This is a genomic window from Bradyrhizobium dasycarpum, from assembly GCF_042019905.1.
Classification (GTDB): domain Bacteria; phylum Pseudomonadota; class Alphaproteobacteria; order Rhizobiales; family Xanthobacteraceae; genus Bradyrhizobium; species Bradyrhizobium japonicum_B.
This window is the reverse complement of the sequence record NZ_CP169574.1, coordinates 1295989-1352046: the sequence shown is the minus strand read 5'-3', so window position 1 is coordinate 1352046 and position 56058 is coordinate 1295989. Positions and strand designations below refer to the sequence as shown.

Sequence of the window (56058 nt, the reverse complement as noted above, 5' to 3'; positions counted from 1 at the left end):
GCGTGACGTCGAGGGCGTGCTCGGCACCAATCTGCCGGTCTGGTGCGACGGCTATGCCGCGCCGCCCTCGGTTGCGGGCCTCACCTTCGTCGGCTGGGGTGAGCCGATCGGCTGCGGCGGCGTTGCCGTGTTTCCGAACGACATCGTGGTCGCCGACCAGGACGGCTGCGTGCTGATCCCGCAGGCGATGCTCGAGCACGTGCTCAACGAGGGCGTCGAGCAGGAGCGGATGGAGGCCTGGATCGTCAACGAGGTGAACAACGGCGCCGTGCTGCCGGGCCTCTATCCCATGAACGCCGAAACCAAGGCGCGCTACGCCGCCAGCAAGAAGTAACCGGGAAGCAAGCGAGGTAATCCCATGGAGATCACTGTTGCAGGCACGCGGCCGACCCGCCGCGCGCCCAAGGAGAATTTCACCGGCACCGTGTGGCAGGACCCCGTGATCATGGCACCCGCGCCGGCACGGCTGAACTGCTCGCGGGTTGCGTTCGAGCCCGGCGCCCGCACCAACTGGCACCATCATCCGCTCGGGCAGACGCTCTACGTCATTTCCGGCGTCGGCCGCGTCCAGACCAAGGGCGGTCCCGTCAGGGAAATCCGACCCGGCGACACCGTCTGGATTCCGCCGGGCGAAGTGCACTGGCACGGGGCCTCGCCGACCAACGGCATGTGCCATATCGCCATGCAGGAGGCGCTCGACGGCGTGTACTCGACCTGGCTCGAGCCGGTCACCGACGCGGAGTACGGCGCAGCGTTGGGCTAGAGCCTCCTGTCCCGGACAAGCCGCGGCGCCGTAAGGCGATGCGGCGCCGAGCCGGGACACGGGCGACCTACATCCGCTCTGCCGTCCACGTGCCCGTGCACAGCGCACCGCGCCACGTGCCGGAGCCGGAGGTGCCGCTGAGCCGGCCGAAGCCGACGGCGCGCTTGATGCCCGTGCTCAAGGTGACGTTGATGCTGCCGGCGTCGGCGACGCGGCCTGACGCCGACACGGCCGCGCTGCTCGATGCGATCTGACCATTGTTGATGCCGATCGCGACGGTGGCGCCATTGCCGCAGGTCTCGCTTGAGGACGAGATCCGCACGTTCCAGGCGCCGTCGAAGCTGGTCGATGCTGCATTCGCCGGTCCGCAGAGCAGGGCGACGGCCCAGATTGCGGCAAAAATACCCTTGCAAAGATATCGCATGACACGCCCCATTGGCTGAACCTGCCGGGAGCGTGTCACAAGGCGGGGTGGGCCGATGTGAGGACTGTCACGCATTCGGCCGGACGGTGACGGCAAGGACCGCTTCCGGGCGCCAGCCCATCGCCGGGCAAAGCCGTGAAACGGCCGGTTCGTGCCGTCACTTTGCTGCCGCAGCGCGATCAATCACACGCGCCAGCGCGACCGCGGAGTCCGTGTCGACCAGAGAAGTTTTGCCGACTGTTTTTCGCAATGCGAAGGCCTCGGACGCAAAAAGCCTGTCGGGGTCCTCCGGGGCATCCCTGATGCCGGTGAGCAGCCGAATTTGCATGCCCTTCAGGAGCTCTGTCACGGCCGGTTTGGCGATCGTCTTGTCGTTGAGGGCGCCCAGATTTGCCCTTTCCCAGCCGCGGTGAGCACTTTTCGGTGTCACGCGCTCCACGAGCTTGTCATAGCTGGTCTGGTAGGCGCCGATCGCCACGAGACGATCGTTCTCGGCAAGTTCGGGCGACGTTATCACCTCGGCGCGCAGAGTCAGCATCTGCTCGTCCGCACGCTCCAACTCCCGCCTCATGATGCTGCCTGCGACACCCTGCCAGTGTCGATGAAATCCGAGCTGCGTGAGAGGGTTGATCGAGTCCGGCCCGTCGGGCAGCAGGCTCGCCGTGAACTCGACGGCCAGGAGGCAATAGTCCAGTCCAGACACACGCTGGCCGTCCAGCAGCAAGCGGTCGTCGGTGACCACCAACCGCTTGGCGACCGCTTCTTCGAGATCGGAACCTGCAACCAACAGGTAGCCGCTGCGACCAAGCGCATTGCCGTCGGCGTACGAGAACAACGGCGTGACGATGTTGAGTCCGAACAGGCCGGCGACCCGGTCGTAGATCTTTTCAGCCACACGCAACCCGTCTGGAACGCCCGGCGCGAGGCCGGTCTGCGTCGTCAGGTCGGCGGCCAGTTGCAGGACCTGCTGTGCGACATCGTGAAACGGAAGGCGGAAGAGCCCGACGAACAGAGACAGATTGTCCTGCTTCATGGGCGCGCGCCTGACGGCATAGATATTCTTGAAGTCGACATAGCCCGGAGCGGCACCGGCTGCCTTCAGTTGAGCGGCGATCTCGTCATTGCTCAGGATCGTGGGACGGCGCTGGCGCCCGTCGCCGAAGCTGAACTCGGTGAGCACGACGCCGAGCGGGAGGAACGAGCTGAAGAACTTGCCGCCTTCGCGCAAGCCCATTTCAACCATGCGCACGCCGAAGTAGCTCGCTTCGGGCACGAAGCTCTGTCCCGCCGTGATCCCATTGCCGGTCGAAGCGACGCAGCCGACATAGGGGCGCCGCAGCTCGCGGCTTGCCCAGTGGTCGACGACGTTCTTGAGTGTGGTCCAGACTGTCATGACGTTCTTTCCACAACGAGCTCCTCAGTGGCAGCGTGTTGCCCAATCGGTCGATTGCGCCAGCAGGATCGGCGAAAGCCAGATCGGGCTTTCCTCGTCGTAGTTCAGGCTTTCCCACGATGCGCGGCACGCTTTCCGGAACGCCAGGCAAACGGACCGCGTCCGGTACAGTTCGTCATAGAACTCCTTGGCGAACTGCGGCGCGCGCTCGTCCTCGACATTCCATCGGAAGCCCAGCGCATAGGGGATTCCGTTCATCACCAATTGCTGAACGCAGCCCTTCGAGATGCCACGGCAGGCCGAGAGGTAGACCAGCGTCGTCGCTGACAGGCCGTCGGAGGCCGCCACCCTGTCCAGTTTCAGCCCGACCGCCTGCTCTGGCTTCATCCCGGGAAGGACGAGGGTCGCGGTTTGCTGACCGTCGCTCCAGGCGTGACCGGCGTAGTGGAGAATGGTGGGCCGGAATGCGTCTAGCTGCTTCAGCAGATAGGGGGCGGCCTCGCCCGGAGGGGCATCCGACAAATTGACGATCTTCAGATCGAAACAGCCTGCGGCGCCCAGCTTCTCCACGTGCTGCAGTTCGGTATCGATATTGCCGAGCTTGTCGAACCTCTTGCCGTCGCAGATCACGCTGTCGAGCTTCAGATCGGGATGTTCGCCGATCTGAGAGCGAACGAACATCAGCTTCGCGCCCGGACTGATCCGCGCTCGCTCGCTGGCCCTTCCACGGACGAAGAACGGAATGCGCCGGACAATCGGCGCATAGAGCAGCACGAACGGCCCATTTTCCTCCGAGAGATAACGCACACTCGCCTCGAAGGGCACCGCATAAAAGCCTGCGTCGCTGATGACGAACCGGAACGACAGTCCCACCAGCCCGCCTGCGGACTTCTCGATCTGCGAGAACAGATGTTCTCCGATCGCTTTGACGACGAAGCTCTTGAACAGGCGCGTTCCAACGTCGCGGGTCTGGCCGAGCCAATTGTTCAGCGGCATCTCGTCGCGCGCATAGGTTTGAGCGGCAGACTTGAGGTCATCGAGATCGCTGATGGTGTTCCAGCGAAGCATCGAGGAGCCGTCTTCGCCCGTTCCGAGCCGGCACTCCACCTTGGCGCTATGGATTTCGATCTCGACCACGCGGAACGCGCCCGGGATCGCGTTCGTCTCGTCCGGCCGACCGGTGAGCATCGCAATGAACGGGCGCAAGATCCGGTGCCGGTGCAGCTGCAGCGCGTCCATCGGCAGGATCAACGCATTGCCCGCCGCCCGGCACTCTTCCTCCAGGTCCGTGCAGGTCCCGAACGAGGGCGCGATGACCAGCACGGAAGTGTGCGGGTCCTGGGCCAAAACGACGGTGTTGAGCACGTGCTTCGCGCCGAGAGTCGTACGTGTGTCGTAGACGGCAGTCGGGTCGGTCGGCAGCCGGGCATCGAGCACGAGCAGCTCGGTCTCATTCGCGACGAGCCACTCGTTGGTCTGGTCCGGGGTCATCAGAGGCTTGTCGTACAATTCCTCTATGGCCACTCCCGCCGCGAGCAGCTGCGCCCGCAGCGTTTCGAACATGTTTGGCTCCGCGGTGGCGATCGCGATCTTGGCTGTCATACTGGTACGTCCTGCGCACACAATGGCAGGTTGAACTCGAAGCCTGCGCCGTCCAAATCAGTGAGAGTGCCGCCGTGCTGCTCGGCCGCCTTGCGTATCGCCTCCACCGCGACGCTGGCCATCTGCCGTGCCCGGTGCTGGCTCTGCTCGATCGGGTCCGCGGCCGACGGAGCCAGGGTGTCGGCGATCATTGCGGGCAAACGCATGGACACCGAGAGGTGATGCTGCGGTCGCTCCGCGATCGTTACGGTCAACTTGTCGTTCGGCGTGATGCGCAACGACAGCAGGGAGCTGAGAGCAGAGCGAAACGCAAAGCTCAATCGCTTCGTCCATCCCTTAACCAGCAGGGGCCGGCGCGTCGCAATCTCGTCGACGAAGTGGATCGCGTCGCGATCCTCGACTGGAAGGCCCTCGACCTCGTGATAGAGCACTTCCCAACGCGTCGAATAGCTCGGGGACTTCCTGCGGTGTCTGCTGCACGACGAGACGCTCGGACAGACGTTCGAAAGTCAGATCGGCCCTGAGCAGGTGGTTGGCGGCCTGCTCGAGCAGACCGGCGCAATTCTTCATGAGCTCCGGCTTGCTCAGGAGCGACGCTGCGCCGCGCAGCAAGCCGTCGGCCATCAACAGCGGGGCGCGCGTCTCGCGCGCAACGGATGTGACAGTCTCCTCCAGATAACCCCAGTCGCTCTCCCGACTTTGATCGGCAAGGCTGGTGAACAGCCAGAGCTGATGACCATAATCGTCGTTCAACGGCTCGCGACTTGCGAGAACCGTCAGTTCGGTGCGCGGCGCATCGCCGATCGACAGGTGTAGACGAAGACGGTGCTGGATCCCGGATTCCGACAGTTGCGCCGAATCCTCCTGCCGGGCACCAAATGTCGAGAGCTTCTGGTCACGCGCCCGGCCGAAGATGTTGTCCGCCGCACCATTCATGTGGCAGATCGTCCCAACGGCATCCACGATGACGGCGGCCTGCTCGATTCTGTTCATGAGCGCGTGCTCGATCGCTTCGTGCCAGCGAGCCGCAAAGATCTGTTCACAGTCGGCGGCGAGGCCGCTTGCCGCGTCGCGATCGGGCCCACGGAACGCGTTCAGCTCCGATGATTCCATGTCCAGGATCAGCTCGATCTTGCCGTTCACGAGCAGGGGGACCGTCATGGCCGATCGTTGATCGGGGGCGGTCTTGATGAAGCCGTAGTTCCGCTCGGTATCGCTGACGTCGGGGACGACAAGAATGTTCCGCTCGGCCAGGCAGCTGCCAAGCATGCCGCTGGACAGATCCTGGGTGTATTCGGCCTTGCGGCCGGCCGCCTTCACGAGCAGGTTGCGGTCGTTCTTGACGTGCTCGGCGACCAACACGAACTTGCCGCGCAGGCGATCGATCCGGAACACGCCGACATATTCCCAGCCCAGGCATTGCGTCGTCCCGGTGGCCAGCAGCTCGGCGATGGCGCGCGCACTCGGTGCCTTGTTCAAATCATCTTTGAGTTTGCGCAAGGTGCGCGCCTGCGCATGTTCCATGGCCGCGTCGGCGGCCTGCAATATCTCCTCGACGCCGAGATTTTGCAGCGTGCGCAGATCGGCGGGGGTGTATTTGTGCTTGCGGGACAGCAGAGCCAGCGAGCTTCCAAACCGACCTCCCGCCTTACGTATCGGCAATACGAGCATCGATTCGAACTTGTCGGCGACAATGGCCTTGCTTACCGGATTGTCCTTTTCCTCGGGATTGCGGCTCTCGACGAACGCGGCCAGATTGTTGTCCCACGTCTTACCCTGCTCGAGCCACTCGATCACGCCAGGTGGCACCTTGAACCAACGCGTGCTCCACTCCCAACTGGGTTTTGGAAAGATCGTGAGCGCCCGCCAAAAGTCGTTGAGATCGCTGTAGACCCCGAACGTGCTCATTTCGAACGGGATGACCTTGCCGATCGCCTGAAGCGTTGCCTCGATGATCTCTTGTGGATCATCGTGCTCGGCCAGAACTGTCTTGAGCTCCTGGCGTGCGCGATCTTCGGCAAGAGGAGCGAACAGCACCAATAGCCCCGCCGAACTGTTCGGTGCTTCCATGTAGGGCGTTCCGCTCACCCTTGCCAGAATGGAGCGCCCGTCTTTTGGGTGCAGCCGAACGAAACCCGAGAAACCCGTTTGCTTTGTGATCCATTCGCCGAACAGGTTCGTCGTTCCCTCGTCATCGGGTCCGAACACCTGAGAGAGCTGCATCTCCCTGAGTTCTGATTCCGAGAATCCCAGGACCTGCACCGCGCGCTCGTTCGCGAATCGGATCTTGCCGATCAAGTCGGTGCGGAGCACGCCATCCTGCAGGGCATCGAGGCGGCTCTGTTCGGCGCTCTGGTCGAGAAGCAGCGCGTAATTGCCCGGCATGCCATCTTCGTCGCGCAGCGGGCCAATCTCGACTCTGACCTGACGAACAAGTTCGTTGGTCTGGATGTCTGCGCGTAAGCTCGAATTGTGGTTGGCCCGGAGGGCCATCCACACGTCGGCTGCACGTGATCCGAACAGGCCGGAGAAGGGAACACCGCGTCTGCCGGGCAAGAGCTTGTCGAATGCCGCGTTCGAATAGACGATGCGGCCGTCGTGCGCCAGTTCGACGAAGGGAATCTCGCTGTAATGTGCGGCTTCATCGAGCGCGTCATACCGATCCGACAAGACGCCCAGCATGGTGTTTTGCGATTGCAGGATCTTGCTTACGGTCTGAGCGTCGAAACCGAATTCCGAAACGAGCATCCGCGCTTGTTCTTGGACCAGAGGCTGCAGCGCGGTGGTCAGGCTCGTCTGCCGACTTCGGAGTGCGCCGATGACATGGCGCCTGATGCCTTGCTCCGACATCAGCGAATGGGGGCCCCGGTCACCCGAGACTAGCGATGGTGTCGCACGGAGTTCCTCCATCACAACCTCGCTCGCTTACGCAATGACCGGCGCCGAAACGAGGTCGTGGAGTGACTCGTTTCGAGTCTACGCGTCTCGGCGAAACGGTGCCAATCGCGGTGTATGACGGTCGCAGATAGTCTGGCTTTCAATCCAGACTAGAAGTAGCGAGGACCGGAAGAGTATGAAGTGGTTCACAATGGAGCGTTTGAATTGCACCGCGTTTGAATTGCGCTGTCCTATGACAGGAGGCCCGCAGCGCTCTCATTGGCGGTGACAGCGACTGCCGTCGTGGCAGTCGCGTTACCGATCGCGGGTTGTCCCGCGCATCAGCCTGGCTGCGCCATGTTGGCTTCGATCCGATCGCGCTCAGTTCACCCGCGTCCAGGTCTGGCCGCCGCAGAACATGCCGCCGAAGGCGCAGCCCTGCACGCGCAGGCGATCGGTGCCCTTCATCGCGATGGTCGAATCGTAGGTCGAGCCGGAGTTCGGATCGAGAATGCGGCCGGACCATTTCTGGTCCTTGCCGGGCTTCATGTTGATCAGGACCTGCTCGCCGTTCTGGTTCGATTTGCTGTCGACGGAATAGCCGCAGAGATTGCTGCCGCATTGCTCGATGCGGACCTTGCCTTCCTTCTCCTCGGTGAGCCAGACGCCGAGAGGTGAACTGAGATCGCGCGTGGGCGCGGCCGCCGGGGTGGGCGGAGCGACTGCGGCGGCCTGAACCGGCGCCGGTGCAGAGGGCGGAGCGGGAGGCGGCGGCGGAGCCGCAGCCACGGCTGGGGCGGGCGCGGCGGGAGCGGCCTGCTGCGTGGCCGGCGCGGGAGCCGGAGGGGCTGCAGGCGGCCCGGGCGGCGGCAGCACCGCGGTCTCGGCCGGCGCATTGCTGGGGGGTGCCGCCGGAGGCTGAGCCGGCGGAGGCGCCACGGCCGCAGCGGCCGGCGCAGGCGCTTGGGCAGCTGCAGGCGCTTGGGCGGCCGCAGGCGCTTGGGCGGCCGCGGGCGGCGGGGCGACGGGGGCAGGCGCGGGAACCGGTGCTGCCGGCGTTTGCGGCTCGACAATGGCTTGCTGGGGCGGCTGCTGGCCCGGCGCTGTCTCGTTCTTCTTGGCCTTCTTGGCTTTCTGGCCGGTGTTGTCGTACACGCCGGGGATCTGCACCGTGCCGCGGTCGGGGTCGATGCGGATGGTGCGTCCGCCATATTCGAACGTGTACTGCGCCTGGGCAGCGGTGCTCGCCAAAAGGAATGCGGCCGTGGCCAACAGCTTCCTCATTTCCATCTCCTGAACAGGTGGTCCCCGCACCGACGCTTACGCATCGGTTCGATTGCGGAAAGTGATCTAGATCACTGTCTCGGTATGAGTCGCCGTCCTGCTGTTCAGGGTTCAATAGGCGAGGGACCGGCCCAAAGTTGGGCCGAGGCAAGCGACAGGAGGACGCGGCCTGAGGCGCCATTGCAACCGAAATGGAGCGGATTGCAGCTTCTCGCGTCCCCCGCTTGGCGCGCAACGGTCCCTTGCGTCACGACAACGATCTAATCGAACCAGGCGGCGTAGATCTTCCTGTAGCTGCCGTCTTCCATGGAAATGTGCAGCCATTGGTCGACGAAGGCCTTTAGGGCTATGTCGCGCTGGAGCCAGTAGGCCTTCTCGGAGAAATCGAACGGCTTTTCCGGGTGCACGGCGCAGAGCACGCCGGCGTGCTGCTTCTGCTGGTAGCGCGTCTCCGAGGCATCCGTCATCATCAGATCGGCATTGCCCTTGGCGATCTCGTCGAAGATCACGGTGTTGTCGGGGAAGACCTGATCTCGGCGTCCTTGATGTTGGCGCGTGCGAAGCGCTCGTTCGTGCCGCCGGGATTGACGATCACGCGGGTGCCCTTCTTGTCGATGTCGGCGATGCTCTGGTACTTGCCGACGTCGGCGCAGCGGACAATCGGCGTCTTGCCCTCGCGCATGATCGGCGTGGAGAAGAAGCCCTTCTTCTGCCGGTCGAGCGTGACCGAGACGCCGCCCATGGCGATGTCGAACTGGTCGGCCTCGAAATCCTTCATCAGCTTCGGCCAGGCCGTCGGGACGAACTCGACCTTGACCCCGAGCGCTTTGCCGAGCGCTTCGGCCATGTCGACATCGAAGCCGCTGAATTTCTGCGTCGCCTTGTCCAGATAGGTGAAGGGCTTGTAGTCGCCGGTCATGCCGACGCGCAAGGTGCCGCGCTTGACGATCTCGTCAAGCCGCGAGGGTGCCTGCTGCGCTTGGGCAGAAAGGTTTGCCAGCAGGGCCACGGCCAAAGCTGTCAAGAATCGAACTGCGATTCGAACGATCATCTCTTCTCCGCCCTTGCGCGAGCTGTCATTGTGCAGCTCTTTTCGGCGCGGATTTAGACCAGATGCGAGCTTCTGGCGAGGCGGAATTGAAGGGAATCTCAACGTGACGATCTCAATGCACGAGGCCTCGGTCGGCCTCTTCGTGCCGTATTTGCGCAACCTGTCGGCCCTGCTCGACAAGGGCGTCGCCTATGCGGAGGCCCGCAAGTTCAACCCGGCGGTGATGCTCGGCATGCGGCTTGCGCCGAACATGTACGACCTCGCGCAGCAGGTCGGCGAAGCCTGCCGCCATGCCGTGGTCGCGCCGGCCTTGCTGGCAGCGTGCGAGCCGTTGGCGCTGCCGGCGCTGGAGCACGACATGGCCGGGCTGCAGGCGCGAATAGCAACCTCGATCGAGTTCATCGAAAGCCTGCCGTGCGCGGAGATCGAGGCGGCAGCGGAGCGCAACGTCTTCTTCAAGTTGAAGAACGGGACCGAGCTGCCCTTCACGGGGCGGACGCTGCTGCTGACGTTCAGCGTCCCCCAGTTCTTCTTTCACGTCACGACCGCCTACGACCTGCTGCGGCACGCCGGCGTCGAGCTCGTGAAGCGGGACTTTCTTGGCCCGCGCGAGCGCCAGAGCATGATCCTGAAACGTGCGAAGCGGTTTTCCCGAGAGATCATGCTCAAACCACCTAAAGCAGGATGATCGCGCTTTAGGCTTCGCCCTTGCGCTCGTAGTCGGCCAGCGAGCTGCGGCCGGCGATCTCGCTGCGCAGCAGCTCGAAGCGCCGATGCGCCTCGTCCTGCTGGGTGTCGACGAAATGCACCGCGGCCTCGCTGGTCATGGGGCCGCTGACCACGGGCGCGGATTGCTCGCCGATGGTTTCGTGGACGTAGTACTGGGCGTCATCGCCGCGATGGACCGTCCACTTGAGACGGATCGCCACCATGGGTCCGGGCCCGACCTTGCTGTAGCCGTCGGCATCGGCGTGCTCCGGCACCAGCGGCTGCTCCTCGACGACAGGATGCTGTTCCAGCGACGGATGCTCTTCGACCGCAGGATATTCGTCCACGACCCGATGCTCGTCGGCGTCCACGTGCTCGCGCTCTCCGGACACCACGATCTCCGTCTCGGTCTTGCGAATGACCAGGACGGGCTCGGGGTTCTCCAGAATGCTGGCGATGGTCGCCAGCGCGTGGTCGGTCGGGTCAATCTCTGACAAGGGTCCATCCTCCAGCTCGACGCGACCGGCTAGTTCTGTCCCACTGCCGCCGCGGCCGGGAACATTAGGCGCGCTTGATTAAGGCTGAGTTGGGGCCCGATCTGCGCCAAAATGGGACGGTTCCTGGCGTTCCGAAGGCGGGCGCTTCCGTCGCCCGCCAGGAGCTTCGCTTGGCTCAGCTCAGCCGAGCACGTCCTGATTGATCACGTTCTGCCGGATCGGATCGCCGTCGAGCACACTCAGGATGTTGCGCGCGGTCTGCTCGCTCATGCGCTGGACCGCCTCGACCGTGACGCCGGCGACGTGCGGGGCGATGATGACGTTGGGCAGGGCGAACAGCGCATTGCTGACCGGCGGCGGCTCCACCTCGAACACGTCGATGCCGGCGCCGGCGAGCTTGCCCGAGACCAGCGCGCCGTGCAGCGCGGCTTCCTTGACGATGCCGCCGCGCGCGGTGTTGATGAGATAGGACCTCGGCTTCATCCGGCCGATCCTGTCAGCATCGAACAGGCCGATTGTCTCCGGCGTCTTCGGGCAGTGGATGGTGACGAAATCGGCGTTCGGCAGCGCGGCGTCGAGGTCGGCGACGGGCTCGCAGCCGGCAGCCTTGATCTCGGCGGCAGGCTTGTAGGGATCGTAGACCTGGACGTTCATTTCGAATGCCAGGCAGCGCCTGGCGGTGCGGCTGCCGATACGGCCGAAGCCGATGATCAGCACGGTCTTGCCGTAGAGATCGAACGGCAGCATGCCGAGCCGATCGGCCCATTTGCCGTCCTTGACGCAGGAATGCAATTCCTGGGCGCGCTTGGCCAGCGTCAGCATCATGAACAGCGCGGCTTCCGCAACCGAAGGCGAGTTGGCGCTGCCGGCGACCATCAGCGGCACCTTGCGGCGGGAGAGGGCGGGCACGTCGACGGCGTCGTAGCCGACGCCGATGCGGGTCACCACCTTCATGTCCTTTGCGGCCTCGAGCTCGGTCTCGCCGAAGGCGGTGGCGCCGAGCGCGACGCCGTGGACCGGCGCATGGCTCTTCAGCAAAGCCTCGAAGTCCCCCGCCGAAATCAGGTTCGGAAACTCGACGAGTTCGATATCGTCCCGCTGGGTGAGGAGGGCGCGTGCCCCTTGCGACAAAGTTTGCGTAACGAAAATCTTCTTCTTGTTGGTCGCCATCGTCCCCTGCCTGCGCGAGTTTCTTGAACCGGCGTCACAACACGGCGCCGGTCGCCTCGTTTAGCAGGTGCATATTGTTGAGGTCCATCGCCAAACGCATGGGTGCCCCGTCCTTGGCGCCGGCATTGGGATTGACGCGGCCGCAGACCGGTGTGCCATCGAGTCCGAAATAGACCAGGGTCTCCATTCCCATCGGCTCGGTGACGTCGAGCACGGTGTCGAAGGTCTCCACGCCGGGCTCCAGATGCGCGTGCGACTCGGTCAGATGCTCGGGCCGAAGGCCGAGCAGCAGCTTGTCGGTGCGGGGCAGCGAATTGTAGCGCGCGGCCCGGGCCGGCGGCAGCGGGAAGGCGATGCGGTCGGTGAGGCGGATCTGCAGCGTGCCGCCGACGTCCTCGAGGCCGGCAAGGGATGAAGTTCATCGCGGGCGAGCCGATGAAGCCGGCGACGAAGCGCGTGGCCGGCTTGTGATAGAGCTCGTTCGGCGTGCCGATCTGCTCGATCCGTCCCTTGTTCATCACCACGACGCGGTCGGCCAGCGTCATCGCCTCGACCTGGTCGTGGGTGACGTAGACGGTGGTGGTACGTACCTTCTGGTGCACCTTCTTGATCTCGATCCGCATCTGCACGCGCAGCTTCGCGTCGAGATTGGACAGCGGCTCGTCGAACAGGAAGACCTTCGGATTGCGCACGATGGCCCGGCCCATCGCGACGCGCTGGCGCTGGCCGCCGGAGAGCTGCTTCGGCTTGCGGTCGATCAGGTCGGTGATGTCGAGCAGGCGCGCGGCCTCCGTCACCCGCGCCTTGATCTCGGCCTTGGGATAGTGCTTCAGGCGCAGGCCGAACGACATGTTCTCGGCGACCGTCATATGCGGGTAGAGCGCGTAGTTCTGGAACACCATGGCGATGTCGCGGTCCTTCGGCGGCACGTCGTTGACGATGTCGCCGCCGATCATGATGTCGCCGTCGCTGATGTCCTCGAGGCCCGCGATCATGCGCAGCGTGGTCGACTTGCCGCAGCCGGACGGTCCGACCAGCACGATGAACTCGTGGTCGGCAATGTCGAGGTCGATGCCGCGCACGGCCTCGACGTCGTCGTAACGCTTAACAACCTTCCGCAAAGCAACGTCAGCCATGAGTCATCAACCCTTTGTCGCACCGGCGGTCAGGCCGGCAATGTAGTAGTCCATCAGGAACGCGTAGATGATCAGCGGCGGCGCCGCGCCGAGCAGCGCGCCGGTCATGATCTGTCCCCAGTTGAACACGTCGCCCTTGATCAGCGTCGTGATGATGCCGACCGGCAGCACGAGCTGGTCCGTGGAGGTGGTGAACACGAGCGGATAGAGGAACTGCGCCCAGGACACGGTGAAGGCGAAGATGGTCGCGGCGATCAGCCCCGGCAGCGCCACCGGAATGAAGATCCGGGTCAGCGTCTGGAACCAGGACGCGCCATCGATGATCGCGGCCTCGTCGAGCTCCTTGGGGATCGAAGCGAAGTAGCCGATCATGATCCAGGTGCAGAACGGCACCGTCAGGGTCGGATAGATGAAGAGCAGCACGTACCAGCGGTTGATGAGCTGGATGCCGGTCCAGTCGCCGAACAGGGCGAACACCTTGAACAGCGGAATGAACAGCAGGCTGTCCGGAATGAGGTAAGTCAGGAACACGCCGGTCGCCAGCGTCGCCGAGCCCCAGAACCGCATCCGCGCCAGGGCAAATGCCGCGGGCACGCTGATCAGCATCGTGATGGTGACCACGAAAATCGAAACCAGCGCGGAATTCCAGAAGAACCGCAGGAACTGGTTCGAGGTCAACAGGCCGACATAGTTCTCGAGAGTGGGATTGAAGACCCACCATGGATTGGTCGCTGCCGAGATTTCGGCGCTGCTCTTGAGCGAGGTGATCAGCATGTAGATCGGCGGCAGCAGCGAGAAGATCGCAAACAGCGTCAGAAAGAAGTACGACCACCGCAGCGCCCATTTGCGGTCGCGGCTCATGCTTCCATACTTGACCGTACGCGTCGGCGCGGCCTTGTCTATCGTGACTGAGCTCATCAGGCTTCATTCCCGCGCTTGTTGACGTCCCGCAGGATGAATATCGCTGCGACCGCCAGGATTGGCACCATGAACAGGGAGACGCTGGCGCCCAGCGGAATATCGCTGCCTTCGATGCCGATCCTGAAGGCCCAGGTGGCGAAGATGTGGGTGTGGTCGAGAGGGCCGCCGGCGGTCAGGATTCGCACGATGTCGAAATTGGCGAAGGTCACGATCAGCGAGAACAGCGTCGTGATCGCGATGATGTTGCGCATCATCGGCAGCGTCACGTACCAGATCCGCTGCCACCAATTGGCGCCGTCGATGGCGGCGGCTTCATAGAGCTGGTCGGGCACCGATTTCAGGGACGCCAGATACATGATCATGAAGAACGGCGCGCCGTACCAGACGTTGACCAGGATGACGGAGAAGCGCGCCCAGGCGGCGTCGCCGGTCCACGGGATCGGACCGATTCCGAAAAACGACAGCGTATAGTTGAACGCGGAGTAGGAGGGGTCGAACAGCCACAGCCATGCCAGCGTGCTCATGGCGGGCGGGATGACCCAGGGCACCAGCAGCATGCCGCGCCATTTGCGCTGGCCCTTGGCCGGAATGTTGTGGACGAAGTGCGCGACGATGAATCCGATCAGCGCCTTGAACAGAACGGCGGTGATGGCGAAGATGCAGGATTGCTTGACGACCAGCCAGAACGTGTCGCGCTTGAACAGGAACTCGAAGTTGCCGAGACCGACGAATCTCTGCATCGACTTGTTGAGGGTCGCCAGATGAAGCGAGTAGAACGCGGGATAAAGCACCAGAAGCGTGATGAGAATGATCAGCGGCAGCGTCATCAGGAACGCCGCAGTCGATTTGCGTTTGAGTGCCTTTTGCAGACTGGAGCGTTTTCGCGCCGGTTGCGCTGCGCCAACTCTGTTTGGCTGCAATGCGACATCCGCCATGATGCATTTCCTCGCGCGGTTTGGTCGGTAGACCCGACTTTTGGAAGGTTCGAGAGCCGAAGCTGTCGGCTCTCGCCAGGTGATGAGGCGGAGGGATCGCCGCGAGCGGCCCAAGACCGTCGCGGCGAGCCGTTCCGGTTCAGCTCCGCATGAAGCCTTCGCATTCGCCTTCGGCCCAGGCGAGCGTCTTCTCCATCGCTTCGCCCTGATGATACCGCAGGCACATCTTGGTCAGCGTGGCCTGCGCATAGATCTGCTGTGCGATCTTCGGCGGCGCAGGCGAAGCTGCAATCGACAGCGTCTGATGCTTGTAGGGATTTGGATAGTGATAGAGTGTCCCTTTCGGCGGGCCCTCTTCCTGCCAGACCTTCAGCGTTGTCAGCTTCTCATAAGCCGGCAAGTCGTAGCCGCCGCTGGCCGTGACCATCTTCTCGATGGCTGCCGGCTTCGACAACGCCACCAGCAGGCTCTTCGCTGCTTCCTTGTTCTTGGAGAAGTTCCAGATGCTCCAGAAATACGGCAGGTAGGGTGCAAAGCGGCCCTTCGGCCCCGCCGGGAATCCGTGGGTCCAGCATTGCTCCGCAACCTGCGGCGCGTCGCGTTTGGCAACGGCCCAGGCGCTCGGCGGGTTCATGATCATCGCACCCCTGCCGGAAACCAGCCATTTGTTGTTGGATGCGTCGTCCCAGGCTGCGACGTCGGGCGGCAGGAAGCCGATCAGCTTCTTGTAGAAATCGAGCGCCTGACGAACCGCGTCGGTCTTGACGGTGAGATTGCCCTTGGCGTCGACGAGCTGGGCCCCGAACGACAGGAAGATCGCGCCCGCCGTGTCGACGTTGTCGGTGGTCTCGCCGAGGCCGATGCCGAACGGACGCCCGCCTTGTGACAGGCTTCGGCAGCCTTCAGGAATGTTTCCAGGGTCCAGTTGTCGGCCTTGGGTTGAGAGCCGGCCGGATACATCTCCTGTACGTCGATCCCCGCGTGCTTCTTCATCAGGTCGATGCGAGAGCAGGGGCCCTTGATTTGACTGCCGACGCAGGCGGGCACGCCGAGCCATTTGGTCCCGACCGTGCCGAGATATTTGGCCGTGCCGTTCACCTCGCCGTTCTCGGCGATGATCGGTCCCATGATGTCGGCAACGTTCTCCAACTGGTCGGCATTGGAATGCGCCCACCACGTTGGCATCGCGAAGATATCATGGCCGGATTTCGCCTGCGCTTCGGCGGCGATGGTCAGCAGGTTCTTGTTACCCTGGCTGGGAATGTAGTCGATGGTAACTTCGACCTTCTCCTTCGCGGCCCATTCGTTGACGAGCTCGGTCGAGGCCTTGTTGGCGCCTGGCACCCAATGGTCCCAGAAGCCGATCGAGAGCTTGCCGGCGGCGTAAGCGCCCCGGACATAGGGCGCCGAGATCAGCGCCGCGGAGGACATTGCAGTGGCAGCCACAAATTGACGTCGCGTCAGTCTCTTGCGTGACATCTCGTTTCCTCGCTTGGGTGTTGTTGTTGGAGTTTCCTCTAAGACGTCTTTTCCGAGTTTCTTGTTGTTCGATTTTCTTATTGATGCCGTCGGCCCGATGGCAATTCACCGATGCCCCAGCAAATTGGTAGCGCGATCAGATCATGATTGATCGCGTCTGTCGAGAAACCCGAGCGGCTCGTACATAGAACTAACGTTGTGTCCTGAACGGCGGGGCGCGCTGTGGGGGTCGTGCGCTGCGACCGCTTGTTTTTGCGACGCACACTTCGCGTGAACCGGCCCGGAACGATCCGTGCGCAATTACGCCGCAGTTTCGAACAAGCCTGCATAACCGCTTCGCGCGAAAGACTTTTCGGGCGTGGACAGCACCTGGCCGCGGCTGGACCGCGAAGCGGTGGAAACGATAGAGTTGCGGCGGGCGGCTTGGCTGCCGCCCAACAGGCGAGCGAGATCGACGATGGAGACGAGAATGATCAACCTGGCGCCGTCAGCGCAGCTTCACATGCGGCGATGCATCGCGCTCGGGGCCGTGTTCGCTCTGCTGCTCGGTGCCGCCGCGGCCAATGCGCAAGGTCTGGTCAAAGGCGTTCAGGACGGCGCGGCGGCCGGAAACAAGGCCGCAGGTCCGGTCGGTGGCGTGCTCGGCGGCGCAATCGGCGGCGTCGTCGGCGTCTTCACCGGCGTGCTTGGCGTCGGCAACAACAATGCCGGCAATCCGCCGCCGGCCGCCAAGGAGTCCAGCAAGGACGCCAAGCAGCAGGGCGCAGCCAAGGACAAGGACGCCAAGAGTGCCAAAGCGGGCAAGGGCGGCAAGGCGAGCAAGGAGGCGAAGAACGCACCGCAGGGCAAGGACAACAAGGACGTCACCGTCCTCACCCAGCCCGGCGCGCCGCAGCAGACCGCCGAGCAGATCGTGGCCAACAGCGATTCCTACATCGAGCGGATCAAGACCGAACTGAACCTGACGCCCGAACAGGAGAAGCACTGGTACGGTTTCTCGAGCGCGATGCACTACCTGGGACATAATGGTGCAGAGCGACTCAACTTGCGGGTTGCGCGCGCCAAGCGGGATCCGCCCGACGACATCATCGAGCAGATGCGCAACGAGGCGCAGTTCCTGATCGACCGCGCCGCCGACCAGCGCAATGTCGCCGACGCCGCCGAGCCGCTCTATTCGAGCCTCGATGACAAGCAGAAGCAGGTCTTCATCCAGGAGATGGTGCGCCTGAGCCACGAGCGCGGATTGGATTGATCAAGTTGAATCGGATCGGGCGCCTCTGAATTAACGGCGCCCGCCACGAATTCGTGTATCCCCTCCGCAATTGATGTATGGTTAGCTTCGCAAGCTGACTGCGGAGTTGAAATGGCGGACGGACTCTCCGTTTTCCTGGTCGAAGACGAGGCGTTGATCCGGATGATGATCGCCGACATGGTGGTGGAACTCGGCCACCACGTCGTCGCGGAAGCGGACAATGTGCGGGACGCGAGCGCGTTTGCCATGACCGCGCAATACGATCTGGCCATCCTCGACATCAACCTGATGGGCGTCTACGTCGATCCCGTCGCCGACTTGATCGAACGTCGCGGCAAGCCGTTCCTGTTCGCCACCGGTTACGGGCCCGAACTGCTGCCGTCCTTGCTCCGGCGCCGGCCGATCCTGCGCAAGCCGATCGCGATGGATCAGCTCAAGGCGATGATCGATTCGATGTTTCCCGAAGTCCCGGCCAAGGCGCCGAACTGAGCGACGGCACATATGCCGCGTTGTTGACGACGACGCCGCACCTCAGTTGCGGCCGTTCTTCAGCACCCTGGCAATGGTATGGGCCGTCATGGCCGCCCGGTCCGAGGCGCGCTGTGCAGCCAGCCGGTCTCGCGCCTTTTCCTCGATCAAAAGATCGATCAGGGCCAGCCGCTTGTCTTCGTCATCGGCCTCGCTCAGCAGGCGATGATAGCGGTGATAGTCGAAACCCAGATCCTGCTTACGCATGTCACGCCCCCGCAACTACGCCACACACGGCTTGATTGTTTCGCATCGGGAACATGGAGGCAAGCGTGTTCATGCGTGGAACCGCGCGGACGCTGAATCACCTGTGAATATTGGAACCAACGAGTGGAGAGAGTTCCCGTAGCTCAATCCACAGTATGGTCGGCAAACATCTTCAGGCCGACGAAGCTTGCATCTCGCTTGATGACCAACCTGGTCGGGATGTTGCGCAAATAGTCCTGGAACCGGCCTTTAGCTTCGAAGCGCGGCCGGAACGCGGAGGCCCTCAGGAACTCGGGAAAGCGCGGCACGATTCCGCCGGCGACATAAACGCCGCCGCGGGCGCCGAATGTCACCGCGAGATTGCCGGCGACCGAGCCCAGGATGGCGCAGAACATCCTCGAGCGTCGCCCGGCTGAGGGGACAGCTGCCCTCCAAGGCCGCCTTGGTGATGGCGGCAGCATCGCGATGCGGCACCTGAGCGCCGTCAACTTCCGCCAAGGCTTCGTAGAGATTCTGCAGTCCGGATCCCGAGAGGGCGCCGCGCTCGATGGAGACATGGCCGAGGCGCCGGCGCAAGCAGGCGATCACGCGTTCCTCACGCTCATTCTCCGCCGGCAGGGTCGCGTGGCCGGCTTCGGTGACGATAGCGAGGCGCGCGCCATGGCGCTGGACCAAACAAGAGACGCCAAAGCCGGTTCCGGGTCCGACCACCAGCAACGGCTCGCCGGACAGGCCATCGCCTCCGCCGAGCGGGATCAGATCGGCAGGCTGCAAGGCGGGCAGGGACCAGGCTACCACCTCGAAGTCGTTGAGCACGTGGACGCTGTCGAGGCCCAGAGCCGCTTGCAGCTCGTTGCCGTCGATGACCCAGGGGCTGTTGGTCATGACGCAGCGGTTATTGGTGACGGGTCCCGCCACGGCGAGCACGGCCCTGCGGGGCCGCTCGCCACCGGCCCGGCGCGCCAGGACGTCCGCAATGGCCTCCCGAACCGTCGGAAAATCGGCGACTTTCACATAGTCGATCGGTCCGGATTGACCGCCTTGGCCCAATTCGCTCTGGCTCAGCGCGAAGCGCGCATTGGTGCCGCCGATATCGGCGAGAAGAATCTGTCCTGTCTTGCCGATATTCATGATCTCGTGGTTGCCGCCGCCTTCCGGCCTCGGCAACCCTCTCCTCCGCGCCTTCGACCCCATCCACCCGTCACGACAGTTTCGAGAATCCGCCCTCGGGTGCGCCTAGTCAACACGGACGTGGCCAAACCGTTGCATGCTGGTGCTGGTCCGGCGACCAATTCGCGCAGGTTTTGCACGGTGCCGGCGGTTGCGAAGCCGGGCGGGAAGACCGACACTAGGGGGCCTGTCCGGCGGCCGCTGCACCGGGCACATGGAATGGGACTGGCGATGAAGATTTCCGACCACGACGTGCTGCTGGCGATCGACATGCAGAACGACTTCTGCACGGGCGGAGCGCTCGCCGTTCCCGGCGGTGAGAAGGTCGTCCCCGCCATCAACCGGATCGCCCAAAAATTCGCCAATGTGGTGCTGACCCAGGACTGGCATCCGCGCGACCACGTTTCGTTTGCGACGAATCATGCGGGCAGGCAGCCGTTCCAGACCATCGAGCTCGACTATGGCACCCAGGTGCTCTGGCCGGCGCATTGCGTGCAGGGTACCTCGGGTGCCGAATTCCACCGCGATCTCGACGTGGTGAGGGCAAGCTTGGTGGTGCGCAAGGGGTTTCGCCGCGGCATCGATTCCTATTCGGCATTGTTCGAGAACGACCATAAGACGGCGACCGGCCTGCTCGGCTATTTGCGCGAACGCGAGCTGAAGACTGTCTTTGTCGCCGGTCTGGCGCTGGATTTCTGCGTCCGCTTCTCGGCGGAGGATGCGCGCAAGGCGGGGTTGGAGGTAGCTGTGGTCGAGGACGCCTGCCGCGGCATCGATCTCGACGGCTCGGTAGCCGCAGCCCATCGAAGCTTTCGCGACCTCGGCATCTCCGTCGTCAGCCTCGAGGCGTTTCTCTAAGGACCTCGTCATGGTGGACAAGATCGGCAAACAGGCGAGCGGACAGAACCATGCATCCAACGAGCCGCTGCTATGGCCGTTCACGGCAGCCCGGCTGGCCATGGACGCGTGCTTCTGGTGGGTCGAGCGCGGCCGGGCCGAGCAGGACGAGAGCAAGCTGCCGTGGACGACGCCCAACCGTGTTGCGCTCGAGCTCGCGACGATGCACCTGCGCGATTGCTCGCAGGGTCGGTCCGGCCAGCCGGTGCTGGTGTGCGCGCCCTATGCGCTGCATCGGGCCTTGATCGCCGATTTCGCGCCTGGCCACAGCGTGGTGCAGTCTCTGCAATCTGGCGGCATCGACCGGATCTACCTCACCGATTGGCGATCGGCCACCCCGGGCATGCGCTATCTCTCGATCGACAGCTATCTCGGCGACCTCAACGTCGCCATCGACGAGATCGGCGCGCCGGTCGATCTGGTCGGCCTGTGCCAGGGCGGCTGGCTGTCGCTGCTCTATGCGGCGCGCTTTCCGGCCAAGGTGCGGCGGCTGGTGCTGGTCGGCGCCCCCGTCGACCTTTCAATCGAGTCGCCGTTATGCCGGCTCACCCGCAACGCGCCCGACATGGTGTACGACCAGCTCGTCGCACGCGGTGGCGGCAATGTCAGCGGCGGGGAGATGCTTCGCTTGTGGTCCAAGGCGCCAAACCGCGATGATATCGTGGCGGCATTGCAGAGAGCTATCGGACGAGGAAGGCGCGGCGCTGCTCGCGCGCTTCGAGCATTGGAACGCGGAGACGCTCGATCTGCCCGGTGCCTATTATCTGGAGGTCGTCAACCGGATATTCCGGGAGAACCAGATCGCAGGCGGCAGCTTCAAGGCGCTTGGCCGCACGATCGATCCGAAGGACGTCAAGACGCCGGTTTTTCCTGCTCGCCGGGCTCGACGACGACGTCGTGCCGGCTGCGCAGGCGCTCGCCACGGCTGGTCTGCTCGGCACGCCGCCGGCCTTCATTGCGGCGGCTTCCGAGCCGAGCAACCACCTCGGCCTGTTCATGGGCGCGCGCACCCACGCGCATGCCTGGCCGCGGATCGCCGAATGGCTGCGCGACGACCTGTCGGGCGTGCTGGCCCGCAGCGCCTGAGCTCGTCGGGCGCGAACCGGCGGCCCTGCAAATCCGTTATGCATGACGGCGGATGGCCTGCACGGGACCGGGCCGATGGGCTACATATGGTCCGGAGCTGACGGCTTCGGCAGCGAAGAGATCAAGGGTACTGCGCTCGATGACTTTCCACTCGATCTACGCCCATGGATTTGCGCGCGTGGCGGCCTGTGTCACCACGTCTCATGTCGCCGATCCCTCGGCCAACGCAAAGGCGGTGCTGGCGGCAGCCAATGCCTGCCATGAGCAGTCGGTGGCGGTCGCCGTGTTTCCCGAGCTGTGCCTGTCCGGTTACGCGATCGAGGATCTGGTCAAGCAGGACCCGCTGCTCGACGCGGTCGAACGCGGTCTCGCCGGCCTCGTCGAGGCCTCCGCAAGCCTGATGCCGGTCCTGATCGTCGGCGCGCCGCTGCGCTTTGGCCATCGCATCTACAATTGCGCCGTCATCATTCATCGCGGCAACGTTCTCGGCGTGGTGCCGAAGAGCTATTTGCCGACCTACCGCGAATTCTACGAGGGCCGCCATTTCGCCTCCGGTGCCGGCATGGTCGGAGAGACGATCGCGTTCGGCGGGCTGAGTGCCCCGTTCGGCGTCGACCTGCTGTTCTCCGCCGAGGACGTTCCGGGCCTCGTTATCGGCGTCGAGATCTGCGAGGACATGTGGATCCCGGTGACGCCGGCCTCGGAGCTCGCGCTCGCCGGCGCGAGCGTGCTGATCAACCTCTCGGGCAGCCCGATCACGATCGGACGGGCGCGCTCGCGCGCGCTGCTGTGCCAATCGACGTCGGCGCGCTGTCTCGCGGCTTACGTCTACGCGGCCGCCGGGGCAGGGGATCGACCACGGATCTGTCCTGGGACGGCCAGACCTCGATCTACGAGAACGGCGTGCTGCTGGCCGAGGGCGAGCGGTTCCGGCAGAGCGGCCAGATCACCATAGCGGATATCGATCTCGACCTGCTGAGGCAGGAGCGCGCGCTGATGGGCACGTTCGACGACAACCGCCGCCAGCGCGAGGCGTTTTTCCGCAAGGTGACATTCGCGTTGAAGCCACCGGCCGCCGATATCGGCTTCCTGCGCAAGGTCGAGCGCTTTCCGTTCGTGCCGAGCGACGAAAGCCTGCTCGAGCATGATTGCTACGAGGCCTACAACATCCAGGTCGCTGGCCTCGTGCAGCGCATGCGCGCCACCGGCACCAAGCGCGTCGTGATCGGCGTCTCCGGCGGGCTCGATTCCACCCACGCGCTGATCGTGGCCGCCAAGGCGGTCGATCTGCTCGGCCTGCCGCGCGAGAATATCCTGGCCTACACCATGCCGGGCTTTGCCACCGGCAGCGAGAGCAAGACCCACGCGCTGGCGCTGATGCAGGCGCTGCACACGAGCTGGCAGGAGCTCGACATCCGCACCACGGCGACGCAGATGCTGAAGGACATCGGTCATCCCTTCGGCCGGGGCGAGAAGGTCTACGACGTCACCTTCGAGAACGTTCAGGCCGGCCTGCGTACGGATTATCTGTTCCGGCTCGCCAACCATCACGGCGGCATCGTGATCGGTACCGGCGATCTCTCCGAACTCGCGCTCGGCTGGTGCACCTATGGCGTCGGCGACCAGATGGCGCATTACAACGTCAATGCCGGGGTGCCGAAGACGCTGATCCAGCACCTGATCCGCTGGGTGATCTCGTCGAAGCAGTTCAGCGACGACGTCAACCGCACGCTCGGCGCGATCCTGGCCGCCGAAATCTCGCCCGAGTTGGTGCCGGTGGAGGCCGGCCAGAAGCCGCAGAGCACGGAAGCGGCGGTCGGACCGTACGAGCTGCAGGATTTCAACCTGTTCTACACGCTGCGGTTCGGCATGCGGCCGTCCAAGATCGCCTTCATGGCGCAGCACGCCTGGAAGGACGTGGCCCAGGGCGAATGGCCGCCGGCCTTCCCGAGCGACCGGCGCAGGGCGTATGATCTGCCGGAGATCCGCCGCTGGCTCGAAGTGTTCCTGCGCCGCTTCTTCGCGTTCAGCCAGTTCAAGCGCTCGGCGATGCCGAACGGTCCGAAGGTCTCGGCGGGCGGCTCATTGTCGCCCCGCGGCGATTGGCGCGCGCCGTCGGATTCGAGCGCGGCGGCCTGGCTCGAGGATCTCGAGCGGAACGTGCCGAGCTGATGGGGCCGCGGATCGGTGGGGGATAATCGGATGTCGACGGTGGATGGAGCACAGGAGGAGGCCAGGGTCGTCAACGGCCTCTACATCTTCGACATCGAGATGCGCGACGGCAAGCGCGGCCAGGCGAGGGGCGTCGTCATGCTCTGCGACGGCCGTATCATGGGCGGCGACAGCTATTTCTATTACACCGGCAGCTACACCTTCCGGAACGGCAAGTGGCGCGGCGACATGATCGTCAACCAGCATACCGAAGCCGTCGGCCGGACGCTCGCCTTCGGCGGCAGGGAGGTCACCTGCGGCTTCTCGGGCGACTATTCCGCCGGCGGCGCCGAGGTCGAAGGCATGGCGCTGGTCGGCAAGACCAGCGTGACATTCACAGCGCGCCTCACGCTCAAGGACCCGATGTGAGCCAGGCGTAACTCGGCCCCTCGTTCCTGCTCAGGAACCTTCGCACCTACAGAACGTTCGCGTGTGTTGTTGCGAATTCTCGAGGAGAGGGACCATGCCTAAGCACTTGATGCTATCGACTGCGGCCATCGGATTGATGCTCGCTTCCGGCTTCGCCTACGCCCAGGGGCCCGGTGAGCGTAGAGACGAGCCGAAACGGACCGAGGAGCCGGCGAAAGGCGCTGCGCCGCAGCGCGGCGGCGCGCAGGAACGTGTTCAAGAGCGCGCACAGGGCGCCCAGGAGCGACTGCAAGGCGCGGGCCGCGAAGAAAAGGGCGGCGCTGCCAAGCAGGAGGCGAGCGACGACAAGCGCCAGCCGGCCAATTCTGCCGAGCGTAACCGGCCGAAGGGCAGGGACCAGGCACAAGATCCCGCGAGCCTGCGCGCGATCGCAACCGTGAGGCCGAGAGCACCAAACCGGGCCGCGACAGCAAGAGCAGCGCTGAGACCAAGCAGGATAAGCAGGACAAGTCTGCGCCGCAGAAATCAACGGCCGAATCCGAGAAATCCAAGACCGGCCCCGCTGGTCAGCAGAACGAGCGGACTGGGGCTGCGACCAACCAGAAGGAGCAGAACCAGACCCAGCCGCCGCGCAATGCGGCCGATCAGCAGCAGCCGGCGCAGCAGACCGACCGGCCAGCCACGGCAACGGACACGAGCCGGACGGCTCCGACCAACAATGCGCAGACCGCGCCTTCCGGCACGCAGACCAATCAAGCCAATCAGACCACCCAGACCAACACGCAGGTCAATCAGCAGACCCAGGTGACCTCCGAGAAGCAGGTGCGGATCTCCGAAACGGTGAGCCGTGCACGCCTGGCCCAGCCCGAGCGCAACCTGAACATCTCGATCCGGGTCGGCGAGACGATTCCGCCGCGCGTGCGCCTCCACCGGCTGCCGCCAGAGATCGTGTCGATCGAGCCGGCATATCGCGACTATGAATATTTCGCGACGGAAGACGAGGTCGTCATCGTGGAGCCGCGCACGCATCGCATCGTCAGCCAGGTGCCGCGCGATCCGTCGCGGGCCCGCGCGCAAATGGGCGGCAGCGCTTCATCGAGCATGGCGGCGGCCGGTGCAAGCAATGTGAACTGCCAGATCATGCGGCGTGACGCTTCGGGCAATGTCGCTCAGGCAGAACCCTCGACCGTGGGCTCGACCGCGCGCGGGGATTCCATGAGCGTGATTGTCCAGATGCCCGGCGGCGGCTCGTCCGCGCCGATCGCCCTCGGCGCTCCCGCGGGCAACATCGTGGTCGCGACGCAAGGACAGGGCGACTGCACGGTGACGATCGAACCGCAGACGCGCTGAGCGCAACACGACGCTGAAACGACAACGCGCCGCCCGGATGCCCCAGCCGGACGGCGCGTCATTGCGTTCAATCTCAGAAAGTGTCGAGGTCCGGAGTGCCTAGGAGTCCGGACCTCGTCACCTTGCCCCAGCCTTCAATTCCCCGCCCCACGTGGTCCCCCAACCCCATGTAGCGCGATCAGAGGATGATGCCCGTGGAAGTGGCCGCCGATCGATGTCCCGCGATGTACGCGAAGCGTGGTTAGGATTCCATTCCGGATCACTACGGACACGAATATCGGCAGCGATGTGTCCGTTTTGCATCGGTGCGCGATCGCGGGTTGCCTGAACCCGAGCGCATCGTCGACAGGATGTCCACATCTCCCGGCGCTGCCGAACCTGCATTTCACCGGCCTGTCATCGAACTGGTCTAGCGCTGCTCCCGTCATCGCTGACGGTCAAGGAGCAAGCCATGTCGAAGCCGGTGCTGGGCGCCGCATTGTCCATCAAATCGATTCCCGCGCATCGCGACTGGCTTCTGGAGCGGCAGCGCGATCTCGAAATCCAGGATTTCTTCCGCGCCGATCTTCTCGATAGCGATTGGCGCAGCACCGCCGGCGAGATCAAGCAGATGCTGTCGGGCCATACCGGCCGGCTCGGCATCCACGGTCCGTTCTGGGGCTTCAAGATCGACAGCCACGATCCCATGATCCGCCAGGCGGTGACCAAGCGCCTGCTGCAGGGCCTCGACGCCGCCGAGTTCCTCGGCGCGACGCAGATGGTGATCCACTCGCCGTTCACGACCTGGGACCACAACAATCTCGATCTCTATCCGGACAATCGCAGCAACCTCGTCGAGCGCGTCAAGGCGACGCTCGCCGAAGTCGTCGCTCGGGCGGAAACCGTCGGCTGCGAGATCGTCATCGAGAACATCGAGGACAAGGATCCGCGCGACCGGGTGCGCCTCGCCAGGGCGCTCGAAAGCGCAAGGGTTCGCGTCTCGCTCGACACCGGTCACGCCAACTACGCCCACATCTCCACCGGCGCGCCGCCGGTCGACTACTACGTCGAAACCGCCGGCGACATGCTGACCCATGTGCATCTGCAGGACACCGACGGGTTTGCCGACCGACACTGGGCCCCGGGCGAGGGCAACATCCCCTGGGTCGCCGTGTTCCGCGCGCTGGGACGGCTAACGTCCAACCCGCGGCTGATCCTCGAACTCCGCAATCACGACGACGTCCGCGCCGGCGCAGCCCATCTCGCCGCGCTCGGTCTCGCCGAATAACCGCATCATCCAGGGCAGGAACTACCGCCATGAGCAAGCTTACCCGTCGCACCATCCTGAAGTCCGGCGGCGCGGCCGCAAGCACGTTGCTGCTGCCGCGCTTTGCCATCGCGCAGGGCGACAGCCGTCCGTCGGTGACGGTCGCCGTGCAGAAGGTGACCAACGCCAACGTGCTCGACGTGCTGCGCGAGCAGTCCAATGTCGGCGAGCGCGTGTTCTTCTCCTCGATCTGGGAAGGCCTGATCTCGAAGAACTGGCGCGGCAATCTGGAAGCCGTACCGGGCCTTGCCACCGAATGGCGCCGCATCGACGACCAGACCGTCGAGCTGAAGCTGCGCCAGGGCGTCAAGTTCCACAATGGCGACGAGCTCACGGCCGAAGACGTCGTCTTCACCTTCAGCCGCGAGCGCATGTTCGGCGACACCGAGGCCAAGAACCGCTCCACCATCAAGGCCTTCGAGAAGATCCCGACGCCGCGGCCGGGCAAGGAGCTGCCGCCTGACGTGCCCGCCGTCGCCCGCCGCATCTGGCCGGACCTCGCGCGCGTCGATGCCGTCGACAAGTACACCGTGCGATTCTACAACGCGACGCCCGACGTCACCATCGAGGGGCGGCTGCAGCGCTACGGCTCCGACATCATGAACCGCCGCGCCTGGGAGGAATCCGCGAGCTATCTCGACTGGGCGCGCAAGCCGATCACCACCGGTCCCTACAAGGTGGTCGAGCTCAGGCCCGACGTCTCGTTGACCCTCGAAGCGCACGACGAATATTGGGGCGGCCGTCCGCCGCTCAAGCGTATCCGTTTCCTCGAAGTGCCCGAGGTCGCCAGCCGCATCAACGGCCTCTTGTCGGGCGAATACCAGTTCGCCTGCGACATCCCGCCGGACCAGATCGCCGGCATCGAGAAGAATGCGGCGTTCGAAGTGCAGGGCGGCACCATCCTCAATCACCGCCTGACCGTGTTCGACAAGAACCACGCCGTGCTGGCCAATCCGCTTGTGAGGCGCGCCTTCACCCACGCGATCGACCGCCAGGCCATCGTCGACAGCCTGTGGGCCGGCCGCACCCGCGTGCCGAAGGGGCTGCAATGGGAGTTCTACGGCGACATGTTCAACGCCGATTGGGCCGTGCCCGCGTATGATCCCAAGCTGGCGCAGGATCTCTTGAAGCAGGCCAACTACAAGGGCGATCCGATTCCCTATCGCCTGCTCAACAATTACTACACCAACCAGGTCGCGACCGCGCAGATCCTGGTCGAGATGTGGAAGTCGGTCGGCCTCAACGTGCAGATCGAGACCAAGGAGAACTGGTCGCAGATCATGGAGCGCGGACCGGCCCGCGCCGTGCGCGACTGGTCGAACTCGGCGGCGTTCAACGATCCCGTGTCCTCGCTGGTCGCCCAGCACGGGCCGAACGGCCAGCAGCAGCAGATCGGCGAATGGACCAATGCCGAGCTGAACAAGCTCTCGGAGTTCCTGGAGACCTCGACCGACCGGCCTGCGCGCAAGAAGGCGTTCCGCCGCATGCTGGAGATCGCCGAGCGCGAGGATCCCGCCTACACCGTGCTGCACCAGAACGCGACCTTCACCGCCAAGCCGAAATCGATCAAGTGGAAGGCAGCGCCGGCCTTCGCGATGGATTTCCGCGCCGGCAATTTCGAGGCGTAGCCGTGGCGCCGCTGGTCAACATCAAGAACCTCTGCGTCGCCTTCGGCGGCGTGCCGGTCCTGCGTGGCGTTGATCTCAGCTTGCAGCAGGGCGAGGCCCTCGGCCTCGTCGGCGAGTCCGGATCGGGCAAGTCGGTGACCTGGCTTGCCGCGCTCGGCCTCCTGCCGCCGCATGCGCAGGTCTCCGGCAAGGTGCGGCTCGAGGGGCGCGAGATCCTCGGCGCGCCGGCCGCCGCGCTCGACCGTGTCAGGGGCGGGCGCATCGCCATGATCTTCCAGGATCCGGCGAGCTCGCTCAACCCGGTGCTGACGATCCGCAGGCAGCTCTGCGAAGCACTGGCGCTGCATCGGGATCTCCAAGGCCAAGCCGCGAAGGCGGAAGCGCGGCGGCTGCTCGATCTCGTCGGCATTCCCGACGCAGGCCGGCGGCTGGACGCCTATCCGCACGAATTTTCCGGCGGCCAGGTCCAGCGCATCATGATCGCGATGGCGCTCGCCGGAAATCCGGACCTCCTGATCGCGGACGAGCCGACTACCGCGCTCGATGCCACCATCCAGGCCCAGATCCTCGAGCTGCTCTCGACGGTTCGCCGCGAGCTCGGCATGGCGATGGTGCTGATCAGCCACGATCTCGGCGTCGTCGCCGAGAACTGCGACCGCGTCGCGGTGATGTATGCCGGCCGCATCATTGAGGAAGCCCCCAGCAACCAGCTCTTCGCCGATCCCGCGCACCCCTACGCGCAGGGCCTGATCGGTGCGCTGCCGCCGCTCGACGGGCCCCGGCGGCGTCTCACCGCCATTCCCGGAACGGTGCCTGATCCCGCAATGATGCCTGGCGGATGCGCCTTCGCGCCGCGTTGCGCGCTGGCGTCCGAGCCGTGCGGCCTTGCCGCGCCGCCGCTGGTGCCGATCGCGGATGACCGCCGCGTCGCCTGCATCCGGGCCGAGGCCTCCCGCCGCGCGCTGCTTGGGATCGCCGCCGAATGAGCCCGCCGCTCGTCGAGGTGTCCGCGATCTCGCGCAGCTATGCGATGCGCTCGGGAATGTTCGGCCGAGCCACGGCCGTGCACGCCGTCGACGGCGTGTCGCTCGCGATTGCCAGGGGCAGACGCTGGGTCTCGTCGGCGAATCCGGCTCGGGCAAATCGACGACGGGACGTATTGTGCTCGGTCTCGAGGCCGCCCGATCGCGGCGAGGTGCGGTTCGACGGCAAGCCGATGGCCGTGCCCGCAACGGCCGCATGGCGCGCGCAGCGGGCGCGCATGCAGATGATCTTCCAGGACCCGCTCGGCGCGCTGGACCGGCGCCTGCCGGTCGCGGTGCAAATCCGCGAGCCGCTCGACATCCACGGCATCGGCACGCCCGCGGAGCGCGAGGAGCGCGTCCGCGAATTGCTGCGCGCGGTCGAGCTGACGCCGGCGCATGGCGCGCGCTATCCGGGCGCGCTTTCCGGCGGCCAGCGCCAGCGCATCGTGCTGGCGCGGGCGCTCGCCACCAAGCCCGATTTCCTGGTCTGCGACGAGCCGGTCAGCGCGCTCGACGTCTCGATCCAGGCCCAGGTGGTGAACCTGCTCTGCGATCTCCAGGCGCAGCTGTCGCTGACGCTGCTGTTCATCAGCCACGATCTGCGCGTCGTCCGCCAGATCAGCAACGTCGTCGCCGTGATGTATCTCGGCCGCATCGTCGAGATCGGCAGTGCCGACGACCTGTTCGCACGTCCCGAGCATCCCTACACGCAGGCGCTGGTCTCGGCGTCGCCGGCGCCCGGCCGCCGCAGTGCGGGCCGCATCGTGCTGGCGGGCGATCCGCCGAACCCGGCGGCGCGTCCGCAAGGCTGCGCCTTCCATCCGCGCTGCCCGCGCGCGATGGCGCGCTGTGCGAGCGAATTGCCGGCGCTCGCGGCCGTCGGCGGCGACCGGCAGGTGGCCTGCCACCTCGTCACGGGCGCACAGACACGGGACGCGGCCTGATGGGACGCTATTTCGCCATCCGCATCGGGCGCGCCGCGCTCACGATCGTCCTGGTCGTCACCTTCGCCTTCATCGTGTTGCGGCTGTCAGGCGATCCCGCGCTGATGATCCTGGGGCCCGAGGCGCCGCCCGAAGTGCTTGCGGCGTTTCGCAAGGCCTGGGGTCTCGATGATCCCATCTGGTTTCAGTATCTCGACTATTTCGGCGCCATCGCCAAGGGCGAGCTCGGTCGCTCCATGCGCGACGGACGGCCCGCGATCCAGCTGGTGCTGGAGCGCATCCCGGCGACGCTGGCGCTGACCCTGCCGGCCTTCTTCTTCAAGGTTGCGATCGGCGTTCCCGCCGGCATCTACGCGGCGCTGCACCGGGGCTCAGCCATCGATCGTGCCGTGATGACGACGGCGGTCGCGGGCTTCACCGTGCCGAGCTTCGTGCTCGCGCTGATCCTGGTTCTGGTCTTCGCCGTGCACCTCGGCTGGCTGCCGTCGGGCGGGCAGGACAGCTGGCGCCATGCCATCTTGCCGATCACGACGCTGAGCTTAGGGGGCGCCGCGGTGCTGGCGCGCTTCACCCGCAGCGCCATGCTGGAGGTGCTGGGCCAGCCCTATATCCGCGCCGCATCCGCAAAAGGCCTGCCGTGGCGCAAGGTGGTGACGTCACATGCGCTGCCGAACGCGGCGATCCCGACCGTGACCATCCTCGGCTTCATGGTGGGCACGCTGATCGCGGGCGCGGTCGTGGTCGAGAGCGTGTTTGCCTGGCCGGGAGTAGGGCGCCTGCTCGTCGTCGCCGTCGCCAACCGCGACCTTGCCGTCGTGCAATGCATCCTGCTGCTGGTCGCGATGACCATGGTCACGTCAAACCTGATCGTCGACTTCCTCTACGGCTTTCTCGATCCGCGCTTGCGCGCCAAGGGAGCGCATGCATGACCGATGCCGCGTTGAAGGACACCGAAGCGTTTTCAAGCGACGTGGATTCCGGTTCGCGCAAAGAAAACGCGTCAAAACGTGAATCCAGTCGCCGCATCGGCCTGCCGGCAATCCCGGTCTCGGTGGCGCTGGCGGTGAGCTGGATCGTCGCGATGCTCGTCATCGCCGCCTTCGCCGAGAAGATCGCGCCCTATGGCTTCACCCAGCTCGACCTGCGCAACCGGCTGGCGGCGCCCGGCAATGCCGCGCACTGGCTCGGCACCGACGAGCTCGGCCGGGACGTGCTGTCGCGGCTTCTCGTCTCGATCCGCATCTCGCTGCTGATCGCCTTCGGCGCGACCGCGATTTCCGCGATCGTCGGCACCATGCTCGGCTTCCTCGCCGCGCATTTCCGCGGGGCCGCCGAGCAGCTCGTGCTGATGCTGACCGACTTCCAGGCCAGCATGCCGTTCCTGATCATGGCGCTGGCGGTGCTCGCCTTCTTCGGCAATTCGCTGCCGCTCCTGATCGGCTTGATGGGCCTGTTCGGCTGGGAGCGCTACGCCCGTATCGCGCGCGGCCTTGCCATCTCCGCCAACGCGCAAGGCTACGCCGCCGCGGTCCGCCAGCTGGGGGCGACGCCGCAGCGGATCTACCTCCGGCACATCCTGCCCAACATCGCCTCGACCCTGATCGTGTCGACCACGCTGGTCTTCCCCGAGGTGATCCTGATGGAATCGGGCCTGTCCTTCCTCGGCCTCGGCGTGCAGCCGCCGATGACCAGCCTCGGCAACATGGTCGGCTATGGCCGGGAATATCTGACCCGGGCGCCCTGGATCATGCTGGCCCCGGCCACCACCATCGTGATCACCACGCTGGCGGTCTCGGTGATCGGCGACTGGCTGCGCGACCGGCTCGATCCGACGCTGCAGTAGGGGCTCCGACGCCCCCGCCGTCATTCCGGGGCGCGCCGCAAGGCGCGAACCCGGAATCCATTGACCCACGGGTGCTGCCGCCCGATGGATTCCGGGTTCGATGCTGCGCATCGCCCCGGAATGACGGGACTTAACGACGAGCCCCCCGCCGGGAGCAGGGGAGCCTTGTCGGGCGCAAGTTCCCGTTGCGCCCCGCCATCCCGTGCGGTATCCGGCCACAAAGGCCTGAGGCGGCACCGGATTTTCCCGCTGAGGCACCAAACCCGAGGACGGAAACCGCCATGCCAGCCTATCGCTCCCGCACCACCACCCACGGCCGCAACATGGCGGGCGCCCGCGGCCTCTGGCGCGCGACGGGCATGAAGGACGGCGATTTCGGCAAGCCGATCATCGCGGTCGTCAACTCCTTCACCCAGTTCGTGCCCGGCCACGTGCATCTGAAGGACCTCGGCCAGCTCGTGGCCCGCGAGATCGAGCAGGCCGGCGGCGTTGCCAAGGAGTTCAACACCATCGCGGTCGATGACGGTATCGCCATGGGCCATGACGGCATGCTCTACAGCCTGCCGTCGCGCGAACTGATCGCCGACAGCGTCGAATACATGGTCAACGCGCATTGCGCCGACGGCATGGTCTGCATCTCCAATTGCGACAAGATCACGCCCGGCATGCTGATGGCCGCGCTGCGCCTCAACATTCCCGTCGTGTTCGTCTCGGGTGGCCCGATGGAGGCCGGCAAGGTCAAGCTCGACGGCAAGACCAAGGCGGTCGACCTCATCGACGCCATGGTGGCCGCGGCCGATAGCAAGGTCAGCGACGAGGACGTCAAGGTGATCGAGCGTTCGGCGTGCCCGACCTGCGGTTCCTGCTCGGGAATGTTCACGGCGAACTCCATGAACTGCCTCACCGAGGCGCTCGGCCTGGCGCTGCCCGGCAACGGCACTGTCGTGGCGACCCATGCCGACCGCAGGCGCCTGTTCGTCGAGGCCGGCCACACCATCGTCGATATCGTCCGTCGCTATTACGAGCAGGACGATGCCAGCGTGCTGCCGCGCAACATCGCGAACTTCAAGGCGTTCGAGAACGCCATGACGCTCGACATCGCCATGGGCGGCTCGACCAACACCGTGCTGCATCTGCTCGCCGCCGCCCATGAAGGGCAGGTCGCCTTCACCATGAAGGACATCGACCGGCTGTCGCGCCGCGTGCCCGTGCTGTGCAAGGTCGCGCCCTCGGTCGCCGACGTGCATGTCGAGGACGTCCATCGCGCCGGCGGCATCATGGGCATTCTGGGCGAGCTCGACCGCGCCGGCCTGCTCGACACCTCGGTCTCGACCGTGCACGCGCCGACCATGAACGATGCGCTGGAGCGCTGGGACATCAAGCGCACCAAGAGCGAGACGGTGCGCACGTTCTATCGCGCCTCGCCCGGCGGCATTCCCACGCAAGTCGCCTTCAGCCAGGAGCGCCGCTACGACGAGCTCGACGCCGACCGCGAGAAGGGCGTGGTACGCGATCTCGAACATGCCTTCAGCAAGGACGGCGGCCTCGCCGTGCTCTACGGCAATTTGGCGCAGGACGGCTGCATCGTGAAGACCGCGGGCGTCGACGCCTCGATCCTGAAATTCTCCGGCCCGGCGCGCGTGTTCGAAAGCCAGGACGCGGCGGTGGAAGGCATTCTCGGCGGCAAGGTCGTCGCCGGCGAGGTCGTGGTCATCATCTACGAGGGACCGCGCGGCGGCCCCGGCATGCAGGAGATGCTGTACCCGACCAGCTATCTGAAATCGATGGGCCTCGGCAAAGCCTGTGCGCTCGTCACCGACGGCCGCTTCTCCGGCGGCTCGTCCGGCCTGTCGATCGGCCATCTGTCGCCGGAAGCCGCCGAAGGCGGCAATATCGGCCTGGTCCGTACTGGCGACGTCATCGCCATCGACATCCCGAACCGCAACATCACGCTGGAAGTCTCAGACGAGGAGCTTGCCAAGCGACGCGCCGCGGAAGAGGCGAAGGGCGATTTGGCCTGGCAGGCAGTGGGCCGCAAGCGCAACGTCTCGACTGCGCTCCAGGCTTACGCTGCGCTCACCACCAGCGCCGCGCGCGGCGCCGTGCGCGAGGTGAAGCGTCGCTCGAAGTAGGCTCTTTGTAGCCCGGATGGAGCCAACGGGCCGGCGTCAAGCGCCGACCCGTTGGCGTAATCCCGGAGGGTGCGAGACCAGACGAGAGACCGTCCCGGATTGCGCTGCGCTCCATCCGGGCTACTGATCCGGCCGCAGGCGTTGGCACGGATGGTCAACAAGTTCTCAACGGCCGGCGCAAGCCGGCCGTTCGCATTAAGGATGCCCTGATGAAGTTCGGCAGCCCTGGATTTTGCGGCGTATAATGCGCCACCTTCGCAAATCCATTCGGGCAACTGGGGCACTACATGTCGCGTATTCTTGCTGTTGTTTTCTCGACCGCCGTCGCCGCGATGTCCATGACGGGCGCAGCTTCCGCCGGCTGCTACAATTGCTATACGCCGCCGCCCTGCACGACCTGCTATCAGCAGCAATATGTGCCCCCGCAATACCGCGCCGTCGACGAGACCGTGATGGTGTCGCCCGGCGCCGTCGTCGCGCACCGCACGCCGGCGCAATACCGCACCGTGATGGTGCCGCAGACCGTGATGGTCGCGCCGCCGAGCGTGCAGTACCAGCACATCCCCCCGCAATACGCCACGCGCCAGCGCGTCGAGATGGTCTCGCCCGGCTATTCCTATTACGCCCCGGTGCAGATGAACTGCGCGTCCTGCGGATACTGAGCCGGACGTCGTAACGATCGGATTTGGCGCGGCGCTCTCATGGGCGCCGCGTTTTCTTTTGTGCGGCTCACGGAATCGCCACCTTGTTCGACACGACTATTCGGTGTCGCAACCGGTCGATGAGGGTGATGAAGACCGCCCTTGGCCGCTGGGTGATGGGAACCGAGAACCAGAGCTGCGACAGACTGGACGGATCGGCGAGGTCGCAGAATCCGTAGAGCTTTTGCTTTCTGGCGTTGTAGATATCGACCCAGGTCCGCGACGCCGAGGTATTGAGCCCGCACGGCGGCAGCTTGGGCGAGTCTGCAAACAGGGCGGGCGAGTAATCGCTCCAGTTGACCACCTTCAACCCGACGATCAGCGTCGGGCCAAAAATCAGTTGCCCGTTGAATTGCAGCACCGGACGCGGAAACGGCTGCGCCAGCGCCGGCGCCGCAAATCCAACCAAGAGCGCAACCGCGACCAGGAATAGCTTCAGTTTCATCTTGATCCTCCGTCCACAGCGTCGACCAACGCTAGTGACGAGCGGCGGAAATTCCTTGATCCTGCTCAACGCAGGGATGCGCTCCGCGGCCGGCCGCGAGCGATATAAGCCCGCCAAGGCGTGCCAAACAATGGCCGGAGCAGGGGCCCCTGCGGCAACAACGCCCTCACAGCGGCTCAAAACTCGACCACAGAGCAGCCCAACTTCGCGTTGCCTTACGCGGTCGACTGCGTTAAGCGACACCCATTCCGGGCTTGGAAGGGTGGCCGAGTGGTTTAAGGCACCGGTCTTGAAAACCGGCGTGCCCGCAAGGGTACCGTGGGTTCGAATCCCACCCCTTCCGCCACAACTCCAATAAAATCAACAACTTAGTGCTAGTTTTCGACGTGTGACATAACCGGTGCCGTTCCCTTTCCCGCGACCCGCATTCGCTGCTGCCAAGCGCTCTGCTGACAGGGCTTGCCGCAGTATTTCTGGTCCTGCCGCTTGGCATCGGACATGGGCTCGCCGCACGCGACGCAGGTGAGCTTGGCGCGGGCCTCAAGGCGAGCGTCGGCCGTCAGTTTGTTGAAATATCGGTTCCCGCATGCTTTGCCGCAGAACAGAGTTCGCCAATGCCGCACCGTAGGCAACGGCGCAGTACACCAGAGGCAATCAGCCGGATCCTGCTCGGTCTTATAGTCCGTCATGCCATGAACTCTTTGCCCCGTTTGCCCGGTTGCTGCAGGCCTTGCAGCAGAAGCGCTGCTTCGGCTTGAACGGCCTGAACTCGAACCCGCATTGCTCACATGGACGAGGCGCCGCCTTGGCCTGGTAAGCGGCTCGGAGAGCGCGCGCCTTGGCTGCCAGCTCGGCGCGACGGTCATGGGCGTGTAGGCAGGCGCGCCACGCCTTGCCGCATAGCTTGGAGCAAAAGCGGTCATGCCCCTCCGGCAGCGGACCGCTGCACCGAAGGCACCGCGTGCGCTCGATCGGCGCGAAGCCATCCTGAGTGCATTCAGGCTGGCCTTCCTTCCACGTCGGGCGCTGCACGCCAAGCTGGCGAAACGCGGCAGCTAGTATGTCGGCCGCCGTGTCGTCGGCTTCCGCCCAGCGATAGCCGTCAAGACAGAACGCAGCACGCAGGCCGTTGCGACACGCGGCCTCACGGGCAAACTTGGTCGGCTCGCCCTTGTCCAGGATCGCGGCGACTGTATCGACCAGATACCGCCGGCGGTCCCTATTCAGCGATCTCGGCTTCGACTTGATCGCGATCGAGAGAAAGGCGCGGCGGGCATATTCGGTGACGTAGAGCACGGCACGGCCCCATTATCGAGCAGCTTCCCTTGACCAGTCGAGCATCGCGAGCGCGGCCTGCGCGTCCACACCCGCCTCTTTGGCCATTGCGAGACCTTGGATAAGCGTGGCGAAAGCCCGGGCCGATCCGCCGGCATCAAACGCTTGCGTTGGTCCCATGGTGTCGATCGAGACCGGGCCGCCGAGCTTGGCGGTCGCTTCCTCGGCGAGCAGCTCGGCCACGGGCTGCAGCGTCCATTGGGCCAAATGGCGCTGCGCTTCGCGGACAAGCGGCCCCTGCGCTTGATTTGACCACAAGGCGGGCAGAACACCGAACGCCTGCGAAACCGCATCACGGGCCGCCGCAAGCGTTTCTGCGGTCATGCTCTTTTCGAGATCAGGCGAAAGGCTCGACGGGCGCCAATCGACAGCAGGCGCAGGACCGCCGGCCGCGCTCACGGTCACGCTTTCCCGCAGCAGGACACGGCCGCGCTGGCCTCGGAAGGATCGCGCCAGGGCCGTGTTGTCGGTTTCCGGTTGCTCCGGCATGGGCACCACTTGCGAGCCAAGCGGCGCCAGCTCGAACACCTCGGCGAGCGCGCTTTCGACCGCATGCAGCATGCCGGCCGTCAGGCTCGATCGCCGCAATGGTGCGCTTCCGAGATACGGCGCCGCGGGATCACAGCCGATGCGCACGTGCAGCACTTCTCCGGCGAGAGCGGTTTCGGAGCGTCCTCCGCCGGCCTCCGGAACGCTGACGCGGTACGCCACCGGCATGCCGTTGCGCGTGGACAAATCCCAATCGCTGCAGGGTATGAGCCGATCGCGGATCAGCATCACAGCCTCGCCGCGCAGCGCCAAGCTCCTGCCAATCATCGCCATGGTGAAACGGTCGAGCGCGTCGGTGCCGGTAACTGCGGCAAGGCTGAAACCGCCTTCCCACAAGCTAACGCAGCTCTGCGCCGTCGACGTCAGCTCGGCGATGCCGCGCCGGCCGCTGATCCATGCTTCGCGCATCTGCATCACTTCGGCCGTGAAGCCGCTCGCGGTCGACCGCTTCTCGACGGGAGCGCGCTTGAACCAATCCAACAGCCCCACGTCACGCCCTCCGATAATTGCGCAGCAAATCGGCCGCGCCGCTGTTCTGAAGCGCAGACGCCATCCACGATGCCGATCGCGAGCGCTCGATTTCGACCGTGCCGGCCTGAATTCGATCGGTGGTCGCGCCCGGTGTGCCGGGTTTGGCCGACATGTACCCGGCGAGGCGTTGCGCGGCCTGCGCGACGATGGCAGGGACGTTCATGTCACTGCCGACCACGGCCGTGATCTTGAACGGCCCGGCGCTTGGCAACCGAAGGCTGGCCAGTGGCGCCGCATCAAGCGTCACAGCTTCCCAGGTAGCGCCGTTCCAGATTTCGACGGTGGAGATGGCGGCGGGCGCCAGCGGCGCGCACCAAGCGCCGGGGCCCTCTGCAACCCACGTCACGGCGCGTGGCGTGAACCGCCATGCGATATAGCTTTCAAGCCGCGCCCACACCGCATCTGGGACGGCGGGATCCAGCGTCGGATAAGTCTCGGGAACGGCCTCAAGTTGCTTGAGCGTGGTCGACATCAGAGCCTCCACCGGGCGAGAGCAGAGGGTTTCTGCACATTCTGTTCAGAAACCGCCGGCTGCCAGTTGCGGGCGGCGATCTGGGCAGGGTCGTAAGCGGGCCGGGTGACAATCGACACCTCGAACAAGTCGGCGCGCGTCACGGTGCGCAGGAAGCCGCCGGCCGATCGCATCGTCATGTCGCCACCGGGCGGAACGCGGAAGCCCGGAGAGATGCCTTTCGTTAGGCCATCCGCGAGCGCTGCCAGTGCATCGCGCGCCCAGCTTGTCGACGGCGCAACGCGCGCCTCGATATGCAGAGCGTTGTCGCTGTTGCGCAGCGTGAGCGAGCCCGCCTCGGTGGAGGCGAGCGGCTTTTCGGGATCGTGGCCGGCGAGCAGGAAGATGTTTTCGCCGGCATCGATGCGGGAGCGGAACGCCCCGGCAGCAAAGCGCTCGCGGCGCCCGTCGCCAAGGGTCGTCTCCACCCCATAGGGGAACGTGCCCAGCAGGCGGGTTGCCCCGCCCTCCGAGCGAACCTCGAACGAGATCGGCGCCGCGAACAGCATCACGCAACCTGCACGCCGGTGAGGATCTGCAACTGCTGCGCGCGGCCCGCCGAAACGTCCGCAGTGACCAGGCCGGTGAGGCGCAGGCCACCCGACGCCGCGTCGCTGTACGGGTCGCGGATCAGGTCGACACCGCCCCACAAGCCGACAAAAAATGGCGCAACGCCGCCGACGCTCGTGGTAAGCAATGCGCTGGTCGCCAGCGGCGAACCCGTCGGCGCGGCAAGCGCATTGGACGACATCACAGGACTTGGGATGTTCTTGATTAGCCGGTCCCATTCGGTGTCGGCCGCGCCCGAGAAAAATTGCTGCCCGTCCATGTAATCGTAAACTTCGGGGCGGATGAGCAGATTGACATCGCCGGGCCCGGTCGCGGCGTTGGCGGTCATGAAGCGCACAACAGCGCTGCGGAAGGCAGCCCATTTCGCTGCAGCCGCGACAGAGGTCGAAGTGATTCCGTAGCTGCCGACGAGCAGGCCAGCGGGTTCACCACTGGCCCCGGCGCCGAGAAACACAGCTTTGTCCAGCGCTTGCGAAATACAGCCGTTCATATCGCGCCGCACCGCCTGCTCAAGGCCATCGCCGGACTGCTTTAGGGACTTGCGCGTGACCTTCATCGTGACGCCGAGCGTGTTGTTCGGCGCGATCGTGCGGCTCGCGGTGGAGTACGCAGTCGGGCCGCCAACGGCGCCGGTTTCACTCGTCTGCCAGGCCGCGGAGACCGACGACGACGTGAGCGGATATTCCTCGCTGCCTTGCATGATGGAGATGAGCTGGCCACCCATCAATGAAGCGACCGACTGCGGAAACAGCCGGTCAATGATCGGTGCAGTCACCTTCGGAGCAGGCGTGCCACTCGCGACGGTTTCGCCGGCACGCTGTTCTAGCGCCAGCGCCGCATACGGGATCGGAACGCCACGATAACCGCCCTTGCTGCGCATTTCCTGCACGACTTCGGCAGTCGGGCCGTCAATCACGCGCCCTTCGTCCAGGAACAGCGCGACTTGGCGCAACTCGAACTTGCCGACCATCTCGGCGTACTCACGGTCGCCGCGGGTTTCGAGGTCGGCGCCGGCTTCGCGGCGTTCGGTATCCTCGGCGATCAGCGCCGCACGGTAGCGGGTCTCATTCGAACGATATTCCGCGTCCATAGTTTCCATGGAGCGGGTTTCGTCTTCCGTCGGCTTGTCCTTGCCGACCAGAGCAGCGAGCGCCTGCCGGATTTCGGACTGACGTCGACTAATTCTCACAGACTCGAGCATTCAAATTTCCTTTCAGAAGGTCTGCCCACGCTTCGCGCGCTGGGCCGGGTTGATAGCCGCGTTCGGCATTGGTCTGTTTGGTGTGGCAGGACGGGCAAAGCGTTTTGAGATTGCCCAGATCGAAAGCGAGCTCCGGTGCCTGCCGCACCGGGATTTCATGATGGACCTCGAGTCGGCCGCGCCCGCCGCACTTGGTGCAGCGGAAGTCGTCACGGCGCTTCGCCTCGAGCCGTAGCGCTTGCCAGCGGGCCGAGCGATAGATTGAATAACCTGCGCGGCCGTGGTTCATGCCCATTGCAGCGCCTTCGACTTTTTGGCGGGACGTCCCGCGATGCGTGCGCCTTCGGCGACTGCGACCACTGTTGCCGCAGCAGCATCAATGCGGCCCGTTGATCGGGCCTTCGCCAGCTTCGCATTGTTAGCGGGATCCCGCAGGCACACCGCATCCGCGAATGCCGAGCGCAGAAGCAGCGATGGTCGCGATTTCACTTTGCCGTCGAAAACAGCGCGCTTGAATCGCTCGATATCCTCGCCGCCATCTTTGAAGCCCATGCCGCGCCAGACGAGTGGTGAGCGGATGCCAATCCGATCGATTGCTTCGCCGAGCTCGGACTGCTTGTAGCGATCCATGACCATTGCGGCGATCGTCTCGCCCTCGATGTGTCGCATCACTTCGGACAACCAAGCGGCAACCGGCACGGTCTGATCGCCCAGCGTGAACAACTCGCCGCGATTGTTCATTTCGACGTACCGACTGCCGACGCCGTCGCTTTGTCCACGATCAAGAAGACCAGGTTTCGAGGGAAACCATCCGAGACATTCCAGCCGGCTAGTCTCCGGCCAGTAGAACGAGGCGGCGGACATGCTCGCGGAGCCACCCAGGTCGATACCGACCACGACCGGACCTTTGCGCTCGCAGAAGAACAGATCATCGCTCTCGCACGCCAGCCACTCATCGACCGTCAACAGCAGGTCGCGCGATTCGCCGCTAATGCGCTCGTTTCTGTTGTACAAACGGAACGTCGTCAGCGTTGAGCCGCCGCGGGCAATTGCACGGCGGGCTTGCGCCTGCAGCCATTCGAGCGATGCACCGACGCCGTGTTCCGCACCGGGGTTGGCGATCAGCAGACTTTCAAGATCATCAGCGGGAAGCCCCGGCGCCGGCCGATGTTCCTGCCGATAGACGCCGAGTTGATCGGTGTCGAGCCACTGACTGAACGGGTGAGCGTCATCCGGTGCCGACGTGCTGATGATAAGCGCACGGCCGCCACGCTTGCCAAGACCCGACAGGAGCGCGTGTTCAAGATCATTGCCGGAATCGGTCGCCCAATGACCGCGCTCGTCCATCAACACGAATGTCGGCGCCAAACCGAGCGCGGACTTTCCGTCCGCTGCGATCGCGCGAAGGACGTGCCCGCCACCGTCTCCGGTATACTCGATTTCGAATCGCGGCTGGCGGCGGATCTCGAGTTGCGACACCACGTCGTCAGGAAGCGAGCGCGCGAAAGCGACACAGAAATTCCATGCAATCCGCGCCTGGTCGCGCGTGCGGGCTGCCAGCACGATTTCGCGTCGCGGTTGAGGATCCCATTTTCCGAGAAGCGCGCCGAGGGCTAGGCCGGATGAGAGCGCGGTCTTCGCGTTGCCGCGGCCGATCGAGAGCGCCGCAACATTGACGCCATCCGCCAAGGCACCCTCGACGAACTGCCGCTGAAACGGCGCCAGCCGGAGCATTTGCCCGGCGAGGGGACCCTCCGGGATCTCGAGGCTCTCGAGAAACGAGATCGCTTGTGTGTGTGGCTTTGTCAGTCCCCCACCGGTCTCGGCGCGAATAAGTTTTTGCGGCATTGGGACCATTTTACACACTCGGCTCTTCCCGAAAGCATTGTGCGGCAACGGTCGCGTTGGCGGGATCGACACGCTCAATCTTGCGGATGCGATGCCAGACGCCACCGATTTGCAGATAATCGATTGGCGCTGGTTCGACGACGCAGGTCTTGGCCACAATAACGATGCGCACGTCCTCGCTTGAAATGCCGGACTGCGCGGCGAATAGAGTGCTGTAGTCCTCACGCCACCCGGTGAAGGGATGGTCTGTGCTCGCGTAGATCAGTTCGCCGCTCCCGCTCTGTCCGACGACAGTGAGTTTGCGCAGCACACCGGCGCGCGGCACGTCGGCATCGGCGAGCGCGTCCGCAATCTCTTGAGCCAAATCACCATCGAGGAACGACATGCCCGATGATTAGGGGCGTCACAGGATACGACCAAATCGACCGTGTATTGCTCACGCGACGCCTCTCACGCCGTTCCTGACGCGGAGACGGATCATCTCAATCATGTCGTCGCCGAGCCGCCCCTCGCGTTCTAAGTCGGTAATCTTCTGCAGATCGTCTGTGCTGATCTCAAACAGGAGTTCCCATCCCTTGTCGCCAAGCCGCTTGGCGATCCGGTTTTGGATGACCTCATTGCCGACTTGCTTCCTTTGCCAAGCCAGCAGTCGTTCCCGAACCGACGCTTTTCGTTGCTTTGGCGCTGAAGATTTAGAAGAAGATTCAGATGAAGGTTTATGCCGCAAGCTTTGCGGTATGGTGAGCGTGGTCATTGCGGCATGGTTGGCCGCACCATGCGGTATGGCGTGAGCTGTCGATGACAGATCGAGTTGGTAAAGCAGTGCGGGCCAAGTCCCATCCTTGCGGCGGCGTCGAGTAATTCGGATCAGCCCCATTTCCTGGAGGACCTTCGATTGCCGCTGGATAGTATCCACAGACATTTCGGTCTCTACCTGCAAGGTCTTCTGCGACGGCCAGCAGATGCCGAGATCGTCGGCGTAGTTGGCCAACACCAACAGCAGGACCTTCCGGGAGGAAGATCCTGTCCGTTGCCTCACAGCCCATGCGGTGGCCTGCCAACTCAAACGCTCGCCTCCTTCAGCCTGAGACGCCGTCGCTTGCTGGACCGTGGCTTACGAGACCGCCGAGCAACATAGCCGGCGGCGGCGGCGCAGACGGGGGAGCACCATTTCGCGTCTGACCGCTTAGTGAACAGTGATCCGCAGTGAGCACATTGCTTCGTTGTGGTGGACGCATATTTCCGCGGCCGATCGAGTTTGATACTTCGGCCAAGACCAAGTCTTTCGCGCGCCAGGCGGTCGCGTTCGAGCGCCGCCTCGACCATAGGCAGCCCGGTCATTGCGCTGCCTCCGTCGCGTTGAAAATTTCGGCAAGCATACGGGCAGCAGCCCACGCATGATCTTCAACGACGATCGGAAGCGACAAGAATGTCAGCGCTCCGCCGCTCGACACGTAATAGACGCAGTGTTGCGGAGTGCCGTCGCATCGGTGACTATAGGTAAGAACGGAGACCGATCCGCCTAGACGGTGGAGGTCAGACACGTTGATATTCAGTTTTCGCGGCGACTTTCTACGAACGCCATTTTGCTTGTAGAGCTTGTTGTAGAGGTCCCTCCCGGTCATTCCGCGGCCTCCACGGTCGTGTGCAGCCGAAGCATCTTCCTGATCTCGGCCATCTTGTCCTCAATGGACTTCCCGGCCGCGTGCATCTGCCAAGCGAGCCGATTGATGCCGTCTTCGAAGCCGGTCCCCTGCATGTCGGGATGAGCTGAAAGCTGCGCGAGGATCATGGAAAAGTCGGCGATCAGCCCAATGTCTCCTTCCATGTCGAAGCAGACACTGGAGATGGCTTTGAAATCGATCGGCTGGCGATTTGTTGCTGGGGTTTCGGTCTTGCGGGCCATTATGCAGCCCTCCCGTCGCGGCCGGCGATGCGGTCGCGTTTCCACTGCTCGTACTCCGTGCGGATGAAAACGCGGTGGCGGTTGCCGATCGTCACTGGCTTCGGAAATCGACCCTCCTTAATCCAACGATCGACGGCGCCGCGAGAACTGCCGCTGTCCTCGCAAACATGTCGCATTGTCACAAAAGTGGATTGGTCCATCTGCAGCCGCTCCTAAATTGAAAGCGGCAACAGCCGCTTTTGTTGGTGCGGCTCGGACAATATGTATGCGCAGCTGCGCAGTAGTCATATAGATCGTCGTAATATCGAGCTGATCTAGGTTACTCCTTGTCGCTGCTGGTCGCAGCCCAGCGACGGAAGGCAGAAAGGTGATCGCCTTCAATCTCTAGAAATTCGAAGCCGTCCTTTAGGAACGAGGCAAAACGGGAAGCGGGGTTGAGCGCGCGCGCCGGACCATCGTGCCCCGTGTTTCTCCACCAGAGAATGCGTAAGACGTCGATCGCGTGAACCGCGTCCCAGTTGATATTGCTCGAATCTGGTGTGGCCTCGATGGCCTTTTCGGCCTCGACAAAGAAGCGATTAAGGATGCCGTCAAGCTCCTCGTCTTTTTGCCATTCATCGAGCGTGAGAAGGAATTTAAAAATCTCGTCGGCCTTAGCAGCAACCTCGTCGCCACGGTGCTTTACAGCGCAGAACAGCTCGAAATTCATCGGTTGCCAGTATGACATGTCGTGCCGAGCCATCAGGTTTAGTGCCGCTCGAATTTTCGCCAGTTCGTGTTTCGCCTTCGAACGTCTAACCGTCTCCAAACGGTTGCCGAACACTCGGCTATCTAGCCATCCCATCTCGATTCCCGCCGCATCGAGGTCGTCGAGAAGATGGGGGAAATACTGTCCAAAATAGTCCTGAAACTCGCGGACGGCTGGGATCCATGCAGGCACCACCTTCGTCGTTTCGTCCGTCATATCGCCTCCTCACAGTAGCTCGACCACGCCGTCATCAGGGCTCGCCGCTTCTCCAGGGCGTCGTTGCGTCTATAGGCGCGCTCGACCGCACTGCCGACCAGATGTGCCAATGCCCATTCGGCAATCTCGCGCGGAAAATCCGTTTCTTCGCCGGCCCAATCGCGAAACATGCTGCGGCAGCCGTGCAGGGTCGCGGCCTTGTCCGGCGAGGCAAGCCGCAGTGCCTTCGTCATTGCGGTATCGCTGATCGGCCGCTTGTCGACACCGCCGCCGAAAATCAGGTCGCCGGTGCTGCGCTGGCGCATGGCCTCGACTACGGCGAGCGCACGGTCGGTCAATGGTACGACGTGCTCCCGGCCGCCCTTCATCCGCTCCGCGGGTACCGTCCAGGTCTTTTCCTTCGCGTCGATCTCGTCGAAGAGCGCGCCGCGAACTTCTCCGGATCGAGCAGCAGTCAGGATCAAAAACTCGACTGCGCGCGCGGCAACGCCCGATGACTCGCGCAGCTTCTTCATCATCGCGGGCGCCTTGACATAGGCCAGTGCGGCGTGATGGCCGCGCGTGAGCCTTTGCCGTTTCGGCATCACCTTGTCCAAGAGGCCTTTCCAGCGGGCAGGATTGCCTGCTGAGCGCCATTCGTGCGCTATTGCGTAATCCATGACGGCTTGGATGCGAGACCGCAGCCGTTGGGCCGTTTCCGGCCGTTCCTGCCAATGCGGCAGGATGCAGTCCTTGACGTCGCCCATTGCAATCGTAGCGACGGAGAGATCGTGCAGTGGCTTCGCGTACTCGCGCAGGGTCATTTCCCACTGCGCCTTGTGTTTGTCGTTGGTCCAGTCATCGGCCTTCGCCGCCAGCAACTGGTCCATACAATGCGCGAACGTCACCACGCGGGCGGGGCGGAGATCCTGGCGGGGATCAATCCCTCGTGCGAGCTTGTCGCGGATTGCCTCGGCTTTCTCCCGGGCCAGCTTTAGTGATACCGGCGCGGTACCTTGGCCATAGCCGCCAAGCCCCATCTCGGTGCGGCGGCCTTGCCGCTTGTAGATGAAAATCCATTGCCGGCTGCCGGTTTTGCGGACGCGCAGAAACAGGCCGTCTCCGTCGCCGTGGATACCGCAGGGAAGCCGCTCAAGGTTGGACTTTGCAAGCTTGTGTCGGGACATTTCCGATTCCAGGTGTCATAACCTGAAATCTGCTTCTATGGATTTTGTGGTTGATTTCAATGGAAAACAGCAACAAAAGCGTGGAAAACGGCGGAAGGGCGGGCACCCCTTCCGCCAAGCCGAGCCGTCAGGGGTCTATCGGCCGGGCTTTCCCCAGGCAGGTGATCGGTGAATCAAACGTCCAATCCGGCCGCGCTCGACAAACTGAAGCTCCGCATTCAGGCGTTGCGCGCCAAGACCATCGCCAATGGCTGCACCGAGGACGAGGCGCTGTCCGCCGCCGCCAAGGTTGCCGAGCTGCTGGATCGTCACGATCTGTCGCTCTCCGACGTCGAGCTGCGCGCCTCGCCATGCCAACGGACGGTCTACCAGACCAATCGCAAGAAGCGGATTCCCCTGGACGACTGCATCGGCGCGATCGCGCATTTCTGCGATTGCCGAGTCTGGCGCGAGAAGAACGCCGACGGCGAGAACACCTATGTGTTCTTTGGTCTCGGCGCGGATGTCGAGGTCGCGCACTACCTGGCGGAATTGATCGACGGCGCCGTGCGCGCCGAGCTCGGTCGCTTCAAGACCTCGATCGACTATGGCAGGTTCCGGCACCAGGAGCGGCATCTGGCCAATGCCTCCTTCGCGCTCGGGATGGTGGCGTCCATCGCGCAAAGGCTGGTGGCGATCAAGGACGGCCGCGATCAGGCCAACGCAAGCACCGGCCGCGGGCTGGTGATCCTCAAGACCTCCGTGGTCGACGCAGAATTCGACAAGCTCGGCCTCAATCTTCGGAACCAGCGAAGCAGCGGGCGGATGGTGTCGATGACGGCCTATGAAGCCGGCGGCGCCGCGGGAGCGTCGCTGGCCATCAGTCCCGGCCTCAGCGGGCGGCGGTCAGGAACCTCGGCCAAAGGAAGCTGAGCGCATCGGAGCAGCGGTGCTTCGGCCGGAGCCGAAGCATAGCGACAAGGTCCGCCTCATCCGCTCTCAGCTCTTCGTATCAGCCCCCTTCAGCGCCTCCCACGCCGCCTGGTTGGCCTGATCGAACGCCTTGCGGGATTCAGCCAGCGCCGCACTCAGGACCGACCACGACTCGCTGCCGGCCTGCTTCAGCTTCTGCAGACGCGCTTCTGCTTCGGACGCATCCGACTTCATCTGCTTGAGCGCGGCATCGACATCGACGGTGCGGGCTGCGGCGACTTTGCCGGCGGCCTCGCGGAATTTGTCCGCGGCTTCGCGCCAGGCCTTGGCCTGTGCCGCCGCAACGTCCTTGAAGGTGGCCTGTTGCTGCTCGAACTGCTTGCTGGCGCCTTCGAAGTAAGTCTTCACCTGAGCTTCGAATCCCGCCCATTGCTTTTCCAGGTCGGCCTTGGCGTTTGTCCAGGCGGCTTCACCTGCTTCGGCCTGGGTCTTGAGCATGGCCTGAAATTCGTCACGGCGCTTGGTGAGATCAGACAGCAGCTGATCGGTCTTCACCTTGGACTCGGCCTTGGCCTGTCCGGCCTTGACCTCGAATGACGCCAATGCTGCGTCCATCTCGTCGATCCGCTCCTTCGCCCAATTGAGATAATAGTGCACGCTGCTCTGCTGTGACATGGCCGTCTCCATCTGCTTGCCGACGCGAGGTTCCCAAAGCTTGGGCCCGCCCGTATTGACCTGTCTCAATGATGTCGTGGTCTCACGACATTGCGATTGCGGTCCGTAGAGGCAGACTCGAACTCTGAGCTGATAATGGTCACTCGAGCCGGGGCAAACCAGGGCGCGTCAGGAACGCGACGGAGGGCGGGACATTAACCTGCCGCTTCACGGCGGGGCCGCGCATGTTCTTCTTTTTCTCGAACCGGTTGGGATGTCTCGGCTCGCTGCTGATCTCCGGCGTCATCACGCTCGCGCTGCTCTTCCTGTTCGGGATCATCCAATTCTGAAGCCAAGCGCGGGGTGGTGGTGGTCGGCCCCACAGGAACCGCGTCCTTGCTGACAGGTTGTTCGCACTCTCGACCAGTCACGGAGAGCGCTCTTGGAAAGTACCATCATCGGCGAATTCGACACGCGCCGCGGCGCAGAGCTTGCGGTTGAGCATGTCGTGCAGGAATGCGGCGTGCCGCGCAGCGACGTCTTCGTTCAGCCCGCCGGCGCCGCCAACACCGTGGGGACCCGTCCGGCAGGCAGCGACGCCAAGGCCGAGCCCGCCCCGGAGGGATACCAGCAGCTGGAGGGTCTGATCGAGGTCTCCGTGGATTTTCACGGCGATACGCCTGACAAGATTGCGGCTGCCTTGAAGGGCGCCGGAGCAAAGACTGTCCGAACCAAATAACGGCAAGGCGCGCTGGTGCGGGGATCATCGCCATTCCTCCGGCCTCGCACCCGGAACCGCATCCCTGAGGCTTGGAACCCCTTGAGCGTTCAGCGCGTTTAGACGCGAACGTGATTTGCGAGGTCCACCTGCTTCAGAGTTCATCGACCCTGATACCCGGCGACACCGTCTGGCGACGGTGCAAGGCGCGGCGCGTGGCGGTCCTGAACGATGCGGCCGCTTATTTCGCGGCGCTGCGCGAGGCGCTGCTCGAGGCCCAAGATCTCGTCTACATCGTCGGGTGGGATATCCATAGCGAGACCAGGCTGGTTGGAGCTTCCGGCCGGGCGGATGACGGCTTGCCCGAACAGCTCGGTCCATTCCTGCGGGCCCTCGTGCACCGCCGGCCGGGCTTGCGGATCAACATCCTGGTCTGGGATTTCGTCTCGTTCTACGCCTCGGAACGAGAATGGAATTCCGCGGCCAAGTTCACTGCCGACACCGACGGCCGCGTCCAGTTCGGACTGGATTCCACGCTTCCGTTCGGTTCTGCCCAGCACCAGAAGATCGTCTGCGTCGACGGTGCGCTGGCGTTCGTCGGCGGGCTCGATTTGACGATCAGGCGCTGGGACACGAGCGAGCATTGCGCCGATCAGCCGTTGCGCTGCGATCCCCGGGGCAAGCCATACAAGCCGTTTCACGACGTGCAATGTCTGGTCGACGGCGATGCTGCCGCCTCGCTGTTCGAGCTGGCGGAGCAGCGCTGGCGCGCGGCAGGCCGACCGACGCACGATCGGCGTGCGCTGAAGGGTACGCGCTGGCCGTCGCATGTGCCGGTCGAGGCCGAGCAGATGCCCGTGGGCATCGCCAGGACCGACGTCGTTTACCCCGTGGGTTCGACCATCAGGGAGGTCGAACGCTCGCTGATTGCGGCGATCCGGTCCGCGACGAGCTTCGTCTACATCGAGAACCAGTTCACCAGCGCCATCAAGATCGCGCGTGAGCTGGCGGAGCAGATGAAGCGCGTGCCGTCGCTGCGGGTTCTGGTCGTCGCTCCGAAACTGCATTCCTCGTGGCTGGAATCCCAGGCCATGCAGAACGGCCGCGGCGCCTTCATCGATTGCTTCAGAGAAGCGGCAGTGGCCGATCGAATCCGCTTCGTCTACCCGGTCTCACGCGACGGGGAGGGGGAAGCTGCCGTGATGGTGCACAGCAAGCTCATGATCGTCGACGACCGGATCCTGCGGATCGGATCGGCCAATTTGAACAACCGGTCGATGGGCGCCGACAGCGAATGTGACCTGATCTTTGAAGCCGCATCCGATGAGCATCGGACGTTCATCACGTCGGTCCGCCGCCGCCTGATCGGCCATTTCTGCGGCCTCGACGAGCGCAGCGTCGGGCAAAACGACGATCGTCTGTTTGCTCTCCTGGACGAGGTGTCGAGAGCTGATCGGACGAAGGCGCTGCGGCAAGTGGAGTCCTCGGTCCTGACCAGCACGCTGGCCACGATGGTTCAGCCGGTGGCGGACCCTGAGCGGCCTCTTCATCTCGAGCGGGCGGCATCGCGCATGTGGAGCACCAAGACCATCATCGGGATCGTCGCGATCGCCGTGGCGCTTGTCGGCCTGGCGATGGCCTGGTCGTACACATCCTTGAGCGATTTCGCCGACTCAGGACGCGTCTCGACGTTGCTGTCCGCCTATGCGCAGTCCGGCTGGGGGCCGCCATTCGCGATCGCGGCTTTTGTCCTCGGCGGGCTGGTGGTGTTTCCGGTGCTGGTGCTCATTGCCGCAACGGCGGCCGCGCTCGGGCCCTGGCTGGGTTTCGTCACGGCGACCGCCGGCGTGCTGCTCAGTGCCTTCATCCTTTTCGTGATCGGACGGGCGCTCGGACGACAGCGGCTCCAGCAATTGCTCGGACGGCGTGCGGCGCGGATCCAGGACCGCGTTGTCGGCAAGGGCATCCTGGCTGTCGTCGTCATCCGGATGATTCCCATCGCACCGTTCTCGATCGTGAATGTCGTGGCCGGCGCGAGCACGCTGCCTCTGCGTGACTTCCTGGTCGGAACCGTGCTGGGCATGACGCCAGGCATCCTTGCCATGGCGGTTCTGGGGGCTCAGATCGCGGATGTCGCCCGCACTGCATCCTGGAGCAGCATGTTGCTGCTCGTGCTGGCGTTCCTGGGCTGGCTCGGCCTCTGCGCCGGCGCGCAATTCCTGGCGACCTGGCTCGCCGGGAGACGCTGATGCGCTTCATGACTTGGAACGTGCATGGCACGTTCAACCTCAATCCGAAGTTCGATCTGGAGGGTGTCTGCTCCATCCTTCGCAAATGGGCTCCTGACGTCGTCGCGCTTCAGGAGGTGGATTCGCGGTCGAGGTCGGACGATCCGTTCGCGAAACTCGCGAGCGTCGTCGGCGATCACCGCGTTCATGCCAAGTCGATCGTCACCGAAGATGGCGAATACGGTCAGATGCTCCTGAGCCGTTTTCCGTTCTCCGCTGTGCCGGAGATCGTCGACGTGTCGTATCGGGAGCGCGAGCCGCGCCGAGCGATTGCGACAAGCCTGCTCACGCCGTCCGGGGACGTGCGCGTGGTTGCCACGCATCTCGGCTTGAGCATTCACGAGCGCTATGCACAGGCCCAGGCCCTGGTGAGCCTGGTCAGGCCGGCGAGGACCGTCGTCCTCGGCGACTTCAACGATTGGTTCTGGGTCAGGTCGGTGCGGCGCGTGCTCGCGCAGGTCTGCCCGAACCGGACACGGCTGCGAACTTTCCCGTCGCGTCTCCCGCTCATGCGGCTTGACCGGATCTATGCGACCTCCGACAGCCGGATCGCGAAAGTCTGGACCGACGAAGCGGCACGAGCCTTCTCGGACCATCTGCCCGTCATCGCCGAGATCGAGCTCTAGGGCCTTCGGAGCTCTTTAGAAAAGCCTTATTATACAACAGCATAGCTACTGTGCATGGGGTTGTTTTCCGATATTTGTGAGGCCGCGCACGGGGCAGGCGAGGAACTCTTTCCTCACACCCGCGTTATGTCGCCATGACTGAAGATCTTTCATTCCGACGCAAACCCCTGACCCCCGAGCAGCGCCAGGCGCGCGATGCGACACGCCGTGTCGAGGCCGAAAAGGCCATGCGCGACCATGAAGCGGCGCAGAAGGCGTTTTACGCCAACAAGGAGCGGCTCAGAGCCGAGCGCCTTGCGCGCGAGGCCGCCGCGGCCAAGGACTGACCGAAGCGCTGAACGCGGCTGATCCACGAGATCGTTGAACTAATCCGAGACGCGCCCACCGGCCTTCCTGCCGGTGGGCGCTTTCGCGTTGTGCCATGCGACGGCTGGCTTGACGGCCTTCGCGCTCCGGGAGGAAGCTTCAGGCAGATCCGACCGACCTGAACCGCGGAGACGTTCGACCCCAGCCAGTCTGATCCCATCAGCGAAAGCGCAATGGAGCTGACCATGACCACGTTCGACAAGCGCGAGCAGGGCTTCGAGGCCAAATTCGTCCACGACGAAGAACTCATGTTCAAGGCCACGGCCCGGTCCAACAAGCTGCTCGGTCTGTGGGCCGCAAGCCGGCTCGGTCTGAGCGGCGAAGCCGCTGAAAATTACGCAACGACGCTGGTGACGGACCACCTGCAAGACAGGACGATGAACGAAGTGGTGGACAAGGTGTCGGCCGATCTTGCCGCCAGCAGCATCGCGCGTGAGCAGGTCGCGCAAAAGCTCCAGGAGTGCCTGCATCAGGCGCTCGCGCTGCTCGAGGCCGACAAGCGATAGGCGGCGGTCCGCGGCCTCGAGCGACCGGCACCTTCCGCGCGCCATTTCGTGCTACCGTTGCCGCGCGGCCGTCGCATGGCGGCGCGGATCGGAGGGCGGGGAGTGACGCGAAGCGGCTTCGGCAGATGGACCGGTGGCATCGCGCTCGCCGGCGCGATCATGATTGGCGCCGGCTCCGCGGAGGTCTCGGCGAGCCCGTTGACGCCATTCCGCTACGAGGAGCAGGCGCAGCGTCATTGTCCGCGCGACAAGGTGGTCTGGCTCGATTTCAGGAAGGGCGTCTATTACCGCAGGGGTCAGAAGCGGTACGGCGAAGGCTTCGACGGCAGCTTCGTCTGCCAGAGCGAGGCCCGCGGCGGCCTCTATCGCCGCTCCCTGCTGGGCCTGCGCTGAGCTGCGCGCGGGAAGGAGAGGGTGGCGCTCAGGCGAAGGCCAGCGCCACGAGGCCTCGAGCAGAGCAGAACCAAGCCGCCGGCGGTCAATGCCAGGAAGCCGTCAGATACCAGGTCATGGTTACGCATGGGACACCTGCCGCTCTCGTTTTCGATGCCCGCTCGGATCGATCAAGAATTGTCCGAACGCGCCGTCTTGAAAGAGGTGATGCTTGCCGTCTGCGCGAGTGCCCTCAGGCCCTCGTGCGGTAACCTTCAAACGCATGGGCCAGGAAGATCCCCGCGCTTACCAGACCCATCAGTGCCGAAACCGTCTCGATCATCGTTAAATTCCAAATCCCGCCCTTGCATCCGAGAGAACGCGGGCGGCCTTGCACAGTCAAAAGAATTCCAGAGAGCGGCGCGACAATGGGGGTGGAGTGAGGATTCGGCGCAACAGAATGTCCAGCCGTGGCACAGCGCGGGCGGCCTCGTTCCGTAGAACAACGGAAAAATGCGAACGTCCCGTTTACCATCCCGGCGGGATCGCTGCAGGCTCCCCATTTCCGCCGTGTTCGGGTTGCGTTATCGTTACCGCTTCCGAGACGGTGGTGGGCCGCTTCGGATCAGATGACCGGACAGCACTCCCCGTAGCCAAAGCGGGTTGGGTACGCCTCCGGCAAAGTGGTATTTGGGGCCAATGGGGATCCGACGGTCAGATTCGGTTTTGCGGGCCGCGCGTGGCGTTGCGGCGGTCGCAGCCTGCGTTGCGCTGGCCAATTGCGCCTCCTCGAACAAGTTCGCCAGCCGCGTCGATCCGAAATACGGCGTGTCGTCCAGCCCCCGGGTCGTGGCTTTCGGGGACCCCGTTCCGAAGGGCGGCGGCACCTACCGCATCGGCAAGCCCTATGTCGTGGCCGGCCGGACCTACGTGCCGGAGGAGGACGTCAATTATCGCGCCGAGGGCGTGGCGTCCTGGTATGGCGACGATTTCCACGGCCGCCTGACCGCCAATGGCGAAGTGTTCGACATGACCTCGCTGACCGCGGCGCATCCGACCCTGCCGATGCCGTCCTACGCCCGGGTGACCAACATCTCGAACGGCAAGTCGCTGATCGTCCGCGTCAATGACCGCGGGCCCTATCACGGCAACCGCCTCATCGACGTCTCGAACAAGGCCGCCGAACTCCTTGAATTCAAAGGAAATGGTGTCGCCAAGGTCCGCGTCGAATATGTCGGCCGGGCGCCGCTGGAAGGCTCCGACGATCGCCAGCTTCTGGCGACCCTGCGCACCGGCGTTCCGGCGCCGTCGCCCTCGATGGTCCGGGTCGCCTCGGCCAAGCCGTTCGTGCCGGAGCTGCCATCATCGGCCCGCGGTGCCATTCGCGGCGACGTGCCGATGCCGGAGGGCCGGCCCTACAATCTCGGCAGCACCTCCGCCGACATGGCCTCGCTCAATGCGACCTCGGAAATGTCAGCCTCGAGCCGCAGCCGGGGCCGGGCGCTCCAGAACGCCCGCGCCGTGTCCTATGACGCTGACGGCCGCTACGCGACGGAGACCACGTCCGACGGCGCCGCCGAGGCGCGCAACATCCTGAGCGGCCGCGGGCTCTATTAGGCCGCGCTCTCCTTCAGGAACGTCACCAGCGCCGCGTTCACCTCGTCGGGCCGTTCCTGCTGCACCCAATGGCCGGCGCCCTCGAGGATCAGCTTTTGCTTCAGATTCGGCAGCACGCGCTCAAGCTCGTTGACGCGCTTGGCCCCGATCAGGCCGGTGATGACGGCGTCCTTGGAGCCGGCGATGAACAGCGAAGGCTGACGGATCTGCGCGTCCTGCCAGGGCGCCGTCAGCTCCCAATTGCGGTCGATGTTGCGGTACCAGTTCAGCCCGCCGCGAAAGCCGGACTTGCGGAAGCTTTCGGTGAAGTAGGCGAGGTCAGCCTCGCTGAGCCAGCCGGGCAGCGGTTCCTCGGCGGTGGCGTGGCTGAGAAAGCCCTTGCCCTCCTGCACGAACATCGCGGCGGTGGGGTCGGCTAGGCCGCGTCCCCCCAGTACGACGCGCATGGTGCGGGCGACGTCGCGCTCGAGCTCGGCCTCGGCGACACCCGGCGCCTGGAAATACTGCCAGTAGAAATTGGTGACGCCGCCCTGGCGAAGCAGGTCGAGCGGCTTGCCGCGCCCGCGGAACGGCGGCGGCACGCTCAGGCCCGCGACCGCCGTGAAGATATCGGGCCGGAACAGCGCCGCATGCCATGCGACCGGCGCGCCCCAATCGTGGCCGACCACCATCGCCCTGGTCTCGCCGAGCGCCTGCACCAGGCCAACCATGTCGCCGACCGTGTCGAAGATCGAGTAAGCCGCAACCTCGGGCGGCGCCGCGCTCTGCCCGTAGCCGCGCATGTCGGGGGCGACGACGTGAAACCCGGCCGCAGCGAGCGCGGGGATCTGGTGACGCCAGGAATAGGACAGCTCGGGCCAGCCGTGGCACAGCACCACCAGCGGACCCTGGCCGGCTTCGCGGATGAAGAGATCGATGCCGTTGGCCTTGATCATGCGCGTGGAGGACATCGCTTTTCCGCCTTGTTTCAGGGATTTGGTCGGGAAAGGTGAGGTGCCACGATAGGGGCACGGCGAGAATCGTGCAATCTCTGGGCAGGCGTCCAACGTCGCGTTGTTCGCGCCGATTCCAGCTGTTAAAACGCTGCTCTCAGGGCTTGGCCATGGCATGTCGTCTCCTTTCGCACCGTCGCACCCGGTTCACCGCCGGAGCACTGGCGCGCGGCCTGATGGCGACGATTCTGGTGGCAAGCGTCGGCTGGAGCGGGGCGCTGCTGGCCGCCAACCAGAGCGTCCAGGGCGCCAAGAAGGCCGACGATACCGGCTTCGACGGCGATGCTCCGACCGCGATCCTGATCGAGGCCACGAGCGGCAGCGTGCTGTTCGAGAAGAACGCCGACGAGCTGCGCGCGCCCTCGAGCATGATGAAGCTGATGACGGCGGAGGTCGTCTTCAATGCAGTCAAGAAGGGCGACATCAAGCTGACCGACGAGTACCGGATCAGCGAGAACGCCTGGCGGCGGGGCGGTGCCCCCTCAGGCGGGTCGACCATGTTTGCCGCCATCAACAGCAAGGTCTCCGTCGACGATCTCCTGCACGGCGCGATCATCCAGAGCGGCAATGATGCCTGCATTGCGCTCGCCGAAGCCATGGCCGGCAACGAGAAGATCTTCGCGGCCGACTTCATGACCAAGCGCGCCCGTGAGCTTGGCATGACCAGGTCGACCTTCGGCAATGCCAGCGGGCTGCCCGACCCCGCCAACAAGATGACGGTGCGCGAACTCAGCATGCTCGCCCGCCACATCATCCTGGACTTTCCGGAGTTCTACAAACTGTTCGGCGAGAAGGAATTCACCTGGAACAAGATCCGCCAGCCCAACCGCAATCCGCTGCTCAATTCGCTGGAAGGCGCCGACGGTCTGAAGACCGGCTACACCAAGGAAGGCGGCTACGGCATGGTCGGCTCGGCCGTTCAGAACGGCACGCGGCTGATCGTCGTCGTCAACGGACTGGACGACCCCGACGATCGCGCCAGCGAAGCCAAGAAGATGCTGGAATGGGGTTTTCGCAATTTCGAGACCCGCACGCTGATCGCGGCCGACCAGCCCGTCGGCTATGCCAAGGTGTTCGGCGGCGAGAGCCGCT

Annotated in this window: 54 protein-coding genes, 1 tRNA gene and 7 pseudogenes (2 of these 62 cut by a window edge); 28 read left to right on the top strand and 34 right to left on the bottom strand. The window is 64.4% G+C overall.

From position 1 onward, the window contains the following. Positions 1 to 334, top strand: the end of a protein-coding gene (locus ACETMP_RS06890; protein ID WP_375160378.1) for a ribonuclease activity regulator RraA. The gene continues 365 nt to the left of window position 1, outside the view; 334 of the gene's 699 nt are visible here — the last part of the coding sequence; its start codon lies off the left edge, out of view; its stop codon occupies positions 332 to 334. A 24-nt stretch (positions 335 to 358) separates the two neighbouring features. Next, on the top strand, positions 359 to 763 hold the full coding sequence (locus tag ACETMP_RS06885; protein WP_028136366.1) for a cupin domain-containing protein: 405 nt from the start codon (positions 359 to 361) through the stop codon (positions 761 to 763). A 67-nt stretch (positions 764 to 830) separates the two neighbouring features. Here the strand turns inward: ACETMP_RS06885 and ACETMP_RS06880 are convergent, their stop codons facing one another. From ACETMP_RS06880 to ACETMP_RS06850, 7 genes and pseudogenes are all read right to left on the bottom strand, one after another. After that, a complete protein-coding gene (locus tag ACETMP_RS06880) occupies positions 831 to 1187 on the bottom strand; it encodes a hypothetical protein (protein WP_375160377.1) in 357 nt (118 codons plus the stop codon). A 157-nt stretch (positions 1188 to 1344) separates the two neighbouring features. Next, complete coding sequence (locus ACETMP_RS06875; protein WP_375160376.1) at positions 1345 to 2580, bottom strand: hypothetical protein; 1236 nt, start codon at positions 2578 to 2580, stop codon at positions 1345 to 1347. Positions 2581 to 2604: 24 nt separating this feature from the next. Then, a complete protein-coding gene (locus ACETMP_RS06870) occupies positions 2605 to 4182 on the bottom strand; it encodes a CHAT domain-containing protein (protein WP_375160375.1) in 1578 nt (525 codons plus the stop codon). Continuing rightward, the gene (locus tag ACETMP_RS06865; RefSeq protein WP_375160374.1) at positions 4179 to 4502 is read right to left on the bottom strand and encodes a hypothetical protein; all 324 of its coding nucleotides are present in this window, start codon (positions 4500 to 4502) and stop codon (positions 4179 to 4181) included. The genes ACETMP_RS06870 and ACETMP_RS06865 overlap by 4 nt, the downstream gene beginning before the upstream one ends. A gap of 16 nt (positions 4503 to 4518) precedes the next feature. Next, positions 4519 to 7092 (bottom strand): PAS domain-containing protein, encoded by a 2574-nt coding sequence (locus ACETMP_RS06860; RefSeq protein ID WP_375160373.1) that lies wholly within the window; start codon positions 7090 to 7092, stop codon positions 4519 to 4521. Positions 7093 to 7440: 348 nt separating this feature from the next. Beyond that, positions 7441 to 8343 (bottom strand): DUF2147 domain-containing protein, encoded by a 903-nt coding sequence (locus ACETMP_RS06855; RefSeq protein ID WP_375160372.1) that lies wholly within the window; start codon positions 8341 to 8343, stop codon positions 7441 to 7443. 260 nt (positions 8344 to 8603) lie between these two features. Next, positions 8604 to 9394: pseudogene (locus tag ACETMP_RS06850) on the bottom strand (transporter substrate-binding domain-containing protein). 115 nt (positions 9395 to 9509) lie between these two features. Here ACETMP_RS06850 and ACETMP_RS06845 point away from each other — a divergent pair. Continuing rightward, complete coding sequence (locus ACETMP_RS06845; RefSeq protein WP_375161858.1) at positions 9510 to 10082, top strand: DUF1993 family protein; 573 nt, start codon at positions 9510 to 9512, stop codon at positions 10080 to 10082. A 7-nt stretch (positions 10083 to 10089) separates the two neighbouring features. On the opposite strand, the gene ACETMP_RS06840 is transcribed toward ACETMP_RS06845, so the two are convergent. The 7 genes and pseudogenes from ACETMP_RS06840 to ACETMP_RS06810 all read right to left on the bottom strand — a co-directional run bounded on the left by ACETMP_RS06840 (position 10090) and on the right by ACETMP_RS06810 (position 16717). Next, the gene (locus tag ACETMP_RS06840; protein WP_375160371.1) at positions 10090 to 10599 is read right to left on the bottom strand and encodes a hypothetical protein; all 510 of its coding nucleotides are present in this window, start codon (positions 10597 to 10599) and stop codon (positions 10090 to 10092) included. Between the two features lie 180 nt (positions 10600 to 10779). After that, complete coding sequence (locus ACETMP_RS06835; RefSeq protein ID WP_375160370.1) at positions 10780 to 11769, bottom strand: hydroxyacid dehydrogenase; 990 nt, start codon at positions 11767 to 11769, stop codon at positions 10780 to 10782. Positions 11770 to 11803: 34 nt separating this feature from the next. After that, positions 11804 to 12905 (bottom strand): annotated as a pseudogene (locus tag ACETMP_RS06830) (ABC transporter ATP-binding protein). Positions 12906 to 12911: 6 nt separating this feature from the next. Continuing rightward, positions 12912 to 13823, bottom strand: a complete 912-nt coding sequence (locus tag ACETMP_RS06825) for a carbohydrate ABC transporter permease (protein WP_375160369.1) — start codon at positions 13821 to 13823, stop codon at positions 12912 to 12914. After that, on the bottom strand, positions 13823 to 14761 hold the full coding sequence (locus ACETMP_RS06820) for a carbohydrate ABC transporter permease (protein WP_375160368.1): 939 nt from the start codon (positions 14759 to 14761) through the stop codon (positions 13823 to 13825). Before ACETMP_RS06820 ends, ACETMP_RS06825 begins: the two co-directional genes overlap by 1 nt. A gap of 139 nt (positions 14762 to 14900) precedes the next feature. Beyond that, positions 14901 to 16240, bottom strand: a pseudogene (locus tag ACETMP_RS06815) (ABC transporter substrate-binding protein). A gap of 300 nt (positions 16241 to 16540) precedes the next feature. Further along, the gene (locus tag ACETMP_RS06810) at positions 16541 to 16717 is read right to left on the bottom strand and encodes a hypothetical protein (protein ID WP_375160367.1); all 177 of its coding nucleotides are present in this window, start codon (positions 16715 to 16717) and stop codon (positions 16541 to 16543) included. On the opposite strand from ACETMP_RS06810, the gene ACETMP_RS06805 reads away from it, so the two are divergent. Both ACETMP_RS06805 and ACETMP_RS06800 read left to right on the top strand, forming a co-directional pair. Further along, positions 16710 to 17492 (top strand): Spy/CpxP family protein refolding chaperone, encoded by a 783-nt coding sequence (locus ACETMP_RS06805; protein WP_375160366.1) that lies wholly within the window; start codon positions 16710 to 16712, stop codon positions 17490 to 17492. The two genes, ACETMP_RS06810 and ACETMP_RS06805, sit on opposite strands and share 8 nt — an antisense overlap. Before the next feature lie 111 nt (positions 17493 to 17603). Continuing rightward, complete coding sequence (locus ACETMP_RS06800; RefSeq protein ID WP_375160365.1) at positions 17604 to 17981, top strand: response regulator; 378 nt, start codon at positions 17604 to 17606, stop codon at positions 17979 to 17981. A 42-nt stretch (positions 17982 to 18023) separates the two neighbouring features. Here ACETMP_RS06800 and ACETMP_RS06795 read toward each other — a convergent pair whose 3' ends face one another. Both ACETMP_RS06795 and glk read right to left on the bottom strand, forming a co-directional pair. Beyond that, on the bottom strand, positions 18024 to 18227 hold the full coding sequence (locus tag ACETMP_RS06795; protein ID WP_028136378.1) for a hypothetical protein: 204 nt from the start codon (positions 18225 to 18227) through the stop codon (positions 18024 to 18026). A gap of 143 nt (positions 18228 to 18370) precedes the next feature. Beyond that, positions 18371 to 19358 (bottom strand): annotated as a pseudogene (gene glk, locus ACETMP_RS06790) (glucokinase). Positions 19359 to 19616: 258 nt separating this feature from the next. On the opposite strand from glk, the gene pncA reads away from it, so the two are divergent. The 13 genes and pseudogenes from pncA (at position 19617) to ACETMP_RS06725 (ending at position 34850) form a co-directional block, all read left to right on the top strand. Then, on the top strand, positions 19617 to 20255 hold the full coding sequence (pncA, locus tag ACETMP_RS06785; protein WP_375160364.1) for a bifunctional nicotinamidase/pyrazinamidase: 639 nt from the start codon (positions 19617 to 19619) through the stop codon (positions 20253 to 20255). Positions 20256 to 20265: 10 nt separating this feature from the next. After that, positions 20266 to 21380 (top strand): annotated as a pseudogene (locus ACETMP_RS06780) (alpha/beta fold hydrolase). Positions 21381 to 21519: 139 nt separating this feature from the next. Next, positions 21520 to 23552: pseudogene (locus ACETMP_RS06775) on the top strand (NAD(+) synthase). Positions 23553 to 23582: 30 nt separating this feature from the next. Then, on the top strand, positions 23583 to 23960 hold the full coding sequence (locus tag ACETMP_RS06770; RefSeq protein WP_028136383.1) for a GrlR family regulatory protein: 378 nt from the start codon (positions 23583 to 23585) through the stop codon (positions 23958 to 23960). Between the two features lie 804 nt (positions 23961 to 24764). Further along, entirely contained in the window at positions 24765 to 25310 is a 546-nt protein-coding gene (locus ACETMP_RS06765; protein WP_375160363.1) for a DUF1236 domain-containing protein, read from the top strand. Positions 25311 to 25761: 451 nt separating this feature from the next. After that, positions 25762 to 26577, top strand: a complete 816-nt coding sequence (locus tag ACETMP_RS06760) for a sugar phosphate isomerase/epimerase family protein (protein ID WP_375160362.1) — start codon at positions 25762 to 25764, stop codon at positions 26575 to 26577. Between the two features lie 29 nt (positions 26578 to 26606). After that, on the top strand, positions 26607 to 28244 hold the full coding sequence (locus tag ACETMP_RS06755) for an ABC transporter substrate-binding protein (RefSeq protein ID WP_375160361.1): 1638 nt from the start codon (positions 26607 to 26609) through the stop codon (positions 28242 to 28244). A gap of 2 nt (positions 28245 to 28246) precedes the next feature. Next, complete coding sequence (locus ACETMP_RS06750; protein ID WP_375160360.1) at positions 28247 to 29230, top strand: ABC transporter ATP-binding protein; 984 nt, start codon at positions 28247 to 28249, stop codon at positions 29228 to 29230. Further along, positions 29227 to 30213: pseudogene (locus ACETMP_RS06745) on the top strand (ABC transporter ATP-binding protein). The gene ACETMP_RS06750 and the pseudogene ACETMP_RS06745 overlap by 4 nt, the downstream one beginning before the upstream one ends. Then, positions 30213 to 31142, top strand: a complete 930-nt coding sequence (locus tag ACETMP_RS06740; protein WP_375160359.1) for an ABC transporter permease — start codon at positions 30213 to 30215, stop codon at positions 31140 to 31142. The pseudogene ACETMP_RS06745 and the gene ACETMP_RS06740 overlap by 1 nt, the downstream one beginning before the upstream one ends. Further along, positions 31139 to 32056 (top strand): ABC transporter permease, encoded by a 918-nt coding sequence (locus ACETMP_RS06735; RefSeq protein ID WP_375160358.1) that lies wholly within the window; start codon positions 31139 to 31141, stop codon positions 32054 to 32056. Before ACETMP_RS06740 ends, ACETMP_RS06735 begins: the two co-directional genes overlap by 4 nt. Before the next feature lie 281 nt (positions 32057 to 32337). Then, the gene (gene ilvD / locus ACETMP_RS06730) at positions 32338 to 34188 is read left to right on the top strand and encodes a dihydroxy-acid dehydratase (protein WP_375160357.1); all 1851 of its coding nucleotides are present in this window, start codon (positions 32338 to 32340) and stop codon (positions 34186 to 34188) included. A gap of 338 nt (positions 34189 to 34526) precedes the next feature. Then, positions 34527 to 34850 carry a hypothetical protein gene (locus tag ACETMP_RS06725; RefSeq protein ID WP_375161857.1) on the top strand — a complete coding sequence of 108 codons (324 nt, stop codon included), beginning with the start codon at positions 34527 to 34529 and terminating at the stop codon, positions 34848 to 34850. 67 nt (positions 34851 to 34917) lie between these two features. Here ACETMP_RS06725 and ACETMP_RS06720 read toward each other — a convergent pair whose 3' ends face one another. Beyond that, positions 34918 to 35403 carry a hypothetical protein gene (locus ACETMP_RS06720; protein ID WP_375160356.1) on the bottom strand — a complete coding sequence of 162 codons (486 nt, stop codon included), beginning with the start codon at positions 35401 to 35403 and terminating at the stop codon, positions 34918 to 34920. A 187-nt stretch (positions 35404 to 35590) separates the two neighbouring features. Here ACETMP_RS06720 and ACETMP_RS06715 point away from each other — a divergent pair. Beyond that, positions 35591 to 35680 (top strand) — tRNA-Ser (locus ACETMP_RS06715). Positions 35681 to 35708: 28 nt separating this feature from the next. Here ACETMP_RS06715 and ACETMP_RS06710 read toward each other — a convergent pair. The 15 genes from ACETMP_RS06710 to ACETMP_RS06640 all read right to left on the bottom strand — a co-directional run bounded on the left by ACETMP_RS06710 (position 35709) and on the right by ACETMP_RS06640 (position 45915). Further along, positions 35709 to 36023 (bottom strand): hypothetical protein, encoded by a 315-nt coding sequence (locus ACETMP_RS06710; RefSeq protein WP_375160355.1) that lies wholly within the window; start codon positions 36021 to 36023, stop codon positions 35709 to 35711. Beyond that, entirely contained in the window at positions 36010 to 36630 is a 621-nt protein-coding gene (locus ACETMP_RS06705) for a hypothetical protein (protein ID WP_375160354.1), read from the bottom strand. The genes ACETMP_RS06710 and ACETMP_RS06705 overlap by 14 nt, the downstream gene beginning before the upstream one ends. Positions 36631 to 36642: 12 nt before the next feature. Next, positions 36643 to 37707: a hypothetical protein gene (locus tag ACETMP_RS06700; protein ID WP_375160353.1), complete on the bottom strand. Its 1065-nt coding sequence runs from the start codon at positions 37705 to 37707 to the stop codon at positions 36643 to 36645. A 1-nt stretch (position 37708) separates the two neighbouring features. Next, complete coding sequence (locus ACETMP_RS06695; protein WP_375160352.1) at positions 37709 to 38221, bottom strand: hypothetical protein; 513 nt, start codon at positions 38219 to 38221, stop codon at positions 37709 to 37711. Further along, on the bottom strand, positions 38221 to 38769 hold the full coding sequence (locus ACETMP_RS06690; protein WP_375160351.1) for an HK97 family phage prohead protease: 549 nt from the start codon (positions 38767 to 38769) through the stop codon (positions 38221 to 38223). The genes ACETMP_RS06695 and ACETMP_RS06690 overlap by 1 nt, the downstream gene beginning before the upstream one ends. Next, a complete protein-coding gene (locus ACETMP_RS06685) occupies positions 38769 to 40031 on the bottom strand; it encodes a phage major capsid protein (RefSeq protein WP_375160350.1) in 1263 nt (420 codons plus the stop codon). Before ACETMP_RS06685 ends, ACETMP_RS06690 begins: the two co-directional genes overlap by 1 nt. Beyond that, positions 40009 to 40326, bottom strand: a complete 318-nt coding sequence (locus tag ACETMP_RS06680) for an HNH endonuclease (protein WP_375160349.1) — start codon at positions 40324 to 40326, stop codon at positions 40009 to 40011. The genes ACETMP_RS06685 and ACETMP_RS06680 overlap by 23 nt, the downstream gene beginning before the upstream one ends. Further along, positions 40317 to 41879 (bottom strand): terminase large subunit domain-containing protein, encoded by a 1563-nt coding sequence (locus tag ACETMP_RS06675; RefSeq protein WP_375160348.1) that lies wholly within the window; start codon positions 41877 to 41879, stop codon positions 40317 to 40319. Before ACETMP_RS06675 ends, ACETMP_RS06680 begins: the two co-directional genes overlap by 10 nt. 10 nt (positions 41880 to 41889) lie before the next feature. Continuing rightward, positions 41890 to 42264, bottom strand: coding sequence for a hypothetical protein (locus ACETMP_RS06670; protein WP_375160347.1), 375 nt, complete (start codon positions 42262 to 42264; stop codon positions 41890 to 41892). 51 nt (positions 42265 to 42315) lie between these two features. After that, positions 42316 to 42918 (bottom strand): helix-turn-helix domain-containing protein, encoded by a 603-nt coding sequence (locus ACETMP_RS06665; RefSeq protein WP_375161856.1) that lies wholly within the window; start codon positions 42916 to 42918, stop codon positions 42316 to 42318. 298 nt (positions 42919 to 43216) lie between these two features. Then, the gene (locus tag ACETMP_RS06660) at positions 43217 to 43504 is read right to left on the bottom strand and encodes a hypothetical protein (RefSeq protein ID WP_375160346.1); all 288 of its coding nucleotides are present in this window, start codon (positions 43502 to 43504) and stop codon (positions 43217 to 43219) included. After that, complete coding sequence (locus ACETMP_RS06655; RefSeq protein ID WP_375160345.1) at positions 43501 to 43785, bottom strand: hypothetical protein; 285 nt, start codon at positions 43783 to 43785, stop codon at positions 43501 to 43503. The genes ACETMP_RS06660 and ACETMP_RS06655 overlap by 4 nt, the downstream gene beginning before the upstream one ends. Continuing rightward, the gene (locus ACETMP_RS06650) at positions 43785 to 43961 is read right to left on the bottom strand and encodes a helix-turn-helix transcriptional regulator (protein WP_375161855.1); all 177 of its coding nucleotides are present in this window, start codon (positions 43959 to 43961) and stop codon (positions 43785 to 43787) included. The genes ACETMP_RS06655 and ACETMP_RS06650 overlap by 1 nt, the downstream gene beginning before the upstream one ends. Positions 43962 to 44104: 143 nt before the next feature. Next, positions 44105 to 44749, bottom strand: a complete 645-nt coding sequence (locus tag ACETMP_RS06645; protein WP_375160344.1) for a hypothetical protein — start codon at positions 44747 to 44749, stop codon at positions 44105 to 44107. Continuing rightward, positions 44746 to 45915, bottom strand: a complete 1170-nt coding sequence (locus ACETMP_RS06640; RefSeq protein WP_375160343.1) for a tyrosine-type recombinase/integrase — start codon at positions 45913 to 45915, stop codon at positions 44746 to 44748. Before ACETMP_RS06640 ends, ACETMP_RS06645 begins: the two co-directional genes overlap by 4 nt. A 168-nt stretch (positions 45916 to 46083) precedes the next feature. Here ACETMP_RS06640 and ACETMP_RS06635 point away from each other — a divergent pair, with 168 nt between their 5' ends. Continuing rightward, a complete protein-coding gene (locus ACETMP_RS06635) occupies positions 46084 to 46827 on the top strand; it encodes a DUF2786 domain-containing protein (protein WP_375160342.1) in 744 nt (247 codons plus the stop codon). Positions 46828 to 46893: 66 nt separating this feature from the next. Here the strand turns inward: ACETMP_RS06635 and ACETMP_RS06630 are convergent, their stop codons facing one another. Continuing rightward, positions 46894 to 47502, bottom strand: coding sequence for a hypothetical protein (locus ACETMP_RS06630; RefSeq protein ID WP_375160341.1), 609 nt, complete (start codon positions 47500 to 47502; stop codon positions 46894 to 46896). Between the two features lie 421 nt (positions 47503 to 47923). Between ACETMP_RS06630 and ACETMP_RS06625 the strand changes: the two genes are divergently transcribed. From ACETMP_RS06625 to ACETMP_RS06595, 7 genes are all read left to right on the top strand, one after another. Beyond that, on the top strand, positions 47924 to 48220 hold the full coding sequence (locus ACETMP_RS06625) for a hypothetical protein (protein WP_375160340.1): 297 nt from the start codon (positions 47924 to 47926) through the stop codon (positions 48218 to 48220). 194 nt (positions 48221 to 48414) lie between these two features. Then, positions 48415 to 50448: a VTT domain-containing protein gene (locus tag ACETMP_RS06620; RefSeq protein WP_375160339.1), complete on the top strand. Its 2034-nt coding sequence runs from the start codon at positions 48415 to 48417 to the stop codon at positions 50446 to 50448. Beyond that, the gene (locus ACETMP_RS06615) at positions 50448 to 51113 is read left to right on the top strand and encodes an endonuclease/exonuclease/phosphatase family protein (protein WP_375160338.1); all 666 of its coding nucleotides are present in this window, start codon (positions 50448 to 50450) and stop codon (positions 51111 to 51113) included. The genes ACETMP_RS06620 and ACETMP_RS06615 overlap by 1 nt, the downstream gene beginning before the upstream one ends. Positions 51114 to 51247: 134 nt before the next feature. Then, a complete protein-coding gene (locus ACETMP_RS06610) occupies positions 51248 to 51439 on the top strand; it encodes a hypothetical protein (RefSeq protein ID WP_375160337.1) in 192 nt (63 codons plus the stop codon). Between the two features lie 225 nt (positions 51440 to 51664). Then, positions 51665 to 51985, top strand: coding sequence for a DUF1476 domain-containing protein (locus ACETMP_RS06605; protein ID WP_375160336.1), 321 nt, complete (start codon positions 51665 to 51667; stop codon positions 51983 to 51985). Between the two features lie 102 nt (positions 51986 to 52087). Further along, positions 52088 to 52378: a hypothetical protein gene (locus ACETMP_RS06600; protein ID WP_375160335.1), complete on the top strand. Its 291-nt coding sequence runs from the start codon at positions 52088 to 52090 to the stop codon at positions 52376 to 52378. Positions 52379 to 53056: 678 nt separating this feature from the next. Next, a complete protein-coding gene (locus tag ACETMP_RS06595; RefSeq protein ID WP_375160334.1) occupies positions 53057 to 53974 on the top strand; it encodes a septal ring lytic transglycosylase RlpA family protein in 918 nt (305 codons plus the stop codon). On the opposite strand, the gene ACETMP_RS06590 is transcribed toward ACETMP_RS06595, so the two are convergent. Continuing rightward, positions 53971 to 54924, bottom strand: a complete 954-nt coding sequence (locus ACETMP_RS06590) for an alpha/beta fold hydrolase (protein ID WP_375160333.1) — start codon at positions 54922 to 54924, stop codon at positions 53971 to 53973. The genes ACETMP_RS06595 and ACETMP_RS06590 overlap by 4 nt on opposite strands. Positions 54925 to 55076: 152 nt before the next feature. Between ACETMP_RS06590 and ACETMP_RS06585 the strand changes: the two genes are divergently transcribed. Further along, positions 55077 to 56058, top strand: partial view of a D-alanyl-D-alanine carboxypeptidase family protein gene (locus ACETMP_RS06585; RefSeq protein ID WP_375160332.1) — the 5' portion only. 281 nt of this gene lie beyond the right edge of the window; the window shows 982 of its 1263 coding nt (coding positions 1–982); its start codon is at positions 55077 to 55079; its stop codon lies off the right edge, out of view.

What these genes read in the sequence shown, in the direction of transcription:
- ACETMP_RS06640 (WP_375160343.1), bottom strand. Translation starts at nt 45,915, where the DNA reads ATGTCCCGACACAAGCTTGCAAAGTCCAACCTTGAGCGGCTTCCCTGC.
- ACETMP_RS06885 (WP_028136366.1), top strand. Translation starts at nt 359, where the DNA reads ATGGAGATCACTGTTGCAGGCACGCGGCCGACCCGCCGCGCGCCCAAG.
- ACETMP_RS06800 (WP_375160365.1), top strand. Translation starts at nt 17,604, where the DNA reads ATGGCGGACGGACTCTCCGTTTTCCTGGTCGAAGACGAGGCGTTGATC.
- ACETMP_RS06755 (WP_375160361.1), top strand. Translation starts at nt 26,607, where the DNA reads ATGAGCAAGCTTACCCGTCGCACCATCCTGAAGTCCGGCGGCGCGGCC.
- pncA (WP_375160364.1), top strand. Translation starts at nt 19,617, where the DNA reads ATGGGACTGGCGATGAAGATTTCCGACCACGACGTGCTGCTGGCGATC.
- ACETMP_RS06630 (WP_375160341.1), bottom strand. Translation starts at nt 47,502, where the DNA reads ATGTCACAGCAGAGCAGCGTGCACTATTATCTCAATTGGGCGAAGGAG.
- ACETMP_RS06820 (WP_375160368.1), bottom strand. Translation starts at nt 14,761, where the DNA reads ATGGCGGATGTCGCATTGCAGCCAAACAGAGTTGGCGCAGCGCAACCG.
- ACETMP_RS06680 (WP_375160349.1), bottom strand. Translation starts at nt 40,326, where the DNA reads ATGGGCATGAACCACGGCCGCGCAGGTTATTCAATCTATCGCTCGGCC.
- ACETMP_RS06770 (WP_028136383.1), top strand. Translation starts at nt 23,583, where the DNA reads ATGTCGACGGTGGATGGAGCACAGGAGGAGGCCAGGGTCGTCAACGGC.
- ACETMP_RS06595 (WP_375160334.1), top strand. Translation starts at nt 53,057, where the DNA reads ATGGGGATCCGACGGTCAGATTCGGTTTTGCGGGCCGCGCGTGGCGTT.
- ACETMP_RS06880 (WP_375160377.1), bottom strand. Translation starts at nt 1,187, where the DNA reads ATGCGATATCTTTGCAAGGGTATTTTTGCCGCAATCTGGGCCGTCGCC.
- ACETMP_RS06590 (WP_375160333.1), bottom strand. Translation starts at nt 54,924, where the DNA reads ATGTCCTCCACGCGCATGATCAAGGCCAACGGCATCGATCTCTTCATC.
- ACETMP_RS06675 (WP_375160348.1), bottom strand. Translation starts at nt 41,879, where the DNA reads ATGCCGCAAAAACTTATTCGCGCCGAGACCGGTGGGGGACTGACAAAG.
- ACETMP_RS06805 (WP_375160366.1), top strand. Translation starts at nt 16,710, where the DNA reads ATGATCAACCTGGCGCCGTCAGCGCAGCTTCACATGCGGCGATGCATC.
- ACETMP_RS06660 (WP_375160346.1), bottom strand. Translation starts at nt 43,504, where the DNA reads ATGACCGGGAGGGACCTCTACAACAAGCTCTACAAGCAAAATGGCGTT.
- ACETMP_RS06855 (WP_375160372.1), bottom strand. Translation starts at nt 8,343, where the DNA reads ATGAGGAAGCTGTTGGCCACGGCCGCATTCCTTTTGGCGAGCACCGCT.
- ACETMP_RS06650 (WP_375161855.1), bottom strand. Translation starts at nt 43,961, where the DNA reads ATGCGACATGTTTGCGAGGACAGCGGCAGTTCTCGCGGCGCCGTCGAT.
- ilvD (WP_375160357.1), top strand. Translation starts at nt 32,338, where the DNA reads ATGCCAGCCTATCGCTCCCGCACCACCACCCACGGCCGCAACATGGCG.
- ACETMP_RS06690 (WP_375160351.1), bottom strand. Translation starts at nt 38,769, where the DNA reads ATGCTGTTCGCGGCGCCGATCTCGTTCGAGGTTCGCTCGGAGGGCGGG.
- ACETMP_RS06670 (WP_375160347.1), bottom strand. Translation starts at nt 42,264, where the DNA reads ATGTCGTTCCTCGATGGTGATTTGGCTCAAGAGATTGCGGACGCGCTC.
- ACETMP_RS06845 (WP_375161858.1), top strand. Translation starts at nt 9,510, where the DNA reads ATGCACGAGGCCTCGGTCGGCCTCTTCGTGCCGTATTTGCGCAACCTG.
- ACETMP_RS06610 (WP_375160337.1), top strand. Translation starts at nt 51,248, where the DNA reads ATGACTGAAGATCTTTCATTCCGACGCAAACCCCTGACCCCCGAGCAG.
- ACETMP_RS06860 (WP_375160373.1), bottom strand. Translation starts at nt 7,092, where the DNA reads ATGGAGGAACTCCGTGCGACACCATCGCTAGTCTCGGGTGACCGGGGC.
- ACETMP_RS06870 (WP_375160375.1), bottom strand. Translation starts at nt 4,182, where the DNA reads ATGACAGCCAAGATCGCGATCGCCACCGCGGAGCCAAACATGTTCGAA.
- ACETMP_RS06735 (WP_375160358.1), top strand. Translation starts at nt 31,139, where the DNA reads ATGACCGATGCCGCGTTGAAGGACACCGAAGCGTTTTCAAGCGACGTG.
- ACETMP_RS06795 (WP_028136378.1), bottom strand. Translation starts at nt 18,227, where the DNA reads ATGCGTAAGCAGGATCTGGGTTTCGACTATCACCGCTATCATCGCCTG.
- ACETMP_RS06615 (WP_375160338.1), top strand. Translation starts at nt 50,448, where the DNA reads ATGCGCTTCATGACTTGGAACGTGCATGGCACGTTCAACCTCAATCCG.
- ACETMP_RS06695 (WP_375160352.1), bottom strand. Translation starts at nt 38,221, where the DNA reads ATGTCGACCACGCTCAAGCAACTTGAGGCCGTTCCCGAGACTTATCCG.
- ACETMP_RS06725 (WP_375161857.1), top strand. Translation starts at nt 34,527, where the DNA reads ATGACGGGCGCAGCTTCCGCCGGCTGCTACAATTGCTATACGCCGCCG.
- ACETMP_RS06825 (WP_375160369.1), bottom strand. Translation starts at nt 13,823, where the DNA reads ATGAGCTCAGTCACGATAGACAAGGCCGCGCCGACGCGTACGGTCAAG.
- ACETMP_RS06710 (WP_375160355.1), bottom strand. Translation starts at nt 36,023, where the DNA reads ATGACGGACTATAAGACCGAGCAGGATCCGGCTGATTGCCTCTGGTGT.
- ACETMP_RS06605 (WP_375160336.1), top strand. Translation starts at nt 51,665, where the DNA reads ATGACCACGTTCGACAAGCGCGAGCAGGGCTTCGAGGCCAAATTCGTC.
- ACETMP_RS06760 (WP_375160362.1), top strand. Translation starts at nt 25,762, where the DNA reads ATGTCGAAGCCGGTGCTGGGCGCCGCATTGTCCATCAAATCGATTCCC.
- ACETMP_RS06740 (WP_375160359.1), top strand. Translation starts at nt 30,213, where the DNA reads ATGGGACGCTATTTCGCCATCCGCATCGGGCGCGCCGCGCTCACGATC.
- ACETMP_RS06835 (WP_375160370.1), bottom strand. Translation starts at nt 11,769, where the DNA reads ATGGCGACCAACAAGAAGAAGATTTTCGTTACGCAAACTTTGTCGCAA.
- ACETMP_RS06685 (WP_375160350.1), bottom strand. Translation starts at nt 40,031, where the DNA reads ATGCTCGAGTCTGTGAGAATTAGTCGACGTCAGTCCGAAATCCGGCAG.
- ACETMP_RS06875 (WP_375160376.1), bottom strand. Translation starts at nt 2,580, where the DNA reads ATGACAGTCTGGACCACACTCAAGAACGTCGTCGACCACTGGGCAAGC.
- ACETMP_RS06645 (WP_375160344.1), bottom strand. Translation starts at nt 44,749, where the DNA reads ATGACGGACGAAACGACGAAGGTGGTGCCTGCATGGATCCCAGCCGTC.
- ACETMP_RS06655 (WP_375160345.1), bottom strand. Translation starts at nt 43,785, where the DNA reads ATGGCCCGCAAGACCGAAACCCCAGCAACAAATCGCCAGCCGATCGAT.